This is a genomic window from Mucilaginibacter sp. P5_A4 (assembly GCF_056400605.1).
The window spans coordinates 1-57,671 of the sequence record NZ_JBFUKX010000020.1 but is presented as its reverse complement, the minus strand read 5'-3'; the positions used below and the strand labels follow the sequence as shown (position 1 = coordinate 57,671).

At 42.2% G+C, this 57,671-nt stretch carries 46 protein-coding genes (1 of these 46 running past the window's edge); 17 read left to right on the top strand and 29 right to left on the bottom strand.

All coding sequences use genetic code 11. The features are described 5' to 3' along the window. The 8 genes from AC1DQW_RS14040 to AC1DQW_RS14005 form a co-directional block, all read right to left on the bottom strand. Nucleotides 1–445: the 5' portion of an ABC transporter permease gene (locus AC1DQW_RS14040; RefSeq protein ID WP_477454650.1), read on the bottom strand. 1,925 nt of this gene lie to the left of the window's left edge; 445 of the gene's 2,370 nt are visible here — the first part of the coding sequence; its start codon is at nt 443–445; its stop codon lies off the left edge, out of view. Nucleotides 446–588: 143 nt separating this feature from the next. After that, on the bottom strand, nt 589–2,976 hold the full coding sequence (locus AC1DQW_RS14035; RefSeq protein ID WP_477454649.1) for an ABC transporter permease: 2,388 nt from the start codon (nt 2,974–2,976) through the stop codon (nt 589–591). Nucleotides 2,977–3,170: 194 nt separating this feature from the next. Next, on the bottom strand, nt 3,171–5,537 hold the full coding sequence (locus AC1DQW_RS14030) for an ABC transporter permease (protein WP_477454648.1): 2,367 nt from the start codon (nt 5,535–5,537) through the stop codon (nt 3,171–3,173). Nucleotides 5,538–5,643: 106 nt separating this feature from the next. Then, nucleotides 5,644–8,064: an ABC transporter permease gene (locus tag AC1DQW_RS14025; protein ID WP_477454647.1), complete on the bottom strand. Its 2,421-nt coding sequence runs from the start codon at nt 8,062–8,064 to the stop codon at nt 5,644–5,646. A gap of 37 nt (nt 8,065–8,101) precedes the next feature. Next, complete coding sequence (locus AC1DQW_RS14020; protein WP_477454646.1) at nt 8,102–8,227, bottom strand: hypothetical protein; 126 nt, start codon at nt 8,225–8,227, stop codon at nt 8,102–8,104. Then, complete coding sequence (locus tag AC1DQW_RS14015) at nt 8,220–10,574, bottom strand: ABC transporter permease (protein WP_477454645.1); 2,355 nt, start codon at nt 10,572–10,574, stop codon at nt 8,220–8,222. Before AC1DQW_RS14015 ends, AC1DQW_RS14020 begins: the two co-directional genes overlap by 8 nt. Before the next feature lie 237 nt (nt 10,575–10,811). Continuing rightward, nucleotides 10,812–11,489 carry an ABC transporter ATP-binding protein gene (locus AC1DQW_RS14010; RefSeq protein WP_477403722.1) on the bottom strand — a complete coding sequence of 226 codons (678 nt, stop codon included), beginning with the start codon at nt 11,487–11,489 and terminating at the stop codon, nt 10,812–10,814. A 141-nt stretch (nt 11,490–11,630) separates the two neighbouring features. Continuing rightward, a complete protein-coding gene (locus AC1DQW_RS14005) occupies nt 11,631–12,887 on the bottom strand; it encodes an efflux RND transporter periplasmic adaptor subunit (RefSeq protein WP_477454644.1) in 1,257 nt (418 codons plus the stop codon). A gap of 432 nt (nt 12,888–13,319) precedes the next feature. Between AC1DQW_RS14005 and AC1DQW_RS14000 the strand changes: the two genes are divergently transcribed. From AC1DQW_RS14000 to AC1DQW_RS13980, 5 genes are all read left to right on the top strand, one after another. Next, nucleotides 13,320–14,678 (top strand): sigma-54-dependent transcriptional regulator, encoded by a 1,359-nt coding sequence (locus AC1DQW_RS14000; RefSeq protein WP_477454643.1) that lies wholly within the window; start codon nt 13,320–13,322, stop codon nt 14,676–14,678. Further along, complete coding sequence (locus tag AC1DQW_RS13995) at nt 14,668–16,017, top strand: sensor histidine kinase (RefSeq protein WP_477454642.1); 1,350 nt, start codon at nt 14,668–14,670, stop codon at nt 16,015–16,017. The genes AC1DQW_RS14000 and AC1DQW_RS13995 overlap by 11 nt, the downstream gene beginning before the upstream one ends. Nucleotides 16,018–16,098: 81 nt before the next feature. Continuing rightward, the gene (locus AC1DQW_RS13990) at nt 16,099–16,674 is read left to right on the top strand and encodes an NADPH-dependent FMN reductase (protein WP_477454641.1); all 576 of its coding nucleotides are present in this window, start codon (nt 16,099–16,101) and stop codon (nt 16,672–16,674) included. 268 nt (nt 16,675–16,942) lie between these two features. Beyond that, nucleotides 16,943–18,826: a molecular chaperone HtpG gene (htpG, locus tag AC1DQW_RS13985; protein WP_477454640.1), complete on the top strand. Its 1,884-nt coding sequence runs from the start codon at nt 16,943–16,945 to the stop codon at nt 18,824–18,826. Nucleotides 18,827–18,952: 126 nt separating this feature from the next. Continuing rightward, on the top strand, nt 18,953–19,477 hold the full coding sequence (locus AC1DQW_RS13980) for a DUF4251 domain-containing protein (protein ID WP_477454639.1): 525 nt from the start codon (nt 18,953–18,955) through the stop codon (nt 19,475–19,477). Between the two features lie 60 nt (nt 19,478–19,537). On the opposite strand, the gene eutC is transcribed toward AC1DQW_RS13980, so the two are convergent. The 13 genes from eutC to AC1DQW_RS13915 form a co-directional block, all read right to left on the bottom strand. Continuing rightward, on the bottom strand, nt 19,538–20,290 hold the full coding sequence (gene eutC / locus AC1DQW_RS13975; protein ID WP_477454638.1) for an ethanolamine ammonia-lyase subunit EutC: 753 nt from the start codon (nt 20,288–20,290) through the stop codon (nt 19,538–19,540). A gap of 53 nt (nt 20,291–20,343) precedes the next feature. Beyond that, the gene (locus AC1DQW_RS13970; RefSeq protein WP_477454637.1) at nt 20,344–21,720 is read right to left on the bottom strand and encodes an ethanolamine ammonia-lyase subunit EutB; all 1,377 of its coding nucleotides are present in this window, start codon (nt 21,718–21,720) and stop codon (nt 20,344–20,346) included. A gap of 58 nt (nt 21,721–21,778) precedes the next feature. Continuing rightward, nucleotides 21,779–23,125: an ethanolamine permease gene (gene eat / locus AC1DQW_RS13965; RefSeq protein WP_477454636.1), complete on the bottom strand. Its 1,347-nt coding sequence runs from the start codon at nt 23,123–23,125 to the stop codon at nt 21,779–21,781. A 149-nt stretch (nt 23,126–23,274) separates the two neighbouring features. After that, on the bottom strand, nt 23,275–24,207 hold the full coding sequence (locus AC1DQW_RS13960; RefSeq protein WP_477454635.1) for a sugar phosphate isomerase/epimerase family protein: 933 nt from the start codon (nt 24,205–24,207) through the stop codon (nt 23,275–23,277). Nucleotides 24,208–24,342: 135 nt separating this feature from the next. Next, nucleotides 24,343–26,949 carry an MGH1-like glycoside hydrolase domain-containing protein gene (locus tag AC1DQW_RS13955; protein WP_477454634.1) on the bottom strand — a complete coding sequence of 869 codons (2,607 nt, stop codon included), beginning with the start codon at nt 26,947–26,949 and terminating at the stop codon, nt 24,343–24,345. 304 nt (nt 26,950–27,253) lie between these two features. Further along, nucleotides 27,254–28,324, bottom strand: a complete 1,071-nt coding sequence (locus tag AC1DQW_RS13950; RefSeq protein WP_477454633.1) for a dipeptidase — start codon at nt 28,322–28,324, stop codon at nt 27,254–27,256. 10 nt (nt 28,325–28,334) lie between these two features. Next, entirely contained in the window at nt 28,335–29,447 is a 1,113-nt protein-coding gene (locus tag AC1DQW_RS13945) for a D-TA family PLP-dependent enzyme (RefSeq protein ID WP_477454632.1), read from the bottom strand. A gap of 161 nt (nt 29,448–29,608) precedes the next feature. Next, nucleotides 29,609–30,073 carry a RidA family protein gene (locus tag AC1DQW_RS13940; protein ID WP_477404835.1) on the bottom strand — a complete coding sequence of 155 codons (465 nt, stop codon included), beginning with the start codon at nt 30,071–30,073 and terminating at the stop codon, nt 29,609–29,611. 98 nt (nt 30,074–30,171) lie between these two features. Further along, nucleotides 30,172–31,281, bottom strand: a complete 1,110-nt coding sequence (locus tag AC1DQW_RS13935) for a hypothetical protein (protein ID WP_477454631.1) — start codon at nt 31,279–31,281, stop codon at nt 30,172–30,174. 96 nt (nt 31,282–31,377) lie between these two features. Further along, nucleotides 31,378–32,193 carry a hypothetical protein gene (locus tag AC1DQW_RS13930; RefSeq protein WP_477454630.1) on the bottom strand — a complete coding sequence of 272 codons (816 nt, stop codon included), beginning with the start codon at nt 32,191–32,193 and terminating at the stop codon, nt 31,378–31,380. A gap of 26 nt (nt 32,194–32,219) precedes the next feature. After that, nucleotides 32,220–33,773: a vanadium-dependent haloperoxidase gene (locus AC1DQW_RS13925; RefSeq protein WP_477454629.1), complete on the bottom strand. Its 1,554-nt coding sequence runs from the start codon at nt 33,771–33,773 to the stop codon at nt 32,220–32,222. A 26-nt stretch (nt 33,774–33,799) separates the two neighbouring features. Beyond that, the gene (locus AC1DQW_RS13920; RefSeq protein WP_477417799.1) at nt 33,800–34,732 is read right to left on the bottom strand and encodes a hypothetical protein; all 933 of its coding nucleotides are present in this window, start codon (nt 34,730–34,732) and stop codon (nt 33,800–33,802) included. A 250-nt stretch (nt 34,733–34,982) separates the two neighbouring features. After that, nucleotides 34,983–35,537: a hypothetical protein gene (locus AC1DQW_RS13915; RefSeq protein ID WP_477454628.1), complete on the bottom strand. Its 555-nt coding sequence runs from the start codon at nt 35,535–35,537 to the stop codon at nt 34,983–34,985. Between the two features lie 164 nt (nt 35,538–35,701). Here AC1DQW_RS13915 and AC1DQW_RS13910 point away from each other — a divergent pair, with 164 nt between their 5' ends. The 4 genes from AC1DQW_RS13910 to AC1DQW_RS13895 all read left to right on the top strand — a co-directional run bounded on the left by AC1DQW_RS13910 (nt 35,702) and on the right by AC1DQW_RS13895 (nt 38,953). After that, entirely contained in the window at nt 35,702–36,262 is a 561-nt protein-coding gene (locus AC1DQW_RS13910; RefSeq protein ID WP_477454627.1) for a YeeE/YedE family protein, read from the top strand. A 1-nt stretch (nt 36,263) separates the two neighbouring features. Beyond that, entirely contained in the window at nt 36,264–36,674 is a 411-nt protein-coding gene (locus tag AC1DQW_RS13905) for a DUF6691 family protein (protein WP_477454626.1), read from the top strand. Nucleotides 36,675–36,699: 25 nt separating this feature from the next. Next, nucleotides 36,700–37,287, top strand: coding sequence for a TlpA family protein disulfide reductase (locus AC1DQW_RS13900; RefSeq protein ID WP_477454625.1), 588 nt, complete (start codon nt 36,700–36,702; stop codon nt 37,285–37,287). Between the two features lie 115 nt (nt 37,288–37,402). Then, nucleotides 37,403–38,953: an alpha-N-arabinofuranosidase gene (locus tag AC1DQW_RS13895; RefSeq protein WP_477454624.1), complete on the top strand. Its 1,551-nt coding sequence runs from the start codon at nt 37,403–37,405 to the stop codon at nt 38,951–38,953. A 111-nt stretch (nt 38,954–39,064) separates the two neighbouring features. On the opposite strand, the gene AC1DQW_RS13890 is transcribed toward AC1DQW_RS13895, so the two are convergent. From AC1DQW_RS13890 to AC1DQW_RS13880, 3 genes are all read right to left on the bottom strand, one after another. Next, entirely contained in the window at nt 39,065–40,543 is a 1,479-nt protein-coding gene (locus AC1DQW_RS13890) for a phytoene desaturase family protein (RefSeq protein ID WP_477454623.1), read from the bottom strand. A 64-nt stretch (nt 40,544–40,607) separates the two neighbouring features. Further along, complete coding sequence (locus AC1DQW_RS13885; RefSeq protein ID WP_477454622.1) at nt 40,608–41,225, bottom strand: beta-class carbonic anhydrase; 618 nt, start codon at nt 41,223–41,225, stop codon at nt 40,608–40,610. 25 nt (nt 41,226–41,250) lie between these two features. Beyond that, entirely contained in the window at nt 41,251–41,892 is a 642-nt protein-coding gene (locus AC1DQW_RS13880) for a redoxin domain-containing protein (protein ID WP_477454621.1), read from the bottom strand. A gap of 414 nt (nt 41,893–42,306) precedes the next feature. Between AC1DQW_RS13880 and AC1DQW_RS13875 the strand changes: the two genes are divergently transcribed. Further along, nucleotides 42,307–43,962, top strand: a complete 1,656-nt coding sequence (locus AC1DQW_RS13875; protein ID WP_477454620.1) for a L,D-transpeptidase family protein — start codon at nt 42,307–42,309, stop codon at nt 43,960–43,962. 62 nt (nt 43,963–44,024) lie between these two features. On the opposite strand, the gene AC1DQW_RS13870 is transcribed toward AC1DQW_RS13875, so the two are convergent. The 3 genes from AC1DQW_RS13870 to AC1DQW_RS13860 all read right to left on the bottom strand — a co-directional run bounded on the left by AC1DQW_RS13870 (nt 44,025) and on the right by AC1DQW_RS13860 (nt 50,749). Then, nucleotides 44,025–46,301, bottom strand: coding sequence for a GH92 family glycosyl hydrolase (locus tag AC1DQW_RS13870; RefSeq protein ID WP_477454619.1), 2,277 nt, complete (start codon nt 46,299–46,301; stop codon nt 44,025–44,027). A gap of 71 nt (nt 46,302–46,372) precedes the next feature. Next, nucleotides 46,373–48,484, bottom strand: coding sequence for an alpha-L-fucosidase (locus tag AC1DQW_RS13865; RefSeq protein WP_477454618.1), 2,112 nt, complete (start codon nt 48,482–48,484; stop codon nt 46,373–46,375). A 9-nt stretch (nt 48,485–48,493) separates the two neighbouring features. Beyond that, nucleotides 48,494–50,749 (bottom strand): family 20 glycosylhydrolase, encoded by a 2,256-nt coding sequence (locus tag AC1DQW_RS13860; protein WP_477454617.1) that lies wholly within the window; start codon nt 50,747–50,749, stop codon nt 48,494–48,496. A gap of 342 nt (nt 50,750–51,091) precedes the next feature. On the opposite strand from AC1DQW_RS13860, the gene AC1DQW_RS13855 reads away from it, so the two are divergent. Next, a complete protein-coding gene (locus AC1DQW_RS13855; protein ID WP_477417825.1) occupies nt 51,092–51,415 on the top strand; it encodes a hypothetical protein in 324 nt (107 codons plus the stop codon). Between the two features lie 5 nt (nt 51,416–51,420). Here AC1DQW_RS13855 and AC1DQW_RS13850 read toward each other — a convergent pair whose 3' ends face one another. Then, nucleotides 51,421–52,119 carry a uracil-DNA glycosylase family protein gene (locus AC1DQW_RS13850; RefSeq protein WP_477454616.1) on the bottom strand — a complete coding sequence of 233 codons (699 nt, stop codon included), beginning with the start codon at nt 52,117–52,119 and terminating at the stop codon, nt 51,421–51,423. A gap of 90 nt (nt 52,120–52,209) precedes the next feature. On the opposite strand from AC1DQW_RS13850, the gene AC1DQW_RS13845 reads away from it, so the two are divergent. Continuing rightward, nucleotides 52,210–52,836, top strand: coding sequence for a LysE family translocator (locus tag AC1DQW_RS13845; RefSeq protein WP_477454615.1), 627 nt, complete (start codon nt 52,210–52,212; stop codon nt 52,834–52,836). Between the two features lie 63 nt (nt 52,837–52,899). Here the strand turns inward: AC1DQW_RS13845 and AC1DQW_RS13840 are convergent, their stop codons facing one another. Next, nucleotides 52,900–54,528, bottom strand: a complete 1,629-nt coding sequence (locus AC1DQW_RS13840) for a carboxylesterase/lipase family protein (RefSeq protein ID WP_477454614.1) — start codon at nt 54,526–54,528, stop codon at nt 52,900–52,902. 132 nt (nt 54,529–54,660) lie between these two features. On the opposite strand from AC1DQW_RS13840, the gene AC1DQW_RS13835 reads away from it, so the two are divergent. The 5 genes from AC1DQW_RS13835 to AC1DQW_RS13815 all read left to right on the top strand — a co-directional run bounded on the left by AC1DQW_RS13835 (nt 54,661) and on the right by AC1DQW_RS13815 (nt 57,108). Continuing rightward, nucleotides 54,661–55,395: an NUDIX hydrolase gene (locus tag AC1DQW_RS13835; RefSeq protein WP_477454613.1), complete on the top strand. Its 735-nt coding sequence runs from the start codon at nt 54,661–54,663 to the stop codon at nt 55,393–55,395. Nucleotides 55,396–55,511: 116 nt separating this feature from the next. Beyond that, a complete protein-coding gene (locus tag AC1DQW_RS13830) occupies nt 55,512–55,943 on the top strand; it encodes a VOC family protein (RefSeq protein ID WP_477406200.1) in 432 nt (143 codons plus the stop codon). Nucleotides 55,944–56,026: 83 nt separating this feature from the next. Next, nucleotides 56,027–56,404, top strand: coding sequence for a DoxX family protein (locus AC1DQW_RS13825; RefSeq protein WP_477454612.1), 378 nt, complete (start codon nt 56,027–56,029; stop codon nt 56,402–56,404). Between the two features lie 33 nt (nt 56,405–56,437). Beyond that, on the top strand, nt 56,438–56,659 hold the full coding sequence (locus AC1DQW_RS13820; protein ID WP_477417839.1) for a hypothetical protein: 222 nt from the start codon (nt 56,438–56,440) through the stop codon (nt 56,657–56,659). A gap of 59 nt (nt 56,660–56,718) precedes the next feature. Further along, on the top strand, nt 56,719–57,108 hold the full coding sequence (locus tag AC1DQW_RS13815) for a VOC family protein (RefSeq protein WP_477454611.1): 390 nt from the start codon (nt 56,719–56,721) through the stop codon (nt 57,106–57,108). Nucleotides 57,109–57,671 lie beyond the last annotated feature (563 nt).

The following is a 57,671-nucleotide window of genomic DNA, read 5'->3' as shown; positions in this document are numbered from 1 at the left end:
ATATAATAACCGAGCTAAGATCTTTAAACGCATCCGTTTTATTGCCTTTAACAAAATCAAGCTTAAAAATATCCAGGAACGAGGCATCGGCAGCCATCAATGAAAATTTGAGCGGCTTGTTGTTATAATTAAAAAGCTGATCGTAAGCCCAGTTTGTACGGGCGGCGTATGCAATATCGGGATACTCTTTTTGCAATACCCCTGCTACCTGTACAGGTGTTGCATCCCCGGTAAGAATTTCGCCATTTGACGGCTGGTTACGCATCACTTTATAGATGCTATCGCTGTTCTGGTAAAATTTATCGTAGGTAAACTCATTATAAACATATAACAGCAGCATAAAACTAACAGCCATACCCGCCCCAAGGCCGCCAATGTTAATAGCAGAATACAGCTTGTTTTTTATCAGGCTCCGCCAGGCAATTTTTAAGTAATTTTTAAACATGTTATTTGATTCATTAGTTCAATTGTTTATTAGTTCATTGGTCTTGTATGGTTCATTAGCTTTTGGGTTGTGCAGTCAGCGGATCAAACTAAGGTTTACCGCCTTCCACCAATGAACCAGTGAACTAATGAACCAATAAACGCCTACTCGCTCCGCAAACTCTTAACCGGGTTTGTGAGCGCCGCTTTAATAGCCTGGAAGCTTACCGTGGTAAGCGCAATCATAAGGGCAATTATGCCTGCCAGGGCAAACTCCCACCAGCTGATGCTGATTCGATAAGCAAAATCCTTTAACCAGCTATGCATGCCATAATAAGCAAGCGGGAAAGCAATCAATGCCGAAATACCTACCAGTATCACAAACTCCAGCGATAGCATATTCACTATACCGAATACCGATGCGCCCAATACCTTGCGGATCCCGATTTCGCGGGTACGCTGGATGGTGCTGTACGATGCCAGGCCAAGCAAACCCAAGCACGAAATAAATATGGCAAGTATCGCGAAATATAAGAACAGGGTGCCAAACCTATTATCAGACGCGTAAAGCTTATCAAAGGTTGCATCAACAAAAACATAATTGAACGGCCGCTCGGGTACAAGCGATTTCCATTTATCCTGGATAGTTTTTATAGTGACTGGAATGTCATTTACCCCTATTTTTAAAGTAAATACATTTAATCCACGTTGGTTAATACGCATGTTCAATGGTTTTACCTGGGTTTGTAAGCCTTGAAAGTGAAAATCTTTTACCACGCCAATTATTTTACCTGTTCGCCCCCATTGATTGAAATTGTGTCCAACAGCATCGCCTGGTTTCAGGTAGCCCAGCATTTTTGAAGCGGCCTCGTTAATGACAATGGCTTTGGTGGTATCCGTTCCAAATGATTCAGAAAAAGCACGGCCGGCCAAAACCTTCATTTCAAACTGGTGGATAAAATCATAGTCCACATCGTACATATTCATATTCATTTCCTGCATGGCGCCGGTTTTGGTCTCTATTTTTGAATAGGCAACACTGTTGCCAAAACCGGGGATACTGCCCGATGCTGTAACAGCCGACACGTTGGGAATTTTTGCCAGTTCATTTTTTATCAGCTGGAAACGGGCCTGAACAGCGCTGTCGCCTGCAAAATCAATGGTGAGCATCTGTTCTTTTTTAAAGCCGAGGTTCTGGCTGCGCATAAAACTGAGCTGGTTGTAAACTATCAGCGTACCAATAATAAGCACAATAGAGATGGTGAATTGTGTAATTACTAAACCTTTGCGCAAAATGATGCCCTTACTGGTAGTGCTGAACCTGCCTTTTAAAATAGTGACGGGTTTAAATCCCGACAGCACCAAAGCCGGGTAAATGCCGGCAACAAGGCCAATTGCACTGGCAATAACAAAAAGTTGTAACAGGTAGCCATTGTTAAAGATACTTTCGCTAACCACTTTGCCCGATAACTGGTTAAACAATGGCAGCAACAGGTAACTGAACAAGGCCGAAAACACGAAAGAGATTAAACAAATAATAACCGATTCGCTTAAAAACTGAATAGTTAATTGTTTGCGCACCGCCCCTATCACCTTGCGGATGCCCACCTCTTTCGCCCTTTCGGTGGCACGGGCGGTAGTAAGGTTAATAAAATTGATACAGGCAATCAGCAAAATAAACGCCGCAATTACCGAAAAGATGTAAACATTGGTAACACTGCCATTTTCGGTTCCACCTCCCCTTTTTGAAACCATGTATACATCTTTAAGTGGTTCAAGATAATAGGCGTAATCCATCCCGCTTTTACGGTCGGCCTCGCTGATATGCTTTTTGGCGAATGCGGGTAAACGTGCCTGCAGTTTGGCCGGATCATATCCTTTTTTGAGCAACAGGTACGTAAAGTTATTATAATTGCCCCATTGGGTTAAATACCCTTTATACAATTTTGCGAGGGTGGATACCGATACCAGCATATCAAATTTAATGTGCGAATTATGAGGCACATCCTGCATAACGCCGGTAACAGCGGCAGGATATTTACCGTCAAGTAATAACGGTTTACCTATCGGATCGGCGCTGCCAAAGTATTTTTTGGCCATGGTTTCACTCATTACCACGCTGTAAGGCGCTTCAAGGGCTTTATTCTTATCCCCTTTTACCAATTGGAACGAGAACACCTTAAAAAGCGAAGGCTCGGCAAACTGAACATTATTTTCCTGGAATTTGGCATCCTGGTACTGCACCAGGTAACCTGCTCCAAACAAACGGGTATAAGCCTCAACCTCGGGATAATCACCTTGTATGGCCGGGCCAACAGGGGCGGTGGTTGACGGCCAGTGCAGCGTTTCGGTAGGTGTTTTAATGTCTGAGGCTACCCGGTAAATGTTATCATAATTCGCATTAAAATGATCGTAGCTCAACTCAAACTTTACGTACATATAAATCAGGAACCCGGCGGTCATCCCCACAGCCAAACCTATAATATTGATAACCGAAAACCCCTTGTAACGCCAAAGGTTCCGGAAAGCTATTTTGATGTAGTTTTTTATCATCTTAATTAGTTTATTGGTTCATTAGTTCATTTTATTAGTTCATTGGTTCACTGGTTCATTAGTTCATTGGTCTTGTCTGTTGGTTCATTGGGTTATTGGCCATATTAAATGATGGCCTTACCCGTTGCAAATTCACGTTGCAATTTCTACGCCCGTCCACCAATGAACCAGTGAACTAATGAACCAATGAACGATCATTCGCTCCTCAAACTCTTCACAGGGTTTACCAACGCAGCTTTAATAGCCTGGTATGCAATAGTAACAGCGGCGATTATAAATGATGATGCTATGGCTATGATGAATATTCCCGGCCCTATGTTAATGTGGTAGGCAAAATTTTGCAGCCAGTTGTGCATTACGTAGTAACCCAGCGGAGCGGCTACTAAAAATGCTATCCCTATCAGGAGAATAAATTCTTTACCAAACAGGGCTACAATGCTATATACAGGCGCGCCCAAAACCTTGCGGATGCCTACCTCTTTAGTACGTTGCGAGGCTGCGAAAGCGATCAATCCGTATAAGCCTAAACAACCTATAAGTATGGCTATGTATGAGAATAACTGGAAAGCGGTATAAACTTTTTGCTCCTGCCTGTAAAAATTGGCAATATGCTCATCTATAAACTCATACTCAAAAACATTATCCGGGTAAATTTTCGACCATTGTTTGCCAATATAAGCAATGGTTTTATTCATGGCGGCAGGCTGAATCCTGATGCTGGCCATAAAGAAGCCCCGCGGATTGTATTCCAGCACGCAGGCCCTGCGTTTTTTGTGTTTTGATTCGCTTTGAAAATCCTGTACCACGCCCACAATAATTGATTGTTGGTCGCCATTAAGTTTTACATGTTTATTCAAAGCCAGCTGTGGGTCCTGGATGCCCAGTTTGTGCATCATGGTTTCGTTGATCACTACGCTGTGCAGGGTATCTTTATCATTCTTTTTCCAGATTTTTTGTCCGGCCAGCATGTGCAGCTGAAACATATCTATGTACTTTTCATCAATGTATTTCACCTCGGTAACATCATCCTTGGTTAGCCCAAGTTCGGACGATTGAAAGCTGGTAAAGTTGTTATTATAAACCGGTCCGCCGTTTGAAAAGCTCAGGTCCTTTATCCCCGGATAGGTTGCCAGTTGCTGCTTAAATACCTCGCGCTTTTCCTTATTGGGCAAGTCGACAGAAATCACTGCCTCTTTATTAAAACCGAGGTCCTGGTTTTTAAAGAAATCCATCTGGTGAGCAACTATCAGGGTGCCTACTATCAATATCTGCGAAATAGCAAACTGGGCAATCACCAAACCTTTACGTAAGGTTAAACCACCGGAAGACATGCCTGCCGTATTTTTCAAAGATTCAACCGGCTGAAAGGCTGATTGCACAAACGACGGATATAAACCCGCAAGCAAAATAACTGCCAGGGTGATAGCGGCTATCCAGCCCAATACTACGGGTTGCAATAACTGTGAGGAATCTATGCTGATCGACATCCATTTACCGGCTTCTGACAGGAATAATGCGGATAAACAAACACCAAATATCACTGAAATCAGCACCAGCACCGTAGTTTCGCCCATAAACTGCTTTACCAACTGTGAACGTGTAGCACCCAATACTTTGCGCACACCAACTTCTTTAGCCCTCCTGATGGCCTGCGCCGTAGCCAGGTTAACAAAATTGATACAAGCTGTAATGATGATAAGTAAGGCCACGCCAATGAGCGCGTAATAAGTATCTTTTGATGTAGGCGTGATGATGTTGTTGATATACCGCTGATCGAAGTGAATATCTTTCAATGGTTGCAGGGGCAAATGAGCGCTTTTGGCAATATCGGCGCCCCAGTTTTTTTTAATAAAAGCGGGTATTTTGCTTTTCAATTGTTGCATAGAATAATTTGGGGGAAGCACAATATAGGCGTAACTACCGCCCGGGATAGACCAGAAATTACTCATGCCGCCTTTCAAATACTGCTCGATGCTTTTCAATGATACCAGGAATTCTGTTGGGGTACTGGAATTAGCAGGTAAATCTTTAATGATACCTGTTACTTTGGCGTTCAGTTGGTTTTCAAAATTGACTGTCTGCCCCATAGCATCGGCTTTGCCAAAATATTTTTTGGCAATAGTTTCTGTAAGTACCACGCTATTGGGTTGCGAAAGCGCGGTTTTAGGGTCACCGGCCAGCCATTGGTAGTCAAAAACTTTAGCTGTCTGATCATCGCCAAAAACTATATTTTTTTCTGTGAAACGGTTCTCGCCAATCTTGATCATAGCTTCTGACTGGTAAAATAGTTGCGTGGTTTGCTCCAGTTCGGGAAAATCAATCCGCATGGCCGGGATTATCGCCATAGATACGTTCGAGTTAAAATCAAGCGCGTTTAAAGTTACCCGGTAAGTACGGTCGGCCTTGCTGTTGTAACTGTCAAAACCAAGCTCATTCCTCACAATAAGGAAGATCACCAAACACGCGGCTACACCCAATGTAAGCCCAAAAACGTTCAGGAAAGCATAACTCAGGTTACGGCGAATATTCCTGAAGGCGATAGTTACATAGCTTTTGATCATGATTTTATACTTTAAATTCTAAACCCTAAATTCTAATCTCTAAATCCTAAACTGGCGCCCCATTTCAAATGACCATTCACCATTCACCATTCACCATTCACCTCTCCTATTCATTCTTCAAACTATCCACCGGATTAGCAACTGCCGCTTTAATAGATTGAAAGCTCACCGTTATTACAGCTATAAATAATGCTGCAGCTCCGGCCACCACAAGCACCCACCATTGGATGCTGATGCGGTAGGCAAAATCCTGAAGCCACTTATTCATTAAATACCAGGCTATAGGTGTAGTAATTGCAATGGATATAAATATCAGTTTAATAAAATCTTTAGAAAGGATACCTACTATAACCGATACACTTGCGCCAAGCACTTTACGGATCCCAATTTCTTTTGTGCGTTGCTCTGCTGCATAGGCGGCTAAGCCAAATAAACCCAGGCAGGCTATAATAATAGCCAAAACAGTAAATATGATAGATATGGTACCGGTACGCTGCTCGTTCCGGTAGTTGGCATCAAAATTCTGCTCCATAAATGAGTATTCAAAATGGCTTTGGGTAAGGGCATCCCATTTATTTTTTATCTGGGCTATAAGCGCTGGCAAATTTGCAGTGCTCACTTTGATGCTCAGATCGCCGGTATTATCATTCAGCAACAGGATAACCGGGCTGATGGTTTCGTGCAGGGAGTTGAAATTGAAATCCTTAACAACGCCGATTATATGATACGGCTTCATATGATCGCGGTTACCATCCATATTGCGGTACAGGATCTTATTTACCGGATCGCTGTAGCCTAAAAATTTAGCGGCAGCTTCATTGATCACCAAACCTGTTGAATCGGTAGGCATTTGTTCCGAAAAATTCCGGCCGTCTGTTATTTTCATATCCAGCGTACCAATGTAATCTGCATCAACATTCCAACTTTGCGGAAAGATGGATCTTTTTTGATCGAGCGTAGCATCCTTATAAAATATAGATGTAGCACGCACATGCGCTGTAGGCAAATAACTGGTTAGTGTGGCATTTACTACACCGGGAAGCTGTTTAATTTCCTGTTTAAAGGTTTTGGCATGGCTGCCCAATTCAAAAGTTTTATTGATGATTAGCACCTGGTTACGGCTATAACCCAGGTTTTTGGTTTGGATATAATTAAGCTGATTATAAATAACTATGGTGCCTATGATGAGGAATATCGAAATACTAAACTGAAACACAACCAGTACGCTACGTAACCTGCTGCCTTTAAAACCACCCGATAGCCTACCGCTCAATACATTTATAGGCTGAAAGGCCGAAAGGAAAAATGCCGGGTATGAGCCCGCAGCAAAACCAACCACCACCACAATAACCAATAATGCAGGGATAAGCCAGGCCAAAGTTTGTGAGCCCACTACCAGTTCCTTGCCCGATATATGGTTAAATAATGGTAATAGCAGCAGGGTTGCAAACAAGGCTATTATAGCCCCTGCAAGCGTAACCAGCACCGACTCGGTTAAAAACTGGAAAATAATGTATTTGCGGGGTGAACCTAAAACCTTACGGACGCCAACCTCGCGGGCGCGGTTTGATGAGCGCGCGGTCGACAGGTTCATGAAATTAATGCAGGCTATCAGCAATATAAATATAGCAATGGCCGAAAATATGTAAACATATTGCATGGTGCCATTGGTACCCAACTCGCCTGCACGACTGGAGTGCAGGTGAATATCAGTAAGCGGCGTAAGGTTGAGCCTGAAATAGCTTCCGCTTTTTTCAAAGGCATCCATATTCATGTGTAAACCGGCCTGCATTTCGGCATCGCTGTATTTTTTTAAAAAAGCGGGTAATTTTTTCTCAAATGCTTTACTGTCGGCTCCCTTTTTGAGCACTACATAGGTGTTAAAATCGCTCCTGAGCCATTCAGTCGACTTGCTGTCGGGAAAGCTCGACATCGACATGAAAAAGTTAAAATTGAAATGCGATTGCTTTGGGATATCTTTAATTACCCCGGTAATTTTAAACAGCTGGTTATTTTCTATGGTTAGTGTTTTACCTACTATATTGGTACTGTTGAAATATTTTTTTGCGGTACTTTCGGTAAGTACAACGCTATTGGGTTCATTTAAGGCAGTGGCGGGGTTGCCATTGATCATGGGCAAGGTAAAAACATTAAAAATTGAAGGATCAGTAAATACGGAACTGTACTCCAGGATACTTTCGTTTCCTTTTTTTATATGGAAACCATTGGTCGGTTTTATCCTTGTGGCTTCTTCCACTTCGGGGAAATCAGTTTTAAGGGTTTGGGCCAATGGCGCCATGCATACAGCGTACAAAACATTGTTGTTGCCCAGTTTCAGATCTTCATTAATACGAAACGTACGGCTGGCTTTAGCATTATACCTGTCATAACTTAGTTCATCGGCTACGTAAAGTACAATCATTAAACAAGTAGCCAGGCCCAGGGCAAGCCCTAAAATGTTTATGGCAGTAAATCCTACATTTTTCCTTAATGTACGGAAGGCGGTCTTTATGTAATTCCTGATCATCTCTTTAGTTCATTTGGTTCATTAGTTCACTGGTTCATTAGTTCATTGGTCTTGTCTGGTTGATAAGTTCAATGGTTTTTTTAACTTTTGCGTTCATCAATTGTTCCATCCTGCCGCTTTCCACCAATGAACCAGTGAACCAGTGAACCAACAAACTACTCACTCCTTAAACTTTTTACCGGGTTTGCCAACGCTGCCCGCAGGGTGTTAAGGCTTACCACTGCTAATGTTAGCAGCAGTATAATTACGCCAACCACTGCAAACAACCAGATACTTATACTGATGTGGTAGGTGTATTTTTGAAGCCAGTTGCTCATAAACCACCACGTTAATGGTACAGCAATTGCAAAAGCGACCATTACCAGCTTTAAAAACTCGGTTGATATCAGCATTAGTAATTGTTGCACCGTAGCACCCAATACCTTACGTACCCCTATTTCCCTGAAACGTTTTTCGATAGTGAATGATGCCAGGCCGGCTAAGCCAATACAGCAGATAAAAATGGCTAAACCTGCAAAGATGTTGGTAATACGGCTGATTAGCTCTTCGGTAATAAATTTCTTACCAAATTCCTGGTCAACAAACTGGTATTCAAATATATTTTCGGGGTTGTATTTTTTGAAGATGACCTGGATAGCCTGGATAGCCTTTTGTGGCTGCACCCCATCTTTTAAACGAACACTTACCCGGCTTGAGCTTTTGGGATCATAATAAACCATCAAAGGCTCTACAGGCTTGTATGGCGATTCCATCACAATGTTTTCTATCACCCCGGCAACGGTATATTTACGCGGCCCGTAACGCATTTGCATGCCGATGGGGTTTTTAAGGTTCATGGCCTCAACAGCAGCCTTATTGAGCAGCATTACCCCCGAATCGGCGGGCATGGCAGTAAAATCGCGCCCCATCAACACTTTGGTGCCCATGGTTTTGGTAAAATCAACATCGGTGCTTAAGCCAGTGAATATAATACTACCGGCGGGCTTACCATCATAATCGGGAGATGGTGATTTCCACCAAACATCGGTTATGGGTGCCGATGTACGGGTAACAGCACCAACTAAATTGGTATTAAATAACTCCTGCTTAATAGCTACGTAATTTTTATCCACAGCCTCTGATGATGGCACCATCAGCAGGTTATTGGGATTGTACCCTATGCTGCGGTTTTTAATATGCTGAATTTGCTGGTATACGATAATGGTAGCCGAGATGAGTAATATCGACATTACAAACTGCCCCACTACCAGGATGCGCCTTGGCAATACCGCGCTTTTACCGGCAGCAAATGTCCCCTTCAGTACCTTAACCGGGTTAAATGACGACAGGTATAAGGCAGGATAGCTGCCCGCTACTATTCCCGTAAACAAGATGATAACCACCGTACCTGTTAAAAAGAATGGATCAATAATAGCCAGGTGAAGGTTTTTGCTCACCAATGTATTAAACAAAGGCATAAATATATACACACATGCAATAGCAAATACAAAGGCGATGCAGGTGAGGATGATTGACTCAAAAAAGAACTGGATGATTAATTGTTTTTTATCAGATCCTAAGGTTTTACGGATGCCTACTTCTTTAGCGCGTTTCTCAGACCGGGCGGTAGATAGGTTCATGAAATTTACACAAGCAATCAGGAGAATAATAATTGCTATTACAGTGAACAATTTTACATATTCAATCATGCCGCCTATATTTTTACCATCTTTAAACTCGCCATACAGGTGCCACTTATTCATGGCGAAGGTATAATAGGTGCTAATTTCATCGTGGCTATCATTCTTATGCTTAACATCGTTTATATACTTATCCAACGCCTGGGGGGATGCGCCGGGTGTAGCTTGTATAAAAACAAAATCTGATGAATTTGACCACTGTTGCATCCGGGCCTTGCTACCTGCAGATGTATATTCAAACGGGGCTATAAAATCAAACTGAAAGGTGGAGTTACCTGGAGGGTCGGCAATTACTGCACTTACCTTAAAGTTTTGCTGGTTATCAATTTTGATTACTTTATTAATGGGATCATCGTTCCCGAAAAATGCTTTGGCAGCCGATTCGGTTATCACCATGGATTTAGGATCACTAATAGGCGTTTTGGAATCGCCCTTAATAAACTTCCATGAAAACATTTTAAAAAACTGATCGCTTACCTGGTAACCCTTTTTGATCATTTTGGTATTACCATACTGCGCCATGTGGGTTTCCTGGTGGCTGGTCATCACGGCATATTTTATCTGCGGGTTACCCGTTTCCAACGCCTTGGCCAATGGGAAAGCCATATTCTCATCGGTGAATATGCTGTTCTTAAAGTCGCGGTTGGCCATTATTTTATAAATATTGTCATGGCTGGCGTGAAACTTATCAAACGCGACTTCATCCTTCACCCATAAAAATATAAAGATAGAACAGGTCATACCAATAGTCAATCCCAGGATATTGGTTAATGAGAACCCCTTATTCCTGACCAGGTTTCTCCAGGCGATCTTGAAATAGTTCTTTATCATGTTAATTGGTCATTAGTCATTGGTCATTCCGCTGCGCTGTCATTCGTGATTTGCAAGCGGGGTTTATTCGTACGCTATGGCCATCAACATCCGGAATAGTCCATCAAACAAGTCCAATGACTAATGACCGCCTTAAAAGAAGGCATAAAACAAGCTTACCCCTCCCTTGCGGAGAGGTGAGCCGTGCACAAAAAATTAACTTATATAAACTATCTTACGGGGTAGACGATATGCTGTTTAAACCATTATATTCTCCACAACCGACTGTCCGTCAAGCAACCTGATAATGCGGTGGCTGTAACGGGCATCATGCTCAGAGTGTGTAACCATGATGATGGTTGTACCTTGTTCGTTCAAATCAGTTAACAGTTCCATTACATCGTTACCGTTGGTACTATCCAAGTTACCTGTAGGCTCATCCGCGAGGATCAGTTTGGGTTTGTTAACCACGGCGCGGGCAATTGCCACACGTTGTTGCTGACCACCCGATAATTGCTGCGGATAGTGATTACGACGGTGCATGATCTGCATCTTATCTAACACCTCTTCTACCCTTTTTACACGCTCAGCCGCAGGAACACCGGTGTAGATCAGCGGTAATTCAACGTTTTCAAATACGGTTAGCTCATCAATAAGGTTAAAGCTCTGGAAAACGAAACCGATGTTGTGCTTACGCAGGTCGGCACGTTTACGCTCGGTGAAATGCGCAACTTCAATGTCGTTAAAAACATAGCTGCCGTCATCCGGATCATCAAGCATCCCTAAAATATTGAGCAACGTTGACTTACCACAACCAGACGGCCCCATGATGGCCACAAACTCGCCGGTCGCTATTTCAATTGATAGCTTATTTAAAGCTATGGTCTCTACCTCTTCTGTGCGGTAAAATTTTTCGAGATTAGTAATTTTTATCATTTGCCCCTCCTAAATCATCCGCCTTTCGTTTAGATGATTTGATTTTTTTGATTTTGTTTATACTCTGTTTATAAAATTAATTATTTCTTTCTTATTCAGCCTTCTTTTACCTCCTCCCCTTCAGGGGAGGCCGGGAGGGGCTTATTTCTTCAATACCAGTTCCTGGATATCGCCATAGGTTTCATAGCTCGAGGTAATTACCTTATCGCCGGGATTTAACCCTTCGGTTACCACGTAATAATCAGGGCTTTGGCGACCAAGCTGTATGTTAACCTTGTAGGCACGTTTGCCGTCTTCGCTCACTTTAAATATCCAGTTACCGCCTGTTTGCTGGTAAAAACCGCCTTTAGGTACCAATACAGCTGTAGTTTCGTCGCTAAGTGCCAACCTAACCTGCAGCGTTTGCCCTTTACGGATGCCCTTAGGCACGGTACCTACAAATTGCATATCAACCTGGAAACTGCCGGTTGTTTTTACCTGCGTAAACACCTTTTTTATAACCAGGTAATATGTTTTATCGGCAAATTGAAAATCGCCTTTCAGACCTGTAAACACGCGCGACAGGTAATGCTCATCAATATCAACCCTCACTTTAAAGCCCGATTGTACGTCGATCTGTCCCAGGTGTTCGCCTTTATTTTTGCTCTGGCCAACTTCGGCATCCATGGAGGTTAACTGGCCATCAATAGGCGCCCTTAAAGTAAGGCCTGCAACTTTTTTACGCATAAGGGCCAGGGCAGCCTTCATTTGGGTATAGTGTTCCTGGGCCTGTTGATCCTGCTGTTTAACAAGCGAGGTATCCTGCTTCAATATTTGTATAGCTAACTTTCTGCGGTTAAGCTGGTAATCATACATATTTTTAGCCGATTGATATTCCTGTAAACCAATTGCTTTTTGCTCGTAAAGGTTTTTATCTAATTTATAAAGCCGCTCGGCTTCTTTAAAAGCATTGTCTACATCGGCCATGGTATTAAGTTTGGTAATGGTGGCTTGTGATGCATTGTTATGTGATATCTGCATTTGGGTTTGCTCGGCAAACACCTGCGACTCCTGGGTGGCCAGGCTTAATTCTTCATCTACATTGCTTAATTTTAAAATAGGATCACCTTTTTTAAGCATCGCCCCGTCTTCTACATATTTCTCTTCCACTAAACCGCCCTCTGTAGCATCAAGGAAAATAGTGGTTAATGGCATTACTGTACCGTTAACCGGGATAAACTCCTGAAATGGACCTTTAGTAATAGTACTTACAGTTATGCGTTCGGTATCAACATCCAATTTGCTTTTACCCGATGTAAAATAAATACTGCCCCCAACTAATAAAATAATGCCTGTAATACCAGCTATAGTTAGTATTCGTTTGCTGTTCCAGGTCTTTTTCTCAATTTTTCTGTCCACTGTTATTATGATGTTTTGAATAATGGTTACAAAAAGATATGCCACAAATTAAAATACTGTATTTCAATACATTAAATACCTATTGCAGATTTAAGGCGTACGCTTCTGTTACATCAAGTGTACGGTAATGATACAGTAAAATAGTGCGCGGATATCCCATAACGCGTATATTAGTTACAATTAAAATTACTACTTTTTTTAACCGGTAGCCCCTTAATAGTTGTATTTGTATAATACTGTGAATTTTAAGCATTCAATTATTAATTTGCACAAAGTTTTCTTTGGTTGATGGTTCATAGATGATGCTTCATGGTATAGCGTTTGTTGCCGGTATAATTAGTAACAATTGTTGAATACTATGCGTCTGCTATAAATCATCATCAAAAAACTATCGGCTGCTATCAATGAACCATTAACTATGAACTATACCAAATGATACTTAAAAAAGCTACAATTCTTATTGTTGATGATGACCCGGATGTACTTACCGCAGTAAAGCTGCTGCTGAAAACTCAGGCTAATGAAGTGATAACCGAGAAGAACCCGGAAAACCTGAACTGGCTGCTGCAACGCAACGAGGTAGACCTGGTTTTGCTGGATATGAACTTTAACAGCGCCATAAACACCGGCAACGAAGGTTTGTACTGGCTGCGTAAAGTGAAAGATTGGAAGCCAGATGTATGTGTTATAATGATTACAGCCTATGGCGATATTGACCTGGCCGTACGTTCATTAAAAGAAGGCGCTGATGATTTTGTGGTAAAACCATGGCATAACGAGAAACTGATAGCCACCATAAAAGAGCTTTTAGATAAGAAAGAAGGAGGTGTAAAAACCACCAAAGCAGCAGTAAAAAGCACCGCGGGAGATACCTCTATACTGGGCGAATCGGACGTGATGCAGGATATTTTTTATAAGGTGAACAAAATAGCCCCTACAGATGCCAATATTTTACTGTTAGGAGAAAATGGTACAGGTAAGGATTTGATGGCTAAGGCCATTCATGAGCGTTCGTTACGGGCCGATAAACCTTTTATAAAAGTAGATGTGGGCGCCTTAACCGATACCCTGTTTGAGAGCGAACTGTTTGGGCATAAAAAAGGCGCGTTTACAGATGCCAGGGAAGACCGCACCGGCAGGTTTGAGGATGCCCAGGGCGGCACCTTGTTTTTGGATGAGATAGGCAACATAAGTCTGCAACAACAGGCCAAACTGTTAACTATACTGCAAAACAGGCAGGTAACCCGGTTAGGAACCAATAAGGCCATTGATATTGATATCAGGCTGATTTGTGCTACCAATGTGCCCATGCACGAGCTGGCTAACGAGAGCCGTTTCCGCAAGGATTTAATTTACCGGATAAATACGGTGGAAATTAACATGCCCCCTTTACGCCGCCGCAGTGAGGATATTGTGATACTGGCCAGGCACTTTGCCAAACAATATGCCAGCAAGTATCTGAAACCTGCCGTGGATTTTGATGCCGCGGCTTTGATAAAGCTTAAATCATATAATTACCCCGGCAATGTACGCGAACTGCAATATACCATTGAACGTGCTGTTATTATGGCTGATGAACAAACACTAAGGCCCGATGACCTGATATTTTCTATACTGGAAACATCAACAGACAGCAGTATCAATGATGAAAATATACAGCTAAGCACGCTGGAAAAAAACGCCATTTTAAAAGTGATAGAAAAACATAATGGCAACATAACCCGGGCCGCCAAAGAACTGGGATTAACCCGTACAGCCTTATACCGCAGATTAAGCAAATATGATATTTAACCGTTATGAGTGGCGGCTTTTGCTGCGTGTATTTTTAATGTTTATTGCCTTAGCCGCAGCGGCGTACGTTACGGTTACCGGCCAACCGCTATACCTGGTTATATTTATCCCTTTGGTAGTTTACGCGGTAATAGAAATGATCCGTTTCCAGAAAAAAGCTCAGGACGAGGTCAACCAGTTTGTAGAATCCATCCATTATCGGGATTTCTCGCGCCATTTTGATGTACGCCGGGCGCCAAACGAACTCAAACCATTACGCAAAGGCTTTAATGATATCAATACCACCTTTAAGCTTATCAGCCGCGAACGCGAAACGCAATATCATTACCTGCAAAAGATCCTGGAGCTGGTGGATACAGGCATTTTATCTTACGAAGAAGAAACAGGCAGCATCAGCTGGATCAATGAGGCTTTTAAAAAACTGCTGGGTATCCCCTATTTAAAAACCATTCAATCGCTCGAAAAACGGGAGCCCGCGCTTTACCAGGAACTGATTAGGTTAAAACCCGGCGAAAGCAATATCATCACCATCAGCCGCAACCAGCAGTTAGTTAAAATACTGATAACGGCCAGCCTGATGCGCAGCGATGATAAGCTTTACAAGTTGATAGCGTTTCAGAATGTGAGCGAAGCGCTGGATGAAACGGAATCAAAAGCCTGGTCGAAATTACTGAATGTAATGACCCATGAGATCATGAACTCGGTGGCTCCTATCTCTTCGCTGGCCGATACCCTGAAGAACCGCCTGCAAAGCCCCGAGATTGCCAATAGTATAGAAAGCAGCGAACTGGAAGACCTGGAGTTGGGTATAGATACCATTAAACGCCGCAGCGAGGGCTTGCTGAAGTTTACAGAAAGCTACCGCAGCCTAAACAAGATCACCAAACTCGATCGTGAAAAGATCCTGGTACGTAACCTGTTCGAGAACCTGAACAGCCTGATGCGGCCTACCCTGGAGAAGAAAAACATTGAGTTGGTGATTATTATGCGCGACCCGGCACTTGCCATTGAAGCAGATATTAACCTGCTTGAGCAAGTTATGATCAACCTGCTGGTGAATGCCATAGAAGCTGTAAAAGACCGCGAAGAACCCCGGATCACCCTATCTGCCGAAGTACAAAACAATAACAAAACACTGGTTAAAATTACAGATAATGGCCTCGGCATGCCCCCCGAACTATTAGATAAGATCTTTATTCCATTCTTCAGCACCAAAAAAACCGGCAGCGGTATAGGGCTAAGCCTGTGTAAGCAGATCATGTTATTGCATAAAGGGAATATCCAGGTACAATCTTCGGAGGGTAAAGGATCTTCATTTATATTGCAGTTTGTGCCCTAAGGCTCCAACGCCCTGAAGGGGGAAGTTTTTGATTAGCATGTTTTTTGAAACTTACGAAGTTTGATATTGCCTTTTTTATTAGTGGAAAAACAAATTGAGCCAGGCGCTTTTGCTCCCCCTTCAGGGGGTCGGGGGGCCATCCTTGCCATCCCGGGAAGCTTACGTTCGGGTTCAACAAATCATAATATCCTGAAACATTTGGGTGGTTTGGTACCATCGGATGTTGAATACAGCATTTATACCAATTTGGCCCTCATCCCTCCTTTTGACCCTGGCAATGATGACGACTATCCGCCCGAACCCGTTTTTGAATTAAGAGAGTTATTAAAGCGAGTCGATGGCATTATCATTTGCACACCAGAATATGCTTTTGGCGTACCCGGTCAGTTAAAAAATATGCTGGACTGGATGGTATCGAGTGGTTCACTTGTAGATAAGCCGGTGGCATTGATAACAGCGTCATTAGGCGGCGAGCATGCGCATGCATCGTTACGGCTTACTTTAGGTGCATTATCGGCCAGGGTTATTGATGATGCTAATTTGGTGGTCTCTTTTATCAGGTCGAAAATGGATGGGGATAAGGTAGCCGACGAGGATCTGAGAAAAAAGTTGGATGAAGTTTTAAAAGTGTTTTTGAACAGGGTAAATCACGTTTAAAATTTTTATGATCTCTGTCAATTTCACCCGCCCGGCGGTGATGGCCCGTTTGGTAAAATATTTATTAACATTTCCCCGGTTTTTCTCGATAAATATTGTCTTTTCTACATAAACTTATATTTTTTATATAATTTTTATATCGAAATTACCGGTAAGGTTTTAAAAGCGGAGCAATTCTTTCTGCCAATTTGACAACTTCATAGTCTTTGGAACATGCATTGATGGTTGCAGGTAGAAATTAATATTAATCCATTCATATATCAATATTATGCAAGAGAAAGGCAGCATTTCAATCCACACCGAAAACATTTTTCCGATAATTAAGAAATTTCTTTACTCAGATAATGAGATATTTTTGCGCGAGCTGGTATCAAACGCTGTAGATGCTACCCAAAAAATTAAACGCTTGGCCTCTTTAGGCCAATACAACGGCGAACTTGGCGACCTGCGCGTTGAAATTGCATTTGACGAGGTAAAGAAAACCATCACCATATCCGATAATGGCTTGGGTATGACCGCCGAGGAGATCAAAAAATACATTAACCAGATAGCATTTTCGGGCGCTACTGAGTTTGTGGAGAAATTTAAAGAAGCCAAAGATGCCAATGAGATCATCGGTCGCTTTGGTTTAGGTTTTTACTCGGCCTTTATGGTTGCAGATAAGGTTGAAATTCAAACCCTGTCATACCAGGAAGGTGCCGAGCCCGCTTACTGGGTTTGCGATGGCAGCACCGAGTTTGAGATTGGCGAAGGTATATTGGCTGAACGGGGTACCGAGATCACCCTGTATATCAACAGCGAATCGGAAGAGTTCCTGAGCAAATACAAATTGCAGGAGATACTTGACAAATACTGCAAGTTTTTACCTGTGCCTATTAAATTTGGCACTAAAACCGAATCTGTTGAAGATGGTGTTGATGAAGAAGGCAAACCAAAATACATTGACGTTGAGGCAGATAACATCATCAATGATACCAACCCTATCTGGACTAAAGCACCATCTGAGTTAAAAGACGAAGATTACCTTAACTTTTACAAACAGCTTTATCCATTTAGCGAAGATCCATTATTCTGGATCCACCTTAATGTTGATTATCCGTTTAATCTTACAGGGGTATTATACTTCCCTAAACTGAAAAACGATTTCGAGATCTCAAAAAACAAGATCAAATTATTCAGCCGCCAGGTATTTATTACCGACGAGGTAAAAGACATTGTTCCTGAATTTTTGATGCTTTTACATGGTGTAATTGATTCACCGGATATCCCGCTGAACGTTTCAAGAAGCTTTTTACAAGCCGACAGTAATGTTAAAAAAATTAACAGCTACGTTACCAAAAAAGTGGCTGACAAATTAGCAGAACTGTTTAAAGCCGACCGCAAAGCCTACGAAGAAAAATGGACCGACATTGGCCTGTTTGTAAAATACGGTATGGTAAGCGAAGACAAATTCTACGATAAAGCTAAAGACTTTGTTTTGGTGACAAACACTAAAAAAGAGAACTTTACATTACCCGAATACAAAGAGAAAGTTGAAGCTTTTCAAACTGATAAAGACGGGCAGTTGGTTTACATTTACACCAACGATCCGGCAAAACAGGATTCATTTATCCAATCGGCCAATAAAAAGGATTATGATGTATTGGTGATGAACTCGCCTATCGATAACCACTTTATCAGTCAATTAGAGCAGAAATTAGACAAAACATCATTAAAACGTGTTGATGCCGACGTTGCCGATAAACTGATTAAAAAAGATGAAGCGCCGGAGTCTGTTCTAAGCGAAGAGCAGTCAACTAAGGTAAAGGATATCTTCAACAAATCCATTAATAAACCTGCATATAACGTTCATTTAGAGAGCCTTAACCCAGAAGAATTGCCTGTTACTGTAACTATGGACGAGTTTATGCGCCGCATGAAAGATATGGCTGCAATGGGTGGCGGCATGGGCTTTTATGGCAACATGCCCGATAATTACAAGGTAATTGTAAACGGTAACCATAAACTGATCAGCCGTATATTACAGGAAGAAAACGAGGAAGTACAGGCCCAATTGTCAAAACAGGCATTTGATCTTGCCTTGCTTTCACAGGGCTTATTAACCGGCGCCGAACTTACCGAGTTTGTGAACCGCAGCGTTAACCTGATATAGTTTTAAAGCAAAATAATTCAAAGCCATCCGCACAAAACGGGTGGCTTTTTTGTTTAAAAGAATACTTAAATTTGATGTAAATTAAACCTGAATAAGCCTTTACCGTCTAACCTTAAATTGTTCATTATGAAAACGCTAAATAAAATAGCTATACTGCTTGCCTTTGTTTTTATTGGCATCAATATGGTTAGTGCCCAAAATACACGGAAGGATAGAAAAGCTGCGCACGTTGCCGAAATAAAAGGCCTTATAGAATCTCAAAACTTTGTTTTTGATGCCAACTTTGTAAACCCTTCAAGGGGCAGTGGCCGGTCATTAACCTCAGAATATGATCTTACAGTTACTAAGGATACCATAATTGCTTATCTGCCTTATTTTGGTCGTGCTTATACAGCCCCTCCATACGGATCTATCGAGGGCGGCATCAAATTCACCAACACGCATTTCACCTATGCGATGAAACCAGGAAAAAAAAGCGGCTGGGCTATAACCATTAAACCAACAAATAAAAACATCAGTGATTGGCGGGATGTTCAATCAATGTATCTTACAATAAGCGAAGATGGTTATGCTTCTTTACAGGTGATCAGTAGTAACCGCGAACCTATCTCATTTAACGGTACCATTGAGAAAAGGCCAGCGAAAAAATGAGCCAAAAGTTGAAAGCTTTACCTTATATTGTAATGCGCTTTCTGCCTTGAGCTTTCGGCTTTAGCCTATCAACCCCGCATTATCTTTCAATTCCACGCCGGATAGCTTCCGTTTAAATGCTTCGCTGATGAGGTAAAAGATCTTTCGGGCGGCTTTTTTATAGGTTAATCCTTTGGGGCGGATGTTTGATACACAATTGCGGGCTTCATCGGTGAGGCCGGGTTTGGGTTTGTAGGTAAGATATGCACCCAAACTATCCGCCGAGCTTAGGCCCGGACGCTCGCCTATCAGCACAAGCGATAATTGGGCGTTCAGGTTATAGCCAATATCATCACCTATGGCAACCCGGCCCTGTTCTACCAGGCTTATGGGGGCAAGTTTAAAAGCGCTCTGAGATAGCAAGGGTATAAGTTCTTTTAACAAACCAATAGCATTTTCATTTATTGCAGTCGCCGAAAGGCCATCAGCTATTATGATAGCTATATCGGTATCAACAAAATAATCCGTTAATTGATCTGATGAAGCATCGTTAAGCCTACGGCCCAGGTCAGGCCGCTGTAAGTATTGGCGCCGGTCAGTAACCTGACTGTGCAGGCAGATAACAGGTGATTCAAACTGCTTAAGTGATTCACTTAATTGATTGATATCCAATTCGGAATATACTGCATCCCGGGCATGCGCATGGGCCAGTTTAAAATCAAGTGATTGCTTTAACGGAATGCTTGTACCCACCCGCCCGATAGCTATCCGTGCAGCAGTAAATTCCTGCAACGCCTTTAATGGTTCTATTTCGTGTGGGAGGTTTCTTTTCATTTTCTAATTTCCAGGACACAATCACCTTTTAGCTTTATGCTTTCGTCTAAATATTAAACCATTGCACCAAGCAAACCATGCGATGAACTTACCGGCAGCATATTGCCTTTAATATCAACAATACCTTGTTTTATTAACCATTGATCAAACTCGGGAGCCGGTTTAAGTCCCAGTGCTTTACGCAAGTACAATGCATCATGAAATGATGTTGATTGATAGTTAAGCATAATATCATCGGCACCGGGAATACCCATTACAAAATTGCAGCCAGCCACACCCAACAGGGTAAGCAGGTTGTCCATATCATCCTGGTCGGCCTCAGCATGGTTGGTGTAGCAAACATCACACCCCATAGGTAAACCAAGCAACTTTCCGCAAAAATGATCTTCTAAAGCGGCCCGGATAATCTGCTTGCCATCATATAAATATTCGGGGCCAATAAAGCCTACTACTGTATTCACCAACAATGGTTTAAACTTGCGGGCTACGGCATAAGCCCTTACCTCGCAGGTTTGTTGATCTACCCCGAAATTAGCATTCGCAGATAATGCGCTACCCTGCCCCGTTTCAAAGTACATTACGTTATTGCCAATAGTTCCACGATTGAGGGATAGTGTAGCCTGGTAGGCTTCTTCTATCAATCCCAGGTTGATACCAAAGCTGGCATTAGCCTTTTCGGTACCGGCTATAGATTGAAAACAGAGATCAACCGGCGCCCCTTCATTTATCAATTGCAAAGTAGTAGTAATGTGGCTTAGTACACATGTTTGTGTGGGAATCTCAAACTGGTGCCTGATATTATCCATCAACTTTAACAAATTATTCACCGCCGCCGGACTATCAGTAGCGGGATTAATGCCAATAGTTGCATCACCACTACCATATAGTAAACCGTCGATAATACTGGCAGCAACTCCTTTAGGATCATCAGTTGGATGATTAGGTTGCAAACGTGTACTGAAATGTCCTTTTAACCCGATGGTATTACGAAAGCGGGTAACCACCTCGCATTTTTTTGCTATCGCGATCAAATCCTGGTTACGCATCAGTTTAGATACAGCAGCCACCATTTCGGGTGTTAGGCCGGTTGATATATCATTTAGCGTTGTTGTATCAGTTTCATCGCTAAGAAGCCAGTCGCGAAGTTCACCAACAGTTAAATGACTTATTTGATTAAAAGCTATAACATTATGGCTATCAATAATCAGGCGTGTCACCTCATCCTGTTCGTAAGGCACAACCACTTCATTCAAAAAAGCTTTCAAAGGTACATCAGCCAATGTGATCTGTGCAGCTACCCGTTCCTCATAACTACCTGCACATACTCCTGCCAGCTCATCTCCCGATCGGTATGGCGAGGCTTTGCCCAGCAAAGTTTTCAGATCATGAAACTTATAAACTTTGTTACGTATAGTGTGTCGATAGGGCATTTATTGGTTCATTAGTTCAATTGTTTGATAAATTCATTGTATTGCCAATGAATTGGCCCTACCCGGCTTCGGTAAATACAGGGGCGGCCATCATTTCATCTGTAAGGGCAACTTTATGTTTACCCATCAGCATAAAAACTAAAATTACTATGGCTAAGCCGGCAAAAAATATAAGGCTCATCTCCCCATTAAAATAAATGGTAGCAAACAAACATATTACGCAAATAACAAGTGCAATGGCCGGGAAAACAGGGTAATAAGGCGCCGCAAAAGGCCTATCCAGGTTAGGTTCCTTTTTTCGCAAGATAAACAGACTTATCATGCTCATCATATACATTACTACCGCCCCAAGTACCGATAGCATAATGATTTGGTCTGTTTTAAATTTATAGATAAAAATGGAGCTCACTATCCCGCCAACAACAAGCGCCCAATGTGGCGTTTTAAAGCGATGGTTTATACTTGCCAGTCGGCGAGGTAAATAACCACTTCTCGCCATAGCAAATATCTGCCTTGATGAGGCAAGGATGATACCATGCAGAGAGGCAATCAGGCCAAACAAACCAATACTTGCAAATATTTTGGTCAATCCGTTTCCTTTGCCCAGTACAATTCCTATGGCTTCTGGTAAGGGATAATCAAGGCTTTGCAGTTTGTGCCAGTCCGTTACACCTCCTGTAAGGATCATAACTCCCAATGCTAAAAACACCAAAGTAGCTATTGCCGAAATATAACCTCTTGGAATATTCTTTTTGGGGTCTTTAACTTCTTCGGCCACCATAGCCACACCCTCAATGGCCAAATAAAACCAAACAGCGAAGGGTAAAGCAGCAAAAACACCGCTCCACCCAAAAGGCATAGGATCTGTTAGGTAAGTAGCCATTTTAAAATGCGGAGTAACAACTCCCATATAAAGCAGCAGTTCCGCAACTGCCAACAGGGTAATGAAGATGGAAAAAGTGGCTGATTCCTTTACTCCATAGGCATTGAGAATAATAAAAATAACATTAAAGAACATAGCCGTATGCAAAACCGGAATATCATTATTCAGGAAATGCAGATATGTGCCAAGTGCCACTGCAATTGCCGGTGTGGCTACCAAAAAATCGACGAGAGTTGCATAACCGGCAATTAATCCACCGAATGGCCCCATAGCTCTGTATGCGTAGGCAAAAGCTCCGCCAGCGTGAGGAATTGAAGTTGTAAGCTCTGTATAACTGAAAATGAAGGTGATATACATCACAGTAATAACCAAAGTGGCTATCAAAAGCCCAACAGTACCCGATACAGCCCAGCCCAGGTTCCAGCCAAAATATTCGCCTGAAATTACCAGGCCAACAGCAATTGCCCAAAGGTGAATGGGTTTTAAAACTCTTTTTAAGTGATCTGTCGGGGTTGTTGCCATACGCTTTTTAGTGTTTTGATTTGCCGCCTTAAGATACTTAAAGGTCAGCTCAAATCAAAATTGGCGTACGTTATAGAATTGTTAAGTAGTGAATATACACTAAAAATCAAAAAATGCCCTCCCCATTCGGGGAGGGTTAGATAGTGCCGTTATACCTTCAAAGTATTTTTTAAATATCCAATACTGCTGGTAATACTGGCCAATGCATCTTTTGGCATATCGTGCTCAATAAAAAAGTGCTGCATACCTGAAGATTTTGCCGCGGCAAAAATGGGTTTAAAATCTATGGTGCCACTACCTACGGGCAATACATTTTCACGAGCGGCATCCAGATCTTTTACATGCCAAAGCGGGAAACGACCAGGGTGCTGCTTAAACATTTCGACCGGATTTTTACCCCCTTTAATTGCCCATGCCAGGTCGAGCTCCATTTTTACATTTTGCGGGTCGGTTTCACTGAGTAACAGGTCATATGGTACTTTACCGTCAACCGGATGAAACTCCATATTGTGGTTATGGTACGCGAATTGAATCCCTACCTTTTTGGCAGCCTCTCCTGTTTTATTTAACACTTCAATCGTAGATTTGACCTCTTCCAGCGTAGCTGTTGGCGAATTGGCACATACCAGGTATTTGATCCCCCCGGCAGCAGCATCGTCAACCAGCTCCTGCATATTATCGCGCAGGTTTTTCATTGGAGGAATAACCATTGGCTTACCATCGGCACCTGCAGGCATTTTTGCTCCGGGAGGAAGTTTGAACGGCGCGCCTAACACATGGTGCGAGGTCCAGTTCATACCAAGGTCATTCACCATAGCCTTAAATTCCTTTGGGCTCATGCCATAGTAACCGCCTTTTTTGCTGAATGCCGATTCCATGTCTTTAAAGCCGAGCGCTGCTATTTTAGTAAGTGTACCTTTTACATCTTCATCTATAACGCCAAAGAATGTGTATAGCTGCAAGCCTACCGCATGCGGGCTTGCCATATTACTTAATAAAGCAGCTGCTTTTCCTGATAAGGCCATGCCGCCAAGCACCAATGCACCAGTGCTTTGAATAAATTTTCTCCTGTTGTAATTCATGCTGATAATTTTAGTTTTAATGTGGTACAGTAAATCTAAATAATAAAAATCGGCAAATTAAAACTTATTGTGTCTTTTTTACACAATTAAGCCTAATGGAGAGTTTTCAAACATACATGATCATCCTGAACTTGCTTATGTACTACTACTCTGCAAACAATTGGCAATTAAACCCGTCCACCCCGTTTGATGGGATGCGCCCGCGCCACGACCATTGTCGCCATCAAAAAACTCATAGAAAAGTATGTAATCTTTAAAGTTAGGATCTGTTTGCATTTTTTGATTGGTACCAAACAGTGGACGATTGCCCTTTTCATCCCGTAAAAACAATTTGGATACCCGCAGGTATAGTTCATTAGCAACCTCGGCAAGGTTCATGAAATTACCGGATCCGGTTGGGCACTCCACTTTAAAATCGTCGCCATAATATTGATGAAAGCGGTGTAAACTATCAATGATTAAATAGTTTATGGGCATCCAGATAGGACCACGCCAGTTGCTATTACCGCCAAAAAGGCCACTATCACTTTCGGCAGGAGTATAACCTATGCCGAAGTCAACTCCGTTAACTGCCACTTTAAATGGATGTTCCTGGTGGTATTTTGACAATGAGCGAATGCCGTAATCACTTAAAAATTCCTTTTCATCAAGCATATACTTCAGCAATGATTTCATACGATAACCACGCAGCAAACTAATAAGGTGCCTGCCGTCGCGGTTTTTTTCGTTCCAGCGGGAAACCAGTGATGCAAGGTCTGGTCGCTTTTCAGCAAACCATCTCAGTCGCTCTTTAAATATCGGGCTATCAGTAATATCGGCTTCCTCCAAAACCTCGGTTGCGAATAGCGGGATCAGCCCCACTATGCTTCTAACCTTCATTTTGATCGATCCATCATCCGGGAACCTGATTTGATCATAAAAAAAGCCGTCGTCATCATCCCAAAGGCCTTCATTGTTTTCGCCGAGGTTTGACATCGCTTCAACTATATAGATAAAATGCTCAAAAAACTTAGAGGCGATATCTTCGTATGCCCTATCGGTTTCTGCGAGTTCGGCAGCTATGCGCAGCAAATTAAGCGAGTACATGGCCATCCAACTGGTACCATCTGCCTGCTCCAGGTGCTGGCCAGACGGCAGTTGCGTATTCCTGTCGAACACGCCAATATTATCCATCCCCAAAAAACCGCCCTCAAAAATATTATTACCAGAGACATCCTTACGGTTTACCCACCACGTAAAATTGAGCATCAGCTTATGGAAGATCCTCTCCAGGAAATACGTATCACCTTTGCCATTGTTGGCTAATTTATCGGTTGTATATATTTTCCAGGTTGCCATAGCATGTACCGGCGGGTTCACATCACCAAAATCCCATTCATAGGCGGGTAACTGTCCGTTTGGGTGCATATACCAGTCGCGGGTAAGTAAAACAAGCTGGTTCTTTGCAAAAGCCATATCAATAGTAGCCAAGGGCAAACAATGAAAGGCAAGATCCCAGGCTGCAAACCAGGGATATTCCCATTTATCGGGCATGGATATTACATCTTTGGTATTAAGGTGTTTCCACTTATGGTTACGGGCATTTTCCCTGTTGGCAGGAGGTTCGGGCTGTGAAGGATCGCCATTTAGCCATTGGCGGATATCCGAGTAATAGAATTGTTTGTTCCAAAGCATACCCGCAAACGCCTGGCGCTGAATGAGGCATCTATCGGCATCCTTTTTATTACTGTAAATATCATTATAGAACTGATCGGTCTCCGTTTTGCGGGTATTAAAAACCTGGTCGAAATCTTCAAAGCTATAATTGGCATCCGGCGAAAGCCTTAGCCTGATAGTTACACTTTGCCTGGCTGCAACGCAGATATCATAATTTACAGCCGCCTTTGTGCCTGTATTTTTAAGATTAATGGTATCTGCTTTATGTACAATATGATCGTTTATGCCATCTTTATGGTATGTATGTCCACTATCAAACTTGTATAGGCGCCCCATATTGGTTTCATTATCGCAGAACAAAACTTCGGGATTACCTTCCGTATGCAGCCAAAGCTGCCCAAGGTCTTTATGAAAAACTTCGGTTACGCCCTTGCCGTGTGCGGTAATGTACGGCTTGTAGTCATCATAACCCCAGCTCCAGGTATTGCGGAACCACAAGGTGGGCATTACATTAAGTACGGCATCGGCAGCTCCCCGGTTATGTACAGTGATCCTGACCAGGATATCGTCCTGGGCGTTTTTGGCATACTCGGTAAAAACATCAAAGTATTCGTCCTTATCAAAAATACCGGTATCAATCAATTCAAATTCAGGATCATTACGGCTGCGGCGCTTATTTTCATCAACCAGCAAGGCATACGGAAACTCATTTTGCGGATACTTGTACAGCGTTTTCATGTACGAATGTGTAGGTGTACTATCCAGGTAATAATATAGTTCCTTTACATCCTCTCCATGGTTACCTTCGGGATTACTGAGGCCAAAGTAACGTTCTTTAATGATTGGGTCTTTTTTATTCCAGAGCGCGATGGCAAAACACAGGTTTTGTTGCCTGTCAGAGATTCCGGCAATGCCCTCTTCGCCCCAGCGATAGGCTTTACTGCGGGCCATATCATGGGTTATATAATTCCAGGCATCGCCGTTAGCGCTGTAATCCTCCCGTACTGTTCCCCATTGGCGATCACTTACATAAGGCCCCCATTTTTTCCAGCTTGTATCCTTTAACCTTGCTTGTTCTGCGTTCATTGGCGCAAAGTTGGCTTATTTACAATAATTAACAGAATCGTAGGAGATGTTTTACACAAGGGTGAAGAACACACAGTTAATAACTAATGGTTCAAAGTGTTCCGTTTGAAGAGGGAACTACAAGCAGTTATTTTCCGGGAACACCCCAAAAAAACACATCAACCAACTGGATGTTAAGTACTTATCTATAATTAAAAACACTTTCTGTACGACACAACTTGTCGTACAGCTGTTAAAATAATTGCGATGGAACACCTTTCCAGCTGGCTATCAGCACTTTGCCGAAAACTAATTTTATTGTTATTTATGCCCAGGCCTTCCTCAAAAATCTTAACCAGTTACCGTGCATCATATTCTCAATATCCGCATCTGTATAACCACGTTTTTTTAGAAGATGCGGTACTTTTTGAAGATCGGCAATGGTTTCCAGGTCATAAGGGCATTGCTCCCGACCAAAGGCTCCATCCAAATCGGTACCCACACCTACGTGCAGTGCATTTCCGGCTACCTGGCAAATATGGTCGATATGGTCAACCATTACTTCCATGCTACAGTTCATTCCTTTTGGTGTGGATACTCCCCTTACCCATCCCGGCACCATCATCCAGGCATCCAAAGCTGCACCGATAACCGCGCCCCGGTCTACCAATGCCTTTATCATCTCATCGCTGTACTGGCGGTTATGGTTCACCAACGCCCTGCAATTATTATGACTGGCCCAAACATGGCCGTTAAAATGCTCAAGCGCTTCCCAAAAGCTATCATCACATAAATGGGTAGCATCAAGTATAATGTTCAGCCGTTCCATTTCCTTTAAAAGCTCATGCCCTTTGGGCCCCATGTAGCCAGTGGCATCGGTACCCTGTGCATACCTGCCCGGACCGTAATGAGCCGGGCCAACCGCACGTAAACCATAATTATAAGCACGTTCCAGGTGTTGTATCGTTACTATAGAATCAGCCCCTTCTAAACTCAGGATATAACCAATTGCTTTATTTTCTGTTGACCGGCCATCATTCCAAAACGACAAATGTTTTTCTAACGATGCCAGGTCATTCACCTGCACCATTTCACCGGCATCTTCCATGGCCTTATACCAGGCCACCTGTCCCTGTGTTTGCGCCCAGGCCTGTTCTGGTGAATGCCAGCCGGGCAAGGGATTGCCAGGCGCAACATAACGCCCTATCTGTGTGGCTACTACCAAACCAATGTTGCCTTTACGCAATTCAGGTAAAGTTACTACTGCTTTGGCCCTATCCGGTTTATCTGTCATGCCTTCTTCGCGCTGGTTAAGTTCGGCAAGCGGGCGGGTAAGGTCGCGGTTCCACTCCAGCGCATTCATGCTGAGGTCTAAATGGGCATCAATTACAAACATAAATTATTTATCAGATAGTGATCTTACGGTCGCGGGCAGCATTTAACCACTCACCGCTAAGTGTATTATTTTCAATTGTATAAGCACGCTCATATAAAGCCACGGTTGGGCAAACATGGTGCGGAATACCATATAGCACATCTCCTATTTTATAGTGGTGGTCTTTACCAGCATCAACTACCAAATGCTCTTCACTTTGGCCGGTTGGCACCAATTCGGCAGCGTTTAAAAAGTAGATCCGTTTTCCTAACTCATTTTCGGCAGATACGGATTTGTGGCCAACATCCAGGCAAAGCTTAGTAGTATCGGGCAGGGAAACCACTCTTGCAATTACCAGCACAGCCGGTAAAAATGGCTGATCGGGAATTCCAATTTCATAACCTCTATCCCAATAAACAAAAGTTCCGGGACTACATTCTACAAAGTCTCTTTTGGAATGAATGGTGAATGTAGGCGAACCACCTGCCACAATAACCGGTTCCGGATAATCCTTTGCTTTAAGGTCTTGCTGCAGTTTTAAAACCGGTTTAAAACCAGCATCACAACGTTCTTTTCTTTTAGCGATATCAATATCGTGGATATGGCCATCATAAGCATGCAAGCCAACAGGGTTGAGCCCATGCAGTACACTGCAGTCCATATACAATTGCAGTGCTTCAAATCCTGGGGCAATGCCCGTACGGTTCATCCCAACATTCAGATCGATATAAACATCGATCGTAAGATCATGTTGTTTAGCAGCCTCGGAGATTTCACCGGCAGCAAGATCATTATCAACCAGGCAGGAAAATTTTGTTTGCGGATACTCTTGTATCAGCTTAATAAACCTATCAAGTTTAGGCCCCACCGGCTGATAGGCAAGCAATACATCAGGGGCATTGCACAATGCCAATAGTTCGGCCTCGGCGATGGTGGCGCATTTGAACTTTTTAATCCCGGCAGCCAGTAATAGCCGGGTAACCTCTTTGTTTTTGTAGGTTTTTACATGCGGACGCAAACGGGTAACATCGTCGATCATGGTTTTAAGCAGATCGATGTTTGCCTTTACCCTATCCGGATAAACCACCAGCGCCGGCGTATCAAGCTTGTCGATATTATTTATCGTGAACCAGTTTTGAGCCATCGAATTTGTCTGAACCGGAATTAAACGAATTAAAGAATTTTCAGAATTTTGAATAACTTGTATGGCAATTTTACTCACCACTCACCACTCACCACTCACCACTCACCACTCACCACTCACCACTCACCACTCACCACTCACCACTCACCACTCACCACTCACTAAGCCAGCTCAAACAAGGCTTCAATTTCAACGGGAATATTATCAGGTAACGACCCCATCCCTACCGCGCTGCGAACGCCTATACCGTTCTCTTCTCCCCATATTTTGGCAAAAAGTTCGCTTGCTCCGTTTATGATGAATGGGTGTTTTTCAAAATCGGGTGTGCAGTTAACCATACCCAATACTTTTATCACTCTTTTAACTTTATCCAAGCTACCAATATTGGCTTTTATAGTGGCCAGCATAGCTAAACCTACCTGACGTGCGGCCAGCTTACCATCTTCCATATTAATGGTCTCACCAATACGGCCAATAATTAGCGTTCCATCATCCTGTACCGTTCCATGACCAGACAGGTAAAGGTATTTGCCATCAACTAAACAAGGTTTGTAAACACCAAGAGGTTTTGGTGCCGGCGGCAGGTTTAAACCCAGTGCCGCAAAGTTTTCTTCGGGAGTGTTCATACCGTAAAACTATAGTTTTTTAACAAAATAGTATTACAAAAAACAAAAAAGCCGGGTATCTCACGCCCGGCTTCTCCTTAAATCATAAAATCAACTCTCTATTTAAATCTATATGTTAATCCAACGTTTACAGCGTAATCGGCAAAGGCCGCATCGCCTTGTGTATATGTTCCTGTAAGTCTTGTTGAAATTTTGTCAGGAACACTTTGTGTACGGTCGCGTTTTAAAGCAACTGGTACAAATGCATAAATTGAAAACGATTTTAAACGATAGGTAACGCCTGGTTCGGCAGATATAATGTAACCTGTTCTTCTGAAACCATTGCTGCCTCCTACAAGATCTTTCACCGGTAAGCACTCGTAACGCACACCAGCCGAAAAATTAAATTTGCCTAAGCCATAGCTGGCACCGGCTCTTAGCATTATCTGGTCGGGTACGCTCATTACATCGCTGCCATTGGCAACCGCTTTAGCGCTTGGGGTACCGCCACGTGCAGATGAAACACCATTTTGTTCTCTTGGGCTAATCAGGTAATAAAAACCACCATATACACCAAGCTTGTTGGTAAAGTTGTAATAGGTATTAATTTCGGTAGTTATGCCTGTACCGCCATCTCCTAATTGGATAGATTGATCAACCGGGCCAAGCACTTTGTTATCGGCTGTACCGCCCTGGTGATAAAAATAATCCTGGTAGTTATAGGTGCCGGTAGCCAGTTTTAAACCCAAACCTACCTGTATATTTCCCCTACGGGCTTTTGCCGGGTTTAGTAACCACGCATATGCAGTTAAACGTATATCGCCTAAGCCAAATGAATGAGTGCTTAAGCGCTCTTTACCACCGTGCTCATATAACGATGAACGGGCATTATCAACAATGGGAACATCAATAGCAAACGACCAGCGGTTGTTAAAGATGCGGGTAAGGGTTAGATCTTGCGTATAAGAATGATTAATAACGTTTGTACCCAACGCAATACGTTGTTTTTGCTCTTTAGTACCCACAAAATGTTTGTACGATCTGAAATAGCGGCTATTACTGTTCAGCAGCCAGCTTCCTTCGGCTGCACTGGCGCTATCGGGGTGTTCGTCCATAGTACATAAACCGCCGGTGCTCCTGATGGCTACGCAGCCTTGTGCATTTACATTGGTGTAATTAAGAAGTACAAGAAACGCAATTGCGCAAATAGATTTTAAAAATAGGTTCATAGAATTTTAAAGTGTTTACAATGTTTAAATAATAAAAGGACAAAGCCGGGTGCTTAAACCCTGCTTAAACCTGTTTTTACAGGATTTTTATGTTGATTAATTTATATTTAGATGAGATTTGTTTTTAAAAGGCAATGCCAATAAACTGGAGGGTGCTTTTTTAACCGCGAACCACAAGGATAGCAGTACTCCATAACTGCCGCCACGTTCTATCCACTCAAACATTTCATATTTGGGATAAAAAAGCTCGCTTGCTATTTTCCAGGCGACCAATACCAAAAGAATGTTGGCAAATGGGCGGATGAGTACCAAAAAGGCTGCTACAATTTCAAATAAGCCTACCATTTGTGCTGTTTTACCCGGATCATTAAACCCTAAAGAATGATATTGATTGAGGAGGCCAGCTTTGTGGACCAGGTTTAGCCAACCGTGACCAAGCAGTAACAAAAACGCGAATACTTTTAAAAAATTTATTACTGTTTTTAGGGCAGGTGCATCCAGGCTTACATGATCGTCCATACGGCTAAACCATTTCTTCAAAGGCATTTTAAAGCCGCCCTGTAAAAGCAGCAGCACAAACGGGGCACCAAAATTGCCGGCGCGTTCAATTAATTCGGCAAATGGTTCGCCAGATAACGGGCGCATAGATGCAGTTATTAAACCCCATACCACCAGCCATCCGGCTACAGCACGTATCGGGTAAACCAACAGGGATAATCCAAACAATATATCAACCGTACCCACATAAGGCATTAGTGTATATGACATATCATGACCTATCCCTACAACCGCAAAGTAATTGCACCATATTTGCTTGGTTATTATTCCAAATGCGCCATGCCCTATAAAACACATGGCACAGGCAAAGCGAAGCGTGTAGTATATTTTTTGACCGGTAATTAAACGTGACATTTTTATAGCTTATTTGATAGTACTTATTACAGCCCGGCTCCGTCGGCTTTCCCCCTGTTAACTGCGTATTGCCCTACCTTATTGCCGGTTACCAAACCAACTTCACAATCGCTGCGAAAGTGGATACCACCATACAACCTTGACATAGCAGCATCGTGTGCCAGATCTGTAAACTTAGTACCCCTATCCGGCAATAAATAAGTTAATACGGTTGCTGCGGCGCCGCTAAAATTAGAGTGGCCTGATGTATAAGCCGGGAAATTTGGCACTCCTGTGAGCGTTTTAATCAAAGGGTCAACTTGCGACGGGCGCTGATTAAAGTAAAAATATTTGGTATCCCAACAAACAATTGCGGCATCCATTTCGGCCATGTTCAACAAGGCAAAGTTACGTGCCCAGCGCACTTCGCTATAATTTTGCTTTACAAACTCATCGGCAGCAATAGCGTTCCAATGGCCGGTTGGGGTATAAGTGGCAATACCATCTGCCCAAAAAGCAACCTGCTCTTCATGCTGGCGGCTATGGTTTTTACTCATTGACAATACCTCATCAACTTCCTTTTTATACTCCGCCGAGCTGGATAAATAAGGTGCAGCAGGGCGCAATGAAACAACAGTTAACGTATCAAACAAAAACGGAAGCACTTTTGAAAACAAAGGTAACATTGGCGGCCTTTTAGGCGTTTCTAAGCTCAGCCAAAATTTACCTGGTTCAAATGCAGTTGTTTGAAGCTTTGCCCATACATTGGCATCACCAATAGCCTTGCCGGCCCGGTCACCACGGGCACGTGCTGCAAAAAGCGCGGCAACCTGCTTACCTAATGATTCGCCTGCGGTAATTTCGCCTCTTGTATTGGCGCCAGCCATTATACGGTATAATTTTTCTTCCTGTGCCTTTTCATTAATGTAAGCCAGCTCTGTAGGGAACAACAGCTTCATCATTTCAACCGTAGTACTCGCAACAACAGCATCTTCACTTGGGTAAGATGGCAGTTCGGAAACCGGAACCAGGGCCTGTATGGCTGCATCGTTTTTATAAGGAGCCGTGCGTTTGTAAGTGTTTTTGAAATGCCATGCAGCAATGAGGGCATCATATTGCGCAGCACTTACATAAGCATAAGCGCGGGCAGCAAACGGTGGGTTCGAAAATGGGAACTCGGGGTAGTTAAACGGATTGGCCGAACTTGGCGCCGGGTAAGTACCATCAGCATTTTGATAAGGTGGAATGTTATGCTTGGCCACCAGTTGGCGCATGATCTCGTTCCACCTTAATACTGCACCCGCGCTCCAGTATTTTATAGATGCCTTTTGGTCATCAGTTAAATTCCTTTGTGCCGCTTTAATCTCATTAATATCCGCCAGATAGGCAGGTGAGGTAACTGCATCAGGTGCAGCAACGGTAAGCACACTAAAATCTTTAACCAATACGGGAGTCCAGGTATCAGCATTCAGATCGAGCTTTGCTGGCGTTAATGCAGGGTATAACGAAGTACGGTCTACAATATCTTTATTGCACGATGAGCTAAAAACGGCTACACCTAAAAGTACTGTAGGAATTATATAAAGTAATGATCTTTTCATCAGATTATTATTAAGTATTATCAAAATTATTTCTCTTTCCTGGTGTTAAAAACGTAATAAACACCTCCATACATGGTTCTTGCCTGCCCCACATTTCTGCCTTTTAATACATAGTTACCACCGGCGGTTAGCTCTAACCCGGCTATCTTTTGAAAGCTGTATTTGAAGATGACACCGGCAAGTGTTGAATTCATTTTGTTACTTGGAAAAGGCATATCATTTTTCCTGATATCAAAACCACCCAATGTTGTAACCTTAGTAAGCACCGCCTCGGCATTAAATTGTAAACTCCTGAAACCGGCGCTCACAAAAAAGTTAGAAACATCGGGCATCTTCACTTCATTGGTGTAATGCATCTCGGTAGTATAATATGAATTCCTGTCGATAGTGATATTGCTCCTGCGAATGTACTGTGCCGCGCCGGCTACAAAGAAGCGGTTAACCTGGTAATTGAATAAACCACGTAAAGCAATATTTTTACTATGCAAACCAATAGATAAAGGCAAAAAGTCGGCCTCATAATTAGTTGCAGGAATTGATCCCGATAAAATAGCATGAAAGCTAAGTACTCCTTTACCTATCTCTTGCTTAACAGCCAGCCATTTTACATATGCGCTTATATCCTGAAAATTACGTTCGCCCCTTAAGGTGCCGGCACTTGCATTTGTGGTTACGTAAGGAAGTGCTATTGACACATTGATTTTATTTGTAAGACCATAAACAAAACCCAGCATATATGAATTTGAGCTTACGGTACCCAGGTTTGGTGCATCGCGTTTAAAAGTACCTTCCCAATAGTTATCCCACTGACTGTGGGTATAAACACCCGCAGCACAAACGTAGTTTTTAGGTATCATTAAGGCATCAGCATCTGTTTGCGCCTGCGCGTATTCTGAAAAAGTGAGGCAACATGCCATAACAATACAGCATCTGTAAAAATACAGCAATGAATGTTTCATTCGATTTAAGTAAGGTTTTTAGTAATAAGTTAACGATAAACAGGTTAAAGAAAAAAAATCATTTACGCCATTAAAGAAAGGCCATTAAATAATTACACAGCATTAAAGTTGGTAAGCACATAATAATGATGTCAATTGTTCAATAAACACTTATTGCACATTAAGGCAACAATTGGTATCGATCAATAATTAAATCAAACTGCGCCTTTTTTAAAAAGAACAATTCAACATCATAATTTATAAGCTATAATTAGCAGGTAAAGTTGGGCGGTTTGCCGGGAGACTCGATGTAGGGAAAATTTAAATGGTAAATTATAGGGCTGGTATTAACTTTCAGCGGTGTAGAAAATGCAGCGAACTGGTAATTCATCACCGTAAAACTATAATCGTTATTGGTACTTCCTTTTTTCAACGATGACTCGTGTCCTTTTTTACTTAAGGGGACATCGTTGATTTCTTTAGCTATGATCAGGTTGGCAGAAACCAGCCTGGTTTTTACGCTATTGGCAATACAAATGAACGACATCGTATCGGGCGCCATCTTGTATCTCAGATAATTATAATAAACGCCCTTTAATTGCAGTTGGCCATTAACGCGCACATAATCTTTCCATTTGTGGATTCCGGGCAGATGTACCGGAATTTTGATCTCGACAAGCTTGGTAGCATCGATCTTATTTTCGTAGATCTCTTTTACTATCTGCACTTCAGACTGGTGAATGAAATACTGGGCTACTAAACTGTATCCGCCCAAATTGAACAGATGCACATTTAATAATAGTATCGCAATAAACCTTTTCACCATTCAGAATGTATTGTAGCGTTATATAATTACCGGTAAATATATTGTTACAATACTACTAAAGCAAATAAAAAGTAAAATTGTAGGAATGACTGTTATTCACACGCGTTAAAAAATAGTTTTGCTGCTTACAATAAATATATTTGCGCTGTAACACCTTTAAATCTATGGATTTTTTAAAGCAGCCCTGGCCATGGTATATCGCCGGCCCGGTTATAGGCCTTTTTGTTCCGGCCCTTTTGCTTATTGGCAATAAAGCGTTTGGCATATCATCATCACTCAGGCATATTTGCGCGGCCTGTTTGCCGGCTAATATCTCCTTTTTTAAATACGACTGGAAAGGAGAAAGCTGGAACCTGTTTTTTGTAGCCGGTATTATTTTAGGCGGATTAATTGCCGCTCAATACTTATCCGGGAACCAGGCGGTTGATATTAATCCCAAAACTACTGCCCTGCTCAGGCAACAAGGTGTAAAGGATTTTATTGGTTTATTACCCCGGGATATTTTTAGCTTTAAGCAATTACTTACTTTACGCGGCTTTGTTTTTGTGGTTTTGGGCGGTTTTTTAGTGGGTTTTGGCACCAGATATGCCGATGGTTGTACATCGGGTCATGCTATTATGGGCATTTCTAACCTCCAATGGCCTTCTATGATAGCAACATGCTGCTTTATGATAGGCGGCTTTGTAATGACCTGGTTTATTTTGCCTTACCTTATGCAACTTTAACATGAAAAATATAAAATACCTCTTTATAGGTTTACTGTTTGGGGTGGTACTTGTAAAATCACAGGTGATCTCCTGGTTTAGGATCCAGGAAATGTTCAGGCTGCAGGCTTTTCATATGTATGGTATTATTGGCAGCGCTATTGTTGTTGGTATGCTATCAATTTTAATCATTAAACGATTCAGGGTTAAAACTCTGACTGGCGAGGAGGTTATCATTCAACCAAAAAAATTCAGCTGGGGTAATGTTTACGGCGGATTGATATTTGGTTTAGGCTGGGCCATAACCGGGGCCTGCCCGGGTCCGCTGTTTGCGCAAATTGGAGGCGGCTTTTTGGTTACTGCTGTAACCTTATTTAGTGCAATTGCAGGTACATGGGTTTATGGATTACTGCGCAACAAATTGCCGCATTGAGTTTTACTGGCGCAAACCGTTGAACATGATACAAAGAAAACATATCTCCAAATCAAACATCCTGTTTATAATACTCATGACAGCGGCTTTAATTACATTAATAAATCCTGTTGCCAAAAGCTATTTGATCCGTGGATTAATGGCCGTAGGATTTTTTAAGCCTGATCCGGCGGGGTATGCCCGTCATCATGAAGTATTTGCAAACCTGCCCGATTATAGATATAAGGATTCAACCGGTAATATCATCTCTTTATCGGGCTTAAAACACAAAGTAGTATTTGTAAATTACTGGGCAACCTGGTGCCCTCCCTGCCTTGCCGAAATGCCATCGATCAATAAACTGTATGAAAAACTAAAAAACAATCCCAAAATAGTTTTTATAATGGTTGATGTGGATAATGACCCGGCCAGGGCCCGTATGTTCCTACAGAAACACAGCTATAACCTGCCATTATATACATCCCCTAACCAGCTGCCAGATACATTATTAGACGGCACCATACCTACTACGCTTATATTTGGCAAGGATGGAAGCCTGAAATATAGGCATTCGGGCGCGGTTGATTACAGTGGAGATAAGTTTAAGGAGTTTTTAGAAGAGGAAACGAATTAGAGCCCTCACCCAACTGTCCTTTGGAGAGGGTTGGTCGAGGCTTTTAATTTTTTTATTGTTATTTTCACACTTATTAATAATTTTTCTTTTCTTTACGGCATAAACCTGTTTTTCAATGAAAAGAAATCTGCTCTCCTCATTTGGCATTGCCGTGTTATGTTTAATTTCGGCAACCGGCTACAGCCAAACCGGTACTCTCAGCATCAGCACTGATTCAAAAACAACCATCAGCAAGCACATTTACGGGCAATTTGCCGAGCATCTGGGCCGTGGTGTATATGGTGGTTTTTGGGTTGATAAAAACCTGCCGGTTAAAAAGCAGGATCGCATCCGTTTAGATGTGGTTGATGCCCTAAAAAAAATCAAAATCCCTAACCTGCGCTGGCCTGGGGGCTGCTTTGCAGATGAATATCACTGGCGCGATGGCATTGGCCCCGCGGCACAACGCCCGCGTATGGTAAATACCAACTGGGGAGGTACCACCGAAGATAACAGCTTTGGCACACATGAATTTCTGGAGCTTTGCGACTTATTAAAATGCGAGCCCTATGTTGCCGGCAATGTTGGCAGCGGCACGGTAGATGAAATGTCGAAATGGATTGAATATCTAAATTCAAACAGCAGCAGTACAGTTGCGCAAATGCGCGCCAAAAATGGCCACCCTGCACCTTATAAGGTAACTTTTTGGGGTGTTGGTAACGAAAGCTGGGGCTGCGGAGGTAATATGAAAGCCGAATATTATGCAGACCTGTTTAAACGTTACGCTTCTTTTGCCAAGGATTACCCGGGCGCAAAGCTTCAAAAAATAGCCAGCGGACCAAACGCCGATGATTATAACTGGACAGAAGTTTGCATGAAGAACATCCCAAATTCGATGATGTCGGGCTTATCGTTGCATTATTATACCATTCCGACAGGAGATTGGGGTAAAAAAGGATCGGCTACTGAGTTTAGTGAAAAGGAATATTTTAGCACTATGGTTAACTGCCTTAAAATGGAGGAACTGGTTAACAAACACTCTGCCATTATGGATAAGTATGATCCTGGAAAGAAAGTTGCTTTAGTTGTAGACGAATGGGGTGTTTGGACGGATCCTGAACCGGGTCCCGACCATGGTGTTTTATTCCAGCAAAACAGCCTGCGCGATGCCCTTATAGCCGGTACAACGCTGAATATTTTTAATAACCATAGCGACAGGGTAAGAATGGCCGCGCTGGCACAAACTGTAAACGTATTGCAGGCGCTTATTTTAACCGACAAGGAAAAAATGTTGCTCACTCCTACTTACCATATTTTTGACATGTACAAGGTTCACCAGGATGCTAAATACCTGCCAATTAAACTAAACGTACCTAATTACGAGGTTGATGGTAAAAAAATAGAGGCTGTAAATGCTTCAGCTTCGCAGGATGCTGCCGGCAAAGTGCATATTTCATTGGTTAACCTTGATTTGCATAACGCCATAACCATTACTACCGATCTTAAAGATGTTAAATGGAGTACCGTTGGCGGCCAGGTATTAACTTCGGCTAAAATCACAGATATCAACACTTTTAAAAATCCTAACAAATTGCATCTTGCAAGTTTTACCGGCGCCAAAAAAGATGGTGATAAACTGGTAGTAACACTCCCTGCAAAATCTGTAGTGACATTAGAACTAAATTAAAACCCCTCTAAATCTCCCCCTAAGGGGAGACACTTAAAAAATCTCTTCAAAGAGGCTGTATCATAAACATGATCAGCCTCTTTTTTCTTTGGATTTATTCGAGCATAAATTTTATTTATGATACATCCTCTCGGGTAGAGCCCACAGCGGCTTTACTTTTATGCCCCAAACATCGCTCAAAGCTTTTTTTGCTGCATGATAACCGCACATGCCATGCACCCCGCCACCAGGTGGCGTGGAGGATGAGCAGATATAAAGTCCTTTTGCTGATGTTTTATATGGCGATGAACGCAATGCCGGCCGGGTAAATAGCTGACCAATATCAATTATACCGCCATTAATATCCCCGCCTATATAGTTGGGATTATATTCCTCTAACTGTGCGGTATTAAAAATGTGCTTAGCTAAAATAGTATCCCTGAAACCCGGTGCGAAACGTTCCACCTGCCGCTCAATAATATCGGTCATATCTTTACCAGACCCATTGGGTACATGGCAATAGGCCCAGGCGGTATGCTTACCTTCGGGTGCGCGGGATTTATCAAACGTACTTTGTTGCGCCAACAGCACATAAGGCTTATCGGGATGCCTGCCATTCCATATCTCTTTCTCCCCTTCGGCAATTTCTTCGAAAGTATTACCAATGTGTACAGTTCCGGCTTGCTTTACCGCTTCGGCTTTAAAAGGTATTGGCGCATCTAATGCCCAGTCGACCTTAAATACACCGGCACCATAACGATAGCGTTCCAGCTGCCAACGGTATAAAGATGAAAATTTATGACCGGCTATTTTTAATAGTTGCTTTGGTGTAATATCAAACAAAACCGCGTGGGCAGATGGCAGTTGATCTAATGACTGAACATAGAAACCTGTTTCAATTTTTCCTCCTATGGATATAAAATAGGATGCCAAAGCATTCGCTATTTGCTGCGAACCGCCCTTTGGTACCGGCCAGCCTTTTAAGTGTCCCTGGGCCATCAATACAAGTGCAATAGCCGAGGTGGCTATATTGCTCAGCGGCTGTATGGCGTGGGCTGCCATTCCCCCGAACAGGCCTTTTGCTTTTTGGGTTTTAAATTTTTTAGCTAACCAGGTTGCCGGTGTAAGCGCCGGTAAACCAAACCGGGCCATTAACAAAGGATGTCTTGGAAAATGCAGCGGGCCTAATACATCCGTGGCAATAAGGGGCCAGTTTTTAACCACAGGCTTCATAAGGTTTAGGTAAGCCTGTTCATCTGCGCCCAGCTGCTTTGCTGTTTCATCAACCGATTTTAGCAAAACGGCAGCCGTACCATCATCAAATGGATGTGCGGCTGCCGTTTCCGGAAAAATGTATTCCAGGCCATGCTGTGCAAGAGGCAGTGTTTCAAAAAATGGCGATGCCACCGCAAGAGGATGAACAGCCGAGCAGATATCATGTTTAAAGCCAGGTAAAGTAAGCTCTGCTGTACGCAGGCCTCCTCCTATTTCTTTTTTTCCCTCCAGCAACAATACAGACAGGCCGTTTTGCTGCAACAATATTGCTGCTGCCAGGCCGTTTGGGCCCGACCCAACTATTATGGCATCGTAATCGCGCTTTTCAAGCTTCATCTATATTTTTCAGAGGTTTTGTACCCCTAAGATATCCAAATTAACAGCTTCGCGCTTATATAGTTTAATTAAAAACTTCGCCGGCATGGCTGGCTTCGGGCACCTCGATCAGTTTGCCCGACCGCACATCATACACGTAACCGTAAATGGGGATATGCCCGGCAACTAAAGGATGGTTCCTGATGCGCTCCACATCTTCGGTAACACTGGCTTCCAGGTTTTTAAAAGTAAGGAAAGCAATATGGGCCGCCTCATCAGATCCACCGCTTTCATCGGCATTATGCCAGCCATTTTCATCAATCGCAGCTGTTTTTAAACTTGTAGCCAGCAGATTACGAATTATGTCATCGGTAAATAAACCCATACCGCAATCGGTATGGTGAATTACAAACCACTCTTTAGTACCCAATAATTTATGCGAAATAACCAGCGACCTGATGGCATCGTCGCTTGCACGCCCGCCCGCATTGCGGATCACATGTGCATCACCTTCGGCCAAACCTGCATACTTCGCCGGATCAAGGCGCGCATCCATACAGGTTAAAATAGCAAACTGGCGTTTGGGCGGTATGGTAAGTTCGCCCTTGTTGCCAAAGTGTTTCACATATTCACCGTTGGCTGAAAGTACCTGCCGATGCACTTTGGTCTTCACTTTCTGAAGCTCATCTATCGTGATTGACATAGTTTTAATTTTACGTGAATAAATATCAGGCAGATTTCCTGCTGTTAGCTATCAATGAGGCCTCATAAACCGAAGAAATAATATCCTCGCCAAAAAAGGTTCCCAAAAAGTCAAGGTCGATATGGTTATAGATAACCTGTTTGTTGGCATCAATAATGTAAGTAGCCAACAAGGGTACATTTACATCAATTCCCGAAAACCTGTTCCAAACCGGGTCGTTGTCAGAATAGATCCTGAATATATTAGCTATGTTTTTTTCTTCGTCGTGATAAAAGTTAAGGGTTAAACTGTTTTCCCAGGCTTTCTTCCCCAGTTCATCGGTACGCTCATCGCTGATGATCAACAAATTACCCCCGTTGGCTTTTATTTCCTGTTGAATATTGTTCAGCTTCTTCAACAGCTCAAAACCTTGCTGCCCCCAGTGGCGCGAATAAAAAGCAATCACCAAAGGTTTATTTAACAACTGCCTTAATGAAATAGGTCCATGCGTTTGAGCCCCGTTAAAAAACGACTGCCAGCGGCTGTAATCACTCAAAAATTTCAGATCAGGAATATAGTTACCTGCTTTTACAGGTTTTAAAGGCTGGTAAGGTTTAAACGGAATATCATTATCTTGAACAATTTCCGAAAGATCAAAAAACGGGTATTTACTATTTGAGGTTAACATTTGTAATAGAATAATGGTATATAAATTATTTTTTGTTGGGGATACGGGATTAATACATCACGTTCAACAACGGCATAATCCATATATTACCCTGCTGTAATGTAACACACCATCGGTCGGCATATTCATTTGACTAATCAGATAAGCGTTCATAAAATATATTAAATAACGAGGTCAGTAAACTTTTTATTTGTTGAGGGGTTTTACGGGGAGAGGAATTCAACAACAACACATACAGGCTATATCCTTAAGATCGTTATGACTTAAAAAGCTATTTGTATGGTATTTTTGCACTTTACTTTGCATGATTTTGAATTAACAAGACAAATATACTATAATGTCTATATATTTAGTATACTTTATTTGATATTTTATTTAATTTTTTCCTTTCTCTTTCCTACAAATAAAAAAGCCATGTTAAAAGGAGCTTATAAACATTTGCCGATGCTACTTATCCCATTCATTTTCAATACATTTAGTTGCAAGCAGGTTATCAAACGCGAGCACTCAAAAGCCGACACATTAAAAAAGGAAATTGTTAAAGAATGGAATAAAACCATTCCCGGCAGTTTCAGCGACCAAACCAAGCTTGTTTTTGACAGCGCGGAGGTTATTGCCTTTCTTAAAAAGTATACTGCTTTTGAACCCTATGCTAAAGATATTAACATGTTTTATAGCAAGCGTAAATTTGCCTATGCATGGTACGCCAACGGACAGTTGATAGAACAGGCCGGAAACTTATCAGACAGGTTAACTAACCTGCAAAATGAAGGCATTTATAAAGCCATCCCCTACCCAAAATCTTTAGATTCGCTGGTATTTGAGGTTCATCCCAAAGATAAAACCTTTAAACCCAATGTTTCCACCGAGCTAATGCTTACCGCCCAATACTTTGTGTTTTCGAAGCTGGTATTCCAGGGAATGAGCAATGCAACAAGCAAGGCCGTAAACTGGTATCTGCCCCGAAAAAAGATCTCCTACGATGATTACCTGGATACCCTGCTGAAGCAAAAGGGTAAAGCCGGCAGTACTTTATCTGAACCTGTTTACAGGCAATATGACCTCCTTAAAGCTTTTCTAAGCAAATACCGTGCTTTAGATGCCAAAGAAAAATGGCTTGCCATCCCTTCGGCGAAGGGAATAAAACCGGGAGATTCATCCGTAGTCATATCGCAAATTAAAACACGGCTTTATAAACTGGAGGATTTTAAAGGAGATACGCTAAGTAATATATTTGATGAAGGACTAAAAGACGGCATAAAACAGTTTCAGTTAAGGCATGGCTTAACTAATGACGGCTTACCGGGCCCCGAAACTATTGCCGAAATGAATGTTCCACTGGAAACCCGTATCCGCCAGATTATTGTTAATATGGAGCGATGCCGCTGGCTGCCGGTTAGCTTAAATACCAATTACCTGGCTGTAAACATACCCGAATTTAAACTGCATGTTTACCATGCTGACAGCCTGCTTTGGAGTTGTAATGTGGTAGTGGGTCAAAAGGTTCACCAAACTGTTATTTTTTATGGGCAAATGCAGTACGTGGTATTCAGCCCTTACTGGAACCTGCCAGAGAGTATTATCCGCAACGAGGTTTTACCTGCTCAGCGCCGGAACCCTAATTATATAAATGAACATAATATGATCATCACCGGGCAGCTGAATGGCTTGCCGGTGATTAAACAAAAACCCGGTCCGGCAAATTCGTTGGGGTTGGTAAAATTTCTTTTCCCTAATAGCTATAGCATTTATTTACACGATACACCTTCAAAATCATTATTCGGCGAATCATCACGGGCTTTTAGTCACGGTTGTATCCGGGTAGGCGAACCTGCAAAACTTGCGGCGTTTTTACTAAAAAGCGATACTACCTGGACGGCTGAAAAGATTAGCCTGGCAATGAACTCAGGTATAGAAAAGCAGGTTACACTGAAACAAAAAGTACCTGTATTTATAGCCTATTTCACCGTATTTACAGACAGGGGCAATAAGCTTAATTTCCGTAAAGATATTTACAACAGGGATGAGCAGTTAGCGTCCATGATATTATCAGGGAGTGGAAATTATTAATATCTAAATAAAAGAGTCAGGCCAAAATAATTCGGCCTGACTCTTTTATTTTTTACACATGTCTACTTCAACACCGATACCGCTTTATTAGCATCACCAATTCCCCAAACTGTTCCTGGCTTATCCCCCATGGTAATCACCAGTTCGCCGCCGTTCATTAAATCCTTATGGGCGAAATAAGTTTTGGTATAGTCAAAACCATTAAGGCTCATTGAGTTGATATACTTATTTTTAGGGCCATTATTTTTCACTACAATATGAAACGTTTTATTACCCTGTAATTTCAGTGTGGCCTCATTAATAACCGGGCTACCAAACACATACAAGCCGTTTGCCGGGTTAACCGGGTAAAAGCCCAGGGACGATAGAACATACCAGGCCGACATCTGGCCAACATCTTCATTACCGATAATGCCATCGGTTTTATCGGTATAAAAATCGTCTAAAATGTAACGCACCTTTTCGGCTGTTTTCCATGGCTGGCCAGAGTAAGCATAGTAATAAGTCATTGGGTGGCTTGGTTCGTTACCGTGCGCATATTGACCTATTAAGCCCGAGATATCATTTGATGCGAGTTTGCCCATATCGCCTTTAGCAATAAACAATGAATCCAGTTTGATATTAAATTTATTTTTACCACCCAAAAGGCTGATCAAACCCTCCACGTCCTGCGGCACCAGGAAGGTATATTCCCAGCCGTTGCCCTCGGTAAAATCTCCATGCTCATGAATAGAGATAAACGGGCTGTAGGGTGTACGCCATGCATTTTCTGACAGGCGGCCACGCATAAAACCGGCTTTGGGGTCGTAATAGTTTTTATAGTATTGCCCACGCTTGCTGAAATATTCATAATCCGCTGTTTTACCTAATTTTTTAGCAACCTGTGCAAGGCACCAATCATCAATTGCATATTCCAATCCCATCGAAACAGATTCGGCAGTACTATCAGCAGGTATATAACCAAATTTCTTAACAAATTTAATACCTCGCGCGTCCTGCATTGCTGTGGTTTTCATGGCCTCATAAGCCAGGTTTGCATCAAAGCCTTTATAGCCTTTTAGTAAAGCATCGGCAACCACCGGAACCCCGCTGTATCCTACCATACAATTAGTTTCATTAGCCATTAAATGCCAAACAGGTAAGCTCCCCTGCTGCTGGTAAATGGCCAGCATCGAGTTGATCATGTCATTGGTATGTTCGGGATGGATAATGGTTGACAGTGGGTTATTTGATCTATACGTATCCCAAAGCGAGAACGTGGTCACATTATTAAAACCTATATTTTTATGTACTTTTTTATCAGTTCCCCAATATTCGCCGTTCACATCATTAAAAACAGATGGCGCTACCATGGAATGATAGAAAGCTGTATAGAATTTTTTAAGCTGCGAAATAGAATCCGCTTTGATGCTGATCTTCTGAAATTGTGTATTCCACGCCTTATCTGCATTAGCGACAACTTTGCTAAAATCCCAGCCCGGTATTTCGGCTTTGATATTTAACATGGCATTTTCGGCACTTACCGGCGAGATACCAACTTTAGCATAAACTACTTCGCCCTTGGTGGTTGCAAAACTTATAACACCTTTAACTTTTATACCTTTTAATTGCGATCCTGCTGCTTTGGCTGTACTGTCGTACACAGTAAATGTTTTTATCGGCTTAGAAAAAACTGCTGTGAAGTAAATACGCTGATCAACAGCCCAGCCATTTGAAAAACGGTAACCGCAGATGGTACGATCATCCACTTGCTTAATGTACGTTTCCACAGGTCGGTCCCAGCCTATACCCTCCTTCAGGTCGATAACGATATGCGCATCTTTGGATGCAGGGAAAGTGTACTTATGCATCCCTACTCTGGTACTGGCCGTAAGTTCAACACCAATATCATAGCGTTTAAGTTTTACTTTGTAATAACCTGGTTTAACTACCTCATCCTTGTGGCTAAACAGCGATACATAACCGCTTTGCATATCTTTAAGCGTACCTTTAATCGTTTTTATCGGGCCGGTTGTTGGCATAAAGGAAATATCACCCAAATCGCCTATACCTGTACCGCTTAAGTGAGTATGCTGAAAACCAACAATGGTAGAATCGGAAATATGGTAACCGGAACACCAGTCCCAGCCCTCGGATAAATTGGTTGGCCCCAACTGTACTGCGCCAAAAGGAACATTGGCACCAACAAATACATGCCCATGAAAGCCAGTACCTATATAAGGATCAACATATTTTGTAAGACCGGGTGTTTTTACAGCCACCGCCTTTTTATGCGATTGGCTAAATGAATTTAAAGCTAAAAGTGCCAGCATTCCGGCTAAACAGATCTGTTTTTTCATTTTATTTATAGGATGATAGTGCAGCGGTTTATAATATTTTTCAAACCTAAACCACAGCACATAATAGTTTATTAATAAACGCTTAATTCTGCAACGGTAATACCATTACCGGCAATTACCCGCGTGGCTTCAAATTTAAAATATCTGGCGTTTACAGGCTTACTTAAAACCACCGGCTGCTCAATCGGGTTCGACTTAATGTTTGAAAACTCGCCAGATGCAGCTTTATTCCATTCCTTACCATCGTTACTTGTGTAAAACACATAGCTATCTACAATTCCTTCAGGTTGTTTATCCTGCCGTGGTAAATAACCAAAGGCTTTAATATCATGAGCCGTGCCCATATCAATGGTAATTTGCTGCGGATAGGTTGCAGCATCCTTTTGCAATGTACTGTACAGTGTACCGGGATGCTCATCAATGGCATTTTCGGCGCCATTATTGTTTGCCGTTGCAGCATCTAAAACTTTCCAATAGGCTTTAGCATAACCTAATGAAACAAAAGTTACATCACTTTTTTTCGTGGTGCCTTCAAAACTCCTTGCTTTAACCACTCCATCATCCATTACAGTAAATGGTTTTGTATATAATGGGGAACTCAGCGTAGGTTCCTGCCCGTTTAAAGTATAACGGATAGCACCAACAGGAGCTTCGGTAGTGATGCTAACTTCACCTTTTTTATTCCTGGCAATCTTTGGAGTTGTGAGGTGTACGGGTTCTTTATATAATCCAAAATCGCTTAAAGCTACAGATACAGGTGATTTGGTTATTCTTACTCTTATTTTACCCGAAGTAATATTCTGAGTTAAACGGATCAGCCTGTTTCCGCCAATACTTGTTGCAGCGCCTATTTGCTGCCACTTACCGTTTACATAAGCATCTACCTCCAAAGCCTCAATACGCTGGCCCAGTTTAATATTCTCGCGCAGGCGAATCACATTAAAAGTTTTAGGGGTATGCAGATCAATGGTCACTTCGGGCGTGGTAATCTTATCATCAGTAGCCCAGTAACTATAGCGGTCATTATCAATCAAAAACCCGGGGCCGTACTTGATTTTGTTGCCGCCACGCACATTGCTGGCCGTTATTGTTGCACCTTTTGCCAGGTTAACAGCAAAGGTTTGTTTTAGCAGATTACCAAATGCGGTGAGCGATTTAACATCGATCTCATTTACTATTCCCCGCGGATCAGGAGATAAACCCAGGTCAAGCGCCGCCCCACGACCCACACTTTTATAATAAAGATCAAGCAGCGTATATGGCGATTTCACGCCATCGTCCTGCGTTTTATGGTAAAACCAGCCTGGCCTTAATGATACGTCGCACTCTGCGGGCATCCAGTAATCGCCGTTGCGGGTACCTTCTGTTCCTTCATAATCTTTTACAAAGCCGTTGCCTGGTTTCTTGCCTTCTTCGGGGGCGTGTGGTGTGTAAGTAGCCCAGCAGGTTTCACCGGCATGGCCCTCTTCGTTGCCAACCCAGCGCACATCAGGCCCCACATCGCCAAATATAACCGCGTTGGGTTGCAGTTTACGGGTAATTGCCCACGTAGTATCCCAGCCATAATAAGTAGACCGGTCTATCTTTCTTATTTCGCGCTTGCCGCCATAATAACCATCACCGCCATTGGCGCCATCGTGCCATGATATAAACAGCGGACCATAATTGGTATACAATTCCTTTAACTGCGCGCGGTAGATGTTTATATATTCGGCAGTTCCGTAGTTAAGGTTGTTTCTATCCCATGGCGAGCAATAAACGCCCAGCTGCATGCCTAATTTATCGCAGGCATCCCGGTATTCCCTCATCATATCGCCTTTGCCGTTCTTGTATGGACTTTTTGATATATTATGTTCGGTAGTTTTTGTGGGCCAAATGCAAAATCCGTCATGGTGCTTAGCCACAACCACTACGCCCCTAAAACCACCGGCTTTAGCCGCCGCAACTATTTGCATAGCGCTAAACTGCGAAGGATTGATCAGCTTCGGGTCTTCGTCTCCATACCCCCACTCCTTGTTGGTATAAACATCAACACCATAATGAATAATGCAGTACATCTCCATCTGCTGCCAATTTAACTGACCTTTGGTTGGCAGCACACCATAAGGCTTAGGCGTAGCCTGGCTAAAACCTTTTAGGCTGATGATAAATAACAATAAAGCAATGCCTGTAAACTTCCTCATAAAAGATCTTTAATTTTTAAACCAATCTGCCGGTACATCCTGTGGTGCAGATCCGTTAACACTATATTTCAATTTCAAGGTAAACCCTCCGCCGCCTTCAATAAAATCAAGTTTAAAAGGGTGCGCTCCCATTTTTAGCGCTATTTGCCCGCTGCGCTCCTGGGCCGAGTGATTACCATCGTTATTTACAACTACATTTGGGCCTATGTTTAATACTCCGCCATCATCGCATGTTAAATAAAAACCGTAAATGCCATCAGCCGGAACATCAATGTACCCCTTATAAGTAATACCAAATGAGGGTGCCTGTACTGTAGCAGGTACTTCAATTTTATCAGTTGTGAAAGTACTGTCTATTTTTGCAGCCTTCATCAATGCCGTTTCTTTAAAATAAGCTTTATAATAGGTACAGGCCAATCCAGGTTTTGGCGGTGCTATTTTTACCGGCCCAAGCATATGCTGTTGGGTATAATTTAAATTATAAACATCGCCACGGGTGCCGGTTGAAGTAAAGGCAGCAACCCTTACTAATTGGGATTTTTTTATAATTAATGGTGATGGCAATATTGGCGATTTAACATCGGGCAAAGTACCATCCGTAGTATAACGGATAGTTAAATTTTTTGATGGCGAAGCTATGTTTAATTTACCTTCATCGGTAAATACGTATTCATTTAAAAGGTTAGGCAGATCGGGCAGGCGGTAATTGATCTTCAAAGCATCCATCCTGCTATATTCCTGTACCAGGCGCTGTAAATAAGAATCGTATTTATCCGGTTGGTTTGTCCAAAGCAATTCTGCCAATGCAGTCATCCTCGGCATATACATGTAGTCGGCACGTCTTTCGGATGGGATCTGCTCTGTCCAGATGTTTGCCTGCGCACCAATGATGGATTTGGCTTCTTCGGCATCTAATACTTTGGGAATCGGGTTAAAATGGTATACCTTATAGATAGAATACTGATCGGCCTGGTTATCAAAATAGAGCGGTTCACCGGGTGTCATGATCACGGTATTGCCATTTTTAACTGCTTTAACCGGTGCTTGCGGCACCCAGGTGCGCCAGTACATCACAATAGCTGTGGGGCTGATGCCGCCTTCAATGATTTCATCCCATCCTATCAGTTTACGGCCTTTTGAGTTAAAAAATTTCTCCATCCGGTTAATGAAATAACTTTGCAGGGCCGGCAGGTCTTTAATGCCTTCCTTTTCCATCAAAGCTTTGCAAGCTTCAGATTTACCCCAGTCGGTACGGTCAACCTCATCACCGCCTATGTGTATGTATTTAGATGGAAAGATATCGATGATTTCGCTGAATACATTTTGCGCAAACTCAAAAGTAGTTTCGTTGCATGGGCAAATAGGTTTGGTAAACAGCGCACCCCATTTATTTTCGCCGTTGCAGGTTAAAAACGGGTACGAGTTGATAGCCGCCATCATGTGCCCGGGCATATCAATCTCGGGAATAATATCAATGTGTCTTGCAGTTGCATAAGCCACTATCCCCTTCATTTCCTGCTGCGTATAAAAGCCGCCATACAAGGTTTTACCTTCGCGTTGGATGATGTGCTCTTTATCAATAATAAAGTCGTGATTATCCATTGAGCGCTTCATGCATGACGAATCCTGGTTGTTAAATGTACGCCAGGCGCCCTCTTCTGTTAGTTTTGGGTATTTTTTTATTTCGACACGCCAGCCCTGGTCATCGGTTAAATGGAGGTGCAGCTTATTCATCTTATAAAGCGCCATCCTATCGATAAACTTCTTAAGATAGCTTACAGAGAAAAAGTGCCGTGATACGTCCAGGTGCATCCCCCGCCATTCGTAAGCCGGCTTATCTTCTATCGATACTACAGGTAAAGTTAATTGTCTATGAACTGTGCCGGTTTCAATAGAAACTGGCAGTAACTGCCGGATAGTTTCTATCGCGTGAAATACCCCAGCCGGATCTTTAGCCCTGATAACCAATTGCTTAGTGGTTATACTTAATCTATATGCTTCTGGTGCGGTAATGCCGGCATCATAAACCAGTTTTATAGCGCGTGGCTTGTCGGTTTTAGTTAGTTTTAATGATCTGCCCAAACCCTTTTGCAGCAGCTTATTAAGTTCGGCAGCTTCGTTGGTAAATTCTTTTGCAGCTATAATGCTTGTTTGGGATGTTATTACAAAAGAGCCGGTGCCTGCTACCAACTCACTTGGATACGGGATCAAAGGAAACTTTGATACTTCCTGTGCATTTGCAGCAAAACAGGTTGTCATCATCATAACCGTGAAGTTAAATAAAGAGATTTTTTTAACGAAAGCCATCATCAGCAGTTAGGATTATTGATAAAGTTAAAAAGATGAAATTATGATCATAGGTGTAACCAACCCAACAAAATTAAAATAAAACATGTCGCTTTTTACACGGTTTATATAATTTGAAGAATAATTTTATAAACATATTAAAACTTTTTAATTTTATTTCAAAAGCCGCTAAATTGTTACTTGTGTACGGGGTACAATATTAAAGATTAGCGAATCGATCGCACAGTTCAATCCATATTATTTCATGCCCGTTTGTAACATTCGTGTAATTAGTGTGTTTACTTAAAAAAAGTACCTATTATGATAATCAGCGGCGTAACATTCGGCATAACTAAGGAAGACGGAACACATATCAACATAGCCATAGATCCGGCAGATATCAACAAAGTTGAAAGCAATAATGCCGGGATCTACAAATTGTACAGGGAAATAGACAGCCCCAAAACATTTGATAAAGGGTATTTAGGCGCCATATTTTTAGATGACGTTGATCCTGGTTACCAGTATTCAGGCAGTACCGAGCTTACCGATTTTGAATTGAAACAATTAGCGCAATTCATCAGGGATTACCATGCAACCGGTAAAGAGTTTGATGACCACCAGCGCGATATCAGCACAAAATAAATGGGTTAAATAACAGCCTGGTTAAAAACCTTAAGATATTTGGCAATATAATCCTGCTTTGTTTTTGATTTGTATTGCATGATAAAACGGGGATGTTCCAACGCGATGATCTGCTTAAAGAATTTCTTTTCCTCATTTAGTTTTCTCAAAAACGCCTCGTTTTTACCTGTGCCGAAGCAAAAGCAAATATCTGTTTCAAAGCCCAGGTCTATCTGTTTTTGGATGTTTTCAATAATAAAGGGATATACAGCTTTGGTTAGCTCAGGGGTATCGTAGTAATTATAATTCACCTCCTTACCTTTTGGGCCGGTTATGGTAAAACCCAGGGGGCAAACCGAATGAATATAGAATTGCTGGTAAAACGCCGCTATCCCGCCGAAGGCGTTAATCATATCGTATACATACGCTGATGATGGCTCATGAGTCATCGGACCGGTATATGGGATCTGGCATTGATCAATCATCCGTTTAGGATCGGTAAAAGAAACGCCCGTCATCCCCGATCCAAACCTGCCGGGATTTATGCCGAGAATTAAATGCCGCCGGTGATTATCGCCATAATATTTGCTGTAAAATTGCGATGACACATCAAACGCAAAATCATTATCCCTAAATGGGTTCATGATGCTGACTCCCGATGGCAGGATGCCTGTATATGCTAATTGTTTATTAAAATCGATTATCCTATCGGCAAATGTGCTCATATTAAGTGCTAACTTATCAAAAATCAGCAAAAAGCAGAAGGCTTAAAGTAAAAAGCTTTCTTTAAATCATCATATAATTACCTTTACATTATGGGGATCATCAATTTTACTACTTTTTTGGTAACGTCTTTTCTGTTCATCATTTCGCCGGGTATCGATACTATTTTTGTGCTTAATAAATCTGTTACCCAGGGAAAAAAGGCTGGTATTTACTCAACTTTGGGCATTACTACAGGTGTGCTTGTACATACTACCCTGGCAGCCTTTGGATTATCGCTGATCCTTTCTCAATCGGCAATGGCATTTAGTTTTGTTAAATACGCAGGCGCCGCTTATTTGGTATGTCTTGGTATTAGCAAATTCTTTTCAAAGGATACAGTCGTAAAAAAAGATACGCCTGCTATAATAGAGTCTGTAAGGAAAACTTATTTATCTGCGGTGCTTGCCAATGCACTCAATCCCAAGGTGGCAATCTTCTTCCTGGCTTTCTTTCCGCAATTTATACAGCCTACCCATATCCACAATGCATTGCCTTTTATATTACTTGGGGTTACTTACGCACTGACGAGTTTAGTATGGTTTATGATACTAACATTTTTTGCAGGTTCCCTTTCAATCCGGTTAAAACAACGGCCTTTATTTGGCGTTTGGCTAAATAAATTCTCGGCTATAGTTTTTGTGCTGATGGGTGTTAAAATTGCATTCACAAAAAGATAATATCAAAAAAAAATCCCGGCGCCCCCACAGCGACCGGGATAATCACCCCCTGTAAAAAAACTTTTATTTCATATACTCCTTATCAAGAAACACATACCTGGCCCTGTCATTTTCAGTTTTTTGCTCGCTTTTTACGTCGATATCCATAAACTTAACCGGGCTTTTACCTGTGTTGGCATCCCACTTTGGCAAGCCTGATCCATTAGGATTACCGGATTTAATAAAGTTGGCAAAATAGTTTTCCATCGTTTCTGATACTTTGTAGTCATCAGGTGTCCATGCATAAACTTTATTACTGGCCAGGTTACCCATGGCATACTCAATTTCTGAAGCATGTGAGGCACCTACAGCTGCAGCTGCTTTTGGCGCAGGTTTAGCGGCATCTCCTTTAACAACTCCTCCTGCAAGACCCGCTGTGGCATTACCCATTTGCGCAGTCATAGACGGGCGGATGCGCGAAAAGCAATAACGATAAACAGGTTTACCACCAGTTTGAATTTGCAGATCGGCCCATTTCCAGGTGCTGTACACTATAAACCTATCGCTTGATAAGGCTGTGGCCGATTTAATAACTTCCTCATCTGTTGATGCAGGGTATAGTTTCATAGCCTCATCGGCCTTATCACCATATATAGTAGCGAGTGTTTTTTTATAGTTTTCCAATGTTGGTGCATCGGCACGCATTAAAAACTGGTATGGTACCTCGGCCGAGTTCCATCCAACCAGGATAGGTATTTTAGCTTGTTCGCCGGCCTCAAAAATTGCAGGTAATGATTTTGGCAATAAATAGCCATCAATAGTAGGCGTCATTGGCGTTGAGCCTGGTTTAAATACAGCATCCAGCAGGTCGGCTGCAGATATTGCCCTTAATTCGGCCAGTGAACCGGCTTTTACATGGGTGGCAAACGTTACCCCGTTTTTTTCGGCATCGGCCAGTGGTATTGAGTTTAACGTTGGTTTTATACCCGCGCCACTCTCGCCTATTGCGCCTATGATGAGGTCTTTTGACAATGGCGATGCCATCTGCACCGATACAGATATTGAACCGGCCGACTCACCTGCTATAGTTACATGTTTAGGGTCGCCACCAAATTTAGCCACGTTTTTTTGAACCCATAGTAAGGCCGCATTTTGATCAAGGTAGCCATAGTTGCCGGATGAATGATTAGGCGACTCTTTGGTTAAATCGGGGTGAGAAAAAAAGCCGAAAACGCCCAGCCTGTAATTCACGGTAAGTACAACAATGCCTTTTTTTGCCATGCTTTCACCATCATAACGTGGCTCAGATCCATCCCCTGCGGCAAGACCTCCTCCGTAAAAATAAACCAGTACGGGTAATTTTTCCTTCATGGTTTTTGCGGGTGTCCACACGTTCAGGTACAGGCAATCTTCACTCATACCGGCTGAGCGGAAACCCATATCGCCAAAAATTGGTCGTTGCATCGGGTTGTTTCCAAAATGATCGGCCTTGCGTACGCCATCCCAGTTTTTTGTTGGCTGTGGCTCTTTCCACCGCAGATCGCCAACAGGTGGCTGGGCAAAAGGAATCCCCTTAAAGATAGTAACCGGCGAACCTGCCTCTTTTACGCCTTCCAGTTTCCCGTTTTCAACGGTTACCTGGTTTGTTTGTGCAATTACCTCTACGGTAGCAATTTGCACCAGCAGCAATACTGCTAAAAATGGTTTTATCATATGGCTATAATTAGTTTAGTTGGTTTAACACGAAGATAAGATATCTATTGTATCATTTTGTTACAATAATAAATTAATTTTATCCGGGTAACAATTTTTTTTGTTACTTGCTATAATTTTTATTTATAAAGCATGAGTAACGAATCCAAAAAACAGGAAATTAATGCCGGCGGCGATGGTTATTTGCCCGGTTTGGCTATTGATACCGTTATTTTTGGCTTTCATGATAAACAGTTAAAAGTATTGCTGCTCACCTATAAAAACACTGGGCTGTTTGCGTTGCCCGGTGGTTTCATACGCGATACCGAGGATGTAAACGAAGCCGCCCGCCGGGTTTTGTTTGATCGTACCGGCCTAACCAATATTTTTTTGGATCAGTTTTATGTTTTTGGCGATAAAAGCCGCCACGATACCGCGCCGCTAAAGGCTATCATGGCAGCAACAAGGGGTGTTGCTCCGCCCGATGATCATTGGCTGCTGAAACGCTTTATATCTGTTGGCTATTATGCCCTGGTTGATTTCACAAAGGCTATACCTACTCCCGATAGTATATCAGATAGTTGCGACTGGTTTGGGTTGAATAATTTGCCCGACCTGATGCAGGATCATAAACTCATTATTCAAAAAGCTTTAGAAACCTTGCAGGCCAACCTTGATCAAAAACTTATCGGCTTTAATTTATTAACCGACGACTTTACCATGGGCGATCTGCAAAGYCTTTATGAAACCATTTTAAATAAGAAACTTATCCGGGCGGCCTTTCAGCGTAAGATACTGAGCCTGGGAATATTGGAGCGTACCGCCAAAAAATGGACCGGCGGTGCACATAAAGCCCCCTATTTGTATAGATTTATATCCGAACGATAATTTCTGTCATAATTCAACCCCATAATTGTCGTATTCTGCCCGCTTTGGTTATCTTTAATCAACGTAAATTTACTTCTGTAAACAATAACCAAATTATCAACTAAACTTCAATTAAAATGGTAACAATTAATCCGTATTTAAATTTCCCTGGTAATACCGAGGAAGCTTTCAATTTTTACAAATCGGTTTTTGGAGGCGATTTTTTAACTGTAATGCGTTTTAAAGACTCCCAGGAGGCTGGGGGTATAGCCGAAGAAGACAAAGAAAAACTGATGCATATAGCCCTGCCAATTGGTAAAGGCAATATATTGATGGCCACAGATGCTGTTGGCCAAATGGGTATGGGGTACAAGCCAGGCAACAATTTCCAACTTTCTTTAACTACAGAAAGCGAAGAAGAAGCAAACACGCTGTTCAATGCGCTATCTGCCGGGGGCCATGTAATGGTACCACTTGCACCAGCATCATGGGGCGACTTTTTCGGGTGGTTTTCTGATAAGTTTGGTATTTCATGGATGGTAAGCTATTCACCTAACCGCCCGCAGTAAATTTTACAATCATGAGTACCAAAACAATTAAGATCACTTATTGGATATTGACAGTTTTGCTTGTACTGTTTAAACCTTAAATCATGAAAATCGCTGTAATCATTGTTCGTACTCTTGTTGGTCTGATGTTCCTGTGGGCATCAGCAGCATATTTTTTAAAACTTTACCCTGTGCCAGTGATGACAGGCAATGCTAAAACTTTTAATGAAGGCTTAATGGCCGCCGTTTATTTAATGCCGCTGATTAAGGCGCTCGAGCTGGTTTGTTCTATATTACTGCTTATAGGCAGATGTGTTGCGCTGGCTTTAATAGTGTTGTTTCCTATTATGGTAAATATTGTTTTTTACCATGCGTTTTTAGGACCGGCGCAGTTACCTATTGTAATTGCGTTACTAATTGGCATCCTATTCCTGGCATACACACAGCGTGATAAATACGCACCATTGTTCACGTGGAAATAAACAAGATGTACACGGATTAAAAAATGACCTGTTATGACGGTAGAAGTTTTTAAAACCAATGTAAACAAGCGTAAATACGCCAAAGTTTTATTGCAACACATCCATAAAACGTTCTCGGGCTATAACGCCAATTTCGACCTGGATGACTGCGATAACATATTGCGTGTGCAGTGTAACAATGGCACAATCAGGTCCAAAGCGTTGATACTGTTCCTGAGAGATTTTGGTTACCACGCAGAGGTACTTACGGACTAATACCAATCATTTAAAACAAAAACCACCCCTGGTAATTGTAATAACTAAAAGGAGGTACTATGTTAAAAGACAGCAAAGCATTCAGCGGTTTTTCGGTAAATGACATACCAAAGGCCAAAGAATTTTATGGCCACGCATTAGGACTTGAGGTTGAAGATGACACTGAAATGCCGGGCATTTTACATCTCAAAATCTCTGGTGGTAATAATATCATTATCTATCCCAAACCCAATCATGAGCCTGCAACCTTTACGATACTCAACTTCCCGGTTCAGGATGTGGAAGCGACGGTTGATGAACTTACCAAACGTGGGGTTAAATTCATTGTTTATAACGAAGAAAACTTTAAAACCAACGAGAAAGGAATCTTCACTGCTGGTGGGCCTGTTATCGCCTGGTTTAATGATCCGGCAGGGAATATATTATCTGTTATTGAACAAAAGAGTTAGCCGAGCTTTTGGTATAATAGCAAAAGCCCTTAGAGTAGATTCTACTTAAGGGCTTTTGCGTATACCGTTTTATAAAATTACTGCAGGTGATATAGCAGCAGGTGATATAAATATGGCGTCCATCGCCCACTTGGCTTTCACTCTCCCTTTAAAGGACACCCCATCTGTCTTTAAAATAATAGCCGGATAAAACCTTCCAGGCCACAGGCTCACCTTAAATGGAACTATCCACCATCAAACAATGGGTGTTAGAACCTTTTTTTTACTTTACCGTTGATAAGTAAGGTTAGTTTGCAAAAAAACTATCGCATGCAATTTATTATACACTTTTTATGCGTATTTTCGGTACAATAAATGTTTACTTGCATTTATCAATATTAAAGTTAAGTATTTTACGAATATTTGTAAAAAAACAAACTCTTAGTATTATTTTAACGTACACCTGATACTTTAAAATTATAATTTATTTGCGAGGTGTTCAAAACCTAATCTACTTATTAAATCGTTACTTTACGTGTTTTTAATTACCTTTTAACCCAGATTACGCCAAACCAGACATATGA

Excerpts from the sequence above, each read along its gene's own strand:
- AC1DQW_RS14035 (WP_477454649.1), bottom strand. The coding sequence starts at position 2,976 with ATGATAAAAAACTACATCAAAATAGCTTTCCGGAACCTTTGGCGTTAC.
- AC1DQW_RS14030 (WP_477454648.1), bottom strand. The coding sequence starts at position 5,537 with ATGATCAAAAGCTATGTAACTATCGCCTTCAGGAATATTCGCCGTAAC.
- AC1DQW_RS14025 (WP_477454647.1), bottom strand. The coding sequence starts at position 8,064 with ATGATCAGGAATTACATAAAGACCGCCTTCCGTACATTAAGGAAAAAT.
- AC1DQW_RS14015 (WP_477454645.1), bottom strand. The coding sequence starts at position 10,574 with ATGATAAAGAACTATTTCAAGATCGCCTGGAGAAACCTGGTCAGGAAT.
- AC1DQW_RS14010 (WP_477403722.1), bottom strand. The coding sequence starts at position 11,489 with ATGATAAAAATTACTAATCTCGAAAAATTTTACCGCACAGAAGAGGTA.
- AC1DQW_RS14000 (WP_477454643.1), top strand. The coding sequence starts at position 13,320 with ATGATACTTAAAAAAGCTACAATTCTTATTGTTGATGATGACCCGGAT.
- AC1DQW_RS13995 (WP_477454642.1), top strand. The coding sequence starts at position 14,668 with ATGATATTTAACCGTTATGAGTGGCGGCTTTTGCTGCGTGTATTTTTA.
- htpG (WP_477454640.1), top strand. The coding sequence starts at position 16,943 with ATGCAAGAGAAAGGCAGCATTTCAATCCACACCGAAAACATTTTTCCG.
- AC1DQW_RS13980 (WP_477454639.1), top strand. The coding sequence starts at position 18,953 with ATGAAAACGCTAAATAAAATAGCTATACTGCTTGCCTTTGTTTTTATT.
- eutC (WP_477454638.1), bottom strand. The coding sequence starts at position 20,290 with ATGAAAAGAAACCTCCCACACGAAATAGAACCATTAAAGGCGTTGCAG.
- AC1DQW_RS13970 (WP_477454637.1), bottom strand. The coding sequence starts at position 21,720 with ATGCCCTATCGACACACTATACGTAACAAAGTTTATAAGTTTCATGAT.
- eat (WP_477454636.1), bottom strand. The coding sequence starts at position 23,125 with ATGGCAACAACCCCGACAGATCACTTAAAAAGAGTTTTAAAACCCATT.
- AC1DQW_RS13960 (WP_477454635.1), bottom strand. The coding sequence starts at position 24,207 with ATGAATTACAACAGGAGAAAATTTATTCAAAGCACTGGTGCATTGGTG.
- AC1DQW_RS13955 (WP_477454634.1), bottom strand. The coding sequence starts at position 26,949 with ATGAACGCAGAACAAGCAAGGTTAAAGGATACAAGCTGGAAAAAATGG.
- AC1DQW_RS13950 (WP_477454633.1), bottom strand. The coding sequence starts at position 28,324 with ATGTTTGTAATTGATGCCCATTTAGACCTCAGCATGAATGCGCTGGAG.
- AC1DQW_RS13945 (WP_477454632.1), bottom strand. The coding sequence starts at position 29,447 with ATGGCTCAAAACTGGTTCACGATAAATAATATCGACAAGCTTGATACG.
- AC1DQW_RS13940 (WP_477404835.1), bottom strand. The coding sequence starts at position 30,073 with ATGAACACTCCCGAAGAAAACTTTGCGGCACTGGGTTTAAACCTGCCG.
- AC1DQW_RS13935 (WP_477454631.1), bottom strand. The coding sequence starts at position 31,281 with ATGAACCTATTTTTAAAATCTATTTGCGCAATTGCGTTTCTTGTACTT.
- AC1DQW_RS13930 (WP_477454630.1), bottom strand. The coding sequence starts at position 32,193 with ATGTCACGTTTAATTACCGGTCAAAAAATATACTACACGCTTCGCTTT.
- AC1DQW_RS13925 (WP_477454629.1), bottom strand. The coding sequence starts at position 33,773 with ATGAAAAGATCATTACTTTATATAATTCCTACAGTACTTTTAGGTGTA.
- AC1DQW_RS13920 (WP_477417799.1), bottom strand. The coding sequence starts at position 34,732 with ATGAAACATTCATTGCTGTATTTTTACAGATGCTGTATTGTTATGGCA.
- AC1DQW_RS13915 (WP_477454628.1), bottom strand. The coding sequence starts at position 35,537 with ATGGTGAAAAGGTTTATTGCGATACTATTATTAAATGTGCATCTGTTC.
- AC1DQW_RS13910 (WP_477454627.1), top strand. The coding sequence starts at position 35,702 with ATGGATTTTTTAAAGCAGCCCTGGCCATGGTATATCGCCGGCCCGGTT.
- AC1DQW_RS13905 (WP_477454626.1), top strand. The coding sequence starts at position 36,264 with ATGAAAAATATAAAATACCTCTTTATAGGTTTACTGTTTGGGGTGGTA.
- AC1DQW_RS13900 (WP_477454625.1), top strand. The coding sequence starts at position 36,700 with ATGATACAAAGAAAACATATCTCCAAATCAAACATCCTGTTTATAATA.
- AC1DQW_RS13895 (WP_477454624.1), top strand. The coding sequence starts at position 37,403 with ATGAAAAGAAATCTGCTCTCCTCATTTGGCATTGCCGTGTTATGTTTA.
- AC1DQW_RS13890 (WP_477454623.1), bottom strand. The coding sequence starts at position 40,543 with ATGAAGCTTGAAAAGCGCGATTACGATGCCATAATAGTTGGGTCGGGC.
- AC1DQW_RS13885 (WP_477454622.1), bottom strand. The coding sequence starts at position 41,225 with ATGTCAATCACGATAGATGAGCTTCAGAAAGTGAAGACCAAAGTGCAT.
- AC1DQW_RS13880 (WP_477454621.1), bottom strand. The coding sequence starts at position 41,892 with ATGTTAACCTCAAATAGTAAATACCCGTTTTTTGATCTTTCGGAAATT.
- AC1DQW_RS13875 (WP_477454620.1), top strand. The coding sequence starts at position 42,307 with ATGTTAAAAGGAGCTTATAAACATTTGCCGATGCTACTTATCCCATTC.
- AC1DQW_RS13870 (WP_477454619.1), bottom strand. The coding sequence starts at position 46,301 with ATGAAAAAACAGATCTGTTTAGCCGGAATGCTGGCACTTTTAGCTTTA.
- AC1DQW_RS13865 (WP_477454618.1), bottom strand. The coding sequence starts at position 48,484 with ATGAGGAAGTTTACAGGCATTGCTTTATTGTTATTTATCATCAGCCTA.
- AC1DQW_RS13860 (WP_477454617.1), bottom strand. The coding sequence starts at position 50,749 with ATGATGATGACAACCTGTTTTGCTGCAAATGCACAGGAAGTATCAAAG.
- AC1DQW_RS13855 (WP_477417825.1), top strand. The coding sequence starts at position 51,092 with ATGATAATCAGCGGCGTAACATTCGGCATAACTAAGGAAGACGGAACA.
- AC1DQW_RS13850 (WP_477454616.1), bottom strand. The coding sequence starts at position 52,119 with ATGAGCACATTTGCCGATAGGATAATCGATTTTAATAAACAATTAGCA.
- AC1DQW_RS13845 (WP_477454615.1), top strand. The coding sequence starts at position 52,210 with ATGGGGATCATCAATTTTACTACTTTTTTGGTAACGTCTTTTCTGTTC.
- AC1DQW_RS13840 (WP_477454614.1), bottom strand. The coding sequence starts at position 54,528 with ATGATAAAACCATTTTTAGCAGTATTGCTGCTGGTGCAAATTGCTACC.
- AC1DQW_RS13830 (WP_477406200.1), top strand. The coding sequence starts at position 55,512 with ATGGTAACAATTAATCCGTATTTAAATTTCCCTGGTAATACCGAGGAA.
- AC1DQW_RS13825 (WP_477454612.1), top strand. The coding sequence starts at position 56,027 with ATGAAAATCGCTGTAATCATTGTTCGTACTCTTGTTGGTCTGATGTTC.
- AC1DQW_RS13820 (WP_477417839.1), top strand. The coding sequence starts at position 56,438 with ATGACGGTAGAAGTTTTTAAAACCAATGTAAACAAGCGTAAATACGCC.
- AC1DQW_RS13815 (WP_477454611.1), top strand. The coding sequence starts at position 56,719 with ATGTTAAAAGACAGCAAAGCATTCAGCGGTTTTTCGGTAAATGACATA.